Raw genomic sequence first — 55,848 nt, 5'->3', positions numbered from 1 at the left:
CGACATGCACGCCGAGTTCGATCGACCGATACTCCGGCATCAGCTCTACCAGCGCACCGCGCTCCAAGTCCCTCCCAACAAGGAAATCGGGCTGAAGGATGACGCCCTGGTCTTCCAGCGCAGCCGCGCGACACGTGTCGCCACTGTTGGTGTGTATGCGCGGGCTGACCCGCACGCTGACTTCACCTTCGGGGCCTTTGAACAGCCAGTTGTCACCGCCGGACCAGTAGCGGTACGCCAGAATCTGGTGTCCATTGAGTTCGCGTGGATGGGTCGGGGTTCCGTGCTTGGCGAGGTAGCCAGGCGATGCGCACAACACGATGCGGGTCGTCGCCAACCGCCGGCTGACCATCTGTGGATCCAACCGGTTGGTGATGCGGATCGCGACGTCGTAACCCTCTTCGACAAGATCGACAATACGATCGTTGAGCGTAATGTCGAGCGAGACCTTCGGGTTGGCATCGATGAAGCGCGGCCACAGCGGTGCCAGATGCAGATTGCCGAAGGTCAACGGCGCATTGATCCGCAGTTCACCGGTCGCCTCGCCACCGCTCGAGGCCGTCTCGGACTCCAACTCCTCCAGGGCCGCCACCAGTTCGGCGGCGCGGTCGTGGAAACGCTGGCCGTCGTCGCTCAATGACAGGCGGCGGGTCGTCCGGTGCAGCAGCCGCACCCCCAAGTGCGCTTCGAGGTCGGCCAGATGGCGCGAGACGGCTGCTTTCGACAAGCCGGTGGCGTCTGCCGCACCGACGAAGCTGCCGGCACGGACGATCGCCAGAAAGCTCCGGAGCTGCTGAAGGTCGAACACCATTGTTCCTATTTAGTAAACAGTAAATTACTATAATCGCTATTTATCGCCACATAAAGCACCAATAAAGTGTCCTCCTACCCGATGACGGGTTCCACGCACAGGACACTCACCATGAACATCCTCATTCTCGGCGCCGGCAACATGGGCTCGGCGTTCGCCCGACAGTTCTCCCGCGCTGGCCACGATGTCCGCATCGCCAGCACGTCGCTGGAAAAGTCCAAGGCCGTCGCCGGCTCGCTTCCCGGTGTCACCGCAGTCGAGGCCGCCGGCAGCGCCGCCGATGTCGACGTCGTCCTGGTGGCAACCCCCTACGAACAGGCGCTCGTCGCGTTGGCCGCAGCCGGCCCGCTCGACGGCACGATCGTCGTCGACATCACCAACCCGCTCACGGGGTTCAGCCGAGATACGTGTAAAAATACCCCATAGAGTCTGATTTCGTCTTTTGAATCATTGAGTTGCCGGATTTTTTCGCGCGTCCGAACTATCCACGTGATCGGGTCGTAATTGCGCCAGCAACTGCTCCAACGTGTCCAGGCGCACACTAGCCCGCAGTGCGTCGGCTTCGGCCTGTTCGCGACGTTCCCGCTCCTTCGTTAGATCGGCGCGAGCGCTGGCCAACTCCGTCCGTACGGCTTCGAGGGTCTGGGTATCTTGCGCCCAGCGCGTCTGCAGGGCCTGGTGCTCGGTAGCCGTGAGCCGCAGCGCGTCCAGTTCCTTCCGCTGATCGTCCGCGCCATGCCGGACCTGCGCCAGCTCCCGCTCCAGCCGACTGTGGCGCTCTAGCCACTGCCCATTGTCGCGGTTGAGCTGCACCAACTCGTGGTTCTTGGCGGTCAACGCCTCATTGGCCTGTCGCAGCGCGACCTGCAGTTCCTGCACCTGGTGCTCATGCCGGCGCTGCTCCTGCTCGCGCTGCTCCTTGACCGACGTCCGGTAGTGCTCCAGCGCCTCGCGGGCGTGCTGGTGCTTCTGCTCCAGCGACTGCACGTAGCTCTCGTGCTCGGCCAGGCGGGTGGTCAGGCCGGCGATGCGTTCGCCGAGCTGCGCGACCTCCGTCATCCGTTCGGCCAGCGCCTGCTGAGTGGCGGCGCGCGCGGTCTTTTCCTCATGCAACGCGGTTTCAGCGCGCTGGAGCTGTGCACTCAGGGCGGCCGATTCTTGCTGGGCGCGCTCCAGCGCCTGGCCGCGCTCTTGCAGCTGCGCCTCGAAGCGCTGCCGGGCCTCGGCGACAACGGCCTCGGCCTCTTCGTGCAGGCGCCCGGCGAGCCGGCCGACCAGATCCTGTAGCGCGTCGCTGACCGCTACCTTGGCGCCCAGGCCTTGCCCTTCCTCTTCTTCCAGCTCTTTCAGGTAGCGGTGGATGGTGGTCTTGGAGCCGGTGTTGCCCAGCGCCACCCGCACCGCGTCCACCGACGGGTGCTTGCCCTGCGCCCGCAGCGCATCGCGAGCCTTCTGCACGTCGCTCTTGTACAACCCGCCACGGGCCATGGCCGTCCCCTCGGATGATTTCGTAATGTATTACATATCACGTAATTACATACCAATCAGGCTTGGAGACGGCCATGAATTAGGCGATAAATTAAGACGGGATAATAGTGGTTTATCCCGCCTGATAGCGTTTCACACACGGGCGTGTCAAGGTCGCCGGTATGAAACGCATTCGGAGTGACGATTGGAGACGAACCGGGTCCGTCGGACAATCTGCCACTCGATCAAGAGCGCTCGGGCTCGTTGGTTGGCATCCGGAGCCCCATGACGATTCACCTCCGATGGTCGGCTGGGCCTACATCTTTTCGATCAGCCCTCGCGAGATATCGAGCGTGTGAGGAATCGGCCCTGGGTCCTGGAACTGCAAGTCCACCTCGTCGATACCGAACCGCTCGCGCAGGACGGTGGCGATCGTGTCGCGGACGTTCGTCTGGTCCACATCGGGGACCGCCACCGTAAGGGTGGCGGCCAGGCCGATGCCGGTCGCAGATTGATACAGGCGCGGTGAGTCCACCGCCTTCACGCCGGAGTGGGCGAACATCGCCATGCGCACGGCTTCGATATCGACTTCGTGCATCTGCTTTCTCTCGCGGGCGTCAGACCTGCGCCTGCACCGTGCGATCCCGGTGCACCCAGCGATACAGGACTGGCAGCACCAGCAGCGTCAATGCGGTCGAGGATAGGATGCCGCCGATGACCACCGTCGCCAGTGGGCGTTGGACCTCCGAACCGGCGCCGACGTTGAAGGCCATCGGCAGGAAACCCAGCGAAGCCACCAGCGCGGTCATCAGCACCGGCCGCAACCGGCCCAGCGCGCCGTCGCGGACCGCGTTCTCGAGCGGATCGCCTTGCTCGCGCAGGCGACGGATGAAGGCGATCATGACCAGACCATTGAGCACCGCCACGCCGGACAAGGCGATGAAGCCGACGCCGGCGGAAATCGACAACGGAATCCCGCGCAAGGCCAGTGCGATGACGCCGCCGGTCAGCGCCAGTGGCACGCCGCTGAACACGATCGCCGCGTCCTTGGCCGAGCCGAAGGCCATGAAGAGCAACGCGAAAATGAGCGCCAGCGTGACCGGCACGACCACTGCCAGGCGCTGGCTCGCGGAGATCAACTGCTCGAACGTGCCGCCGTAGTCGATCCAGTAGCCCTCGGGCAGCTTCACATCGCGACCGATGCGTGTGCGCAGTTCCGCGACGAAACCGCCCAGGTCGCGTTCGCGCACGTTGGCGGTGATCACCACCCGGCGCTTGCCGTTCTCGCGGTTGATCTGGTTCGGTCCGCGCTGGATCTGTACCTCGGCCACTTCGCGCAGCGGTACCGTGCGCGGACCGCCGCTGCGCCAGGCGGCTTCGCGGCTGGATTCGTCAGCGTTCGCGCTCTCGGGCAGCGGGATCGGCAAGTCCGCCAACACCGCCGGATCCTGGCGCAGCGACTCCGGCAAACGCACGACCAGCGCGAAGCGGCGATCGCCCTCGAACAGCTGGCCAGCGACCTCGCCGCCAATGGCCGTAGCAACGGTGTCCTGCACGTCGCCCGGGTTGAGGCCGTAGCGCGCCAGTGCGACGGGGTCCGGCGTCACGGCGAGCAGTGGCAATCCCGTGACCTGTTCGGCTTTCACGTCCTCTGCACCGGGCACTTGGCGCATCACGCGCTCGACCCGCGCGGCCAGTCGCGCCAGCTGACCGAGATCGTCGCCGTAGACCTTTACCGCCACGTCCGAGCGCACGCCGGAGATGAGCTCGTTGGTGCGCATCTGGATCGGCTGGGTGAACTCGTAGTTGCTGCCCGGGATCTCGCGGGCCGCGGTTTCCAGTTCCTCGATCAGTTCCGCCTTGGGCTTGCGCGGGTCCGGCCACTGGTCGCGCGGCTTGAGCATCAGGAAGGTGTCGGCCATCGACGGCGGCATCGGATCGGTGGCCACCTCGGCGGTGCCGATTTTGGAGAACACATTGGCCACTTCTGGGAACTGGGCCAGACGCTTCTCCAACGTCTCCTGCATCGCCACCGACTGCTCCAGACTGGTGCCTGGGATGCGCATCGGCTGCACGGTGATGTCGCCTTCGTCCAGGCTCGGCACGAACTCCGAGCCGAGACGCGTGGCCAATAGTCCGCAGGCGACCACCAGCAGCGCGGCGCCGGCCAGCACTGCGACGCGGTGATGCAACGCCCAGTCCAGCAATGGCGTGTAGCGGGCCCTCGACCGGCGCATCAGCCAGTTGTCGTGCTCCGCCAAACGGCCGCGCAGGAAGGTCGCAATCGCCGCTGGCACGAAGGTCAGCGACAGCATCATCGCGCCGGTCAACGCCAGCACCACGGTGATCGCCATCGGATGGAACATTTTTCCTTCCACGCCCGAGAGCGCGAAGATCGGCAGATATACCGCGGCGATGATGCCCAAGCCGAACAGGCTGGGCCGGATCACTTCTGCGGTCGCCGAGGCGGTCAGGTCGAAACGCTCCTCGTCGTTGAGATCGCGGCCGAGTGCGTGCTGCGCTTCACCGAAGCGGCGCAGGCAGTTCTCGATGATGATCACGGCGCCATCGACGATCAGGCCGAAATCGAGCGCGCCCAGGCTCATCAGGTTGCCCGACACGCCGCCGCGCACCATGCCGATGATGGTGAACAGCATCGCCAGCGGAATCACCGCGGCGGTGATCAGCGACGCACGAACATTCCCCAATAGCAGGAACAACACCAGGACTACCAGTAACGCGCCCTCGATCAGGTTCTTGGCGACGGTGCCGATGGTGCGGTCGACCAGCGCGGTACGGTCATAGACCGCCTTGGCACGTACGCCTGCCGGCAGGCTGGCATTGGCGGCCTCCAGCTTCTCGGCCGCGGCACGGGACACCTCGCGGCTGTTGGCGCCGAACAGCATGAAGGCGGTGCCGACCACGACCTCGTGACCGTTCTGCGTAGCTGCGCCGGTGCGCAGTTCCTTGCCTTCGCCGACCGTGGCGACATCGCGCACCCGAATCGGCACGCCTTCGCGCCGGTCCAGCACGATATTGCGGATCGCTTCCAGGTCCGCCAGTTGCCCAGGCACGCGCACCAGAAATTGCTGGCCGTTGCGCTCGATGTAGCCCGCGCCGATGTTCTGGTTGTTGCGAGCGATCGCCTGCACTACGTCATGCAGGGTGAACCCCAACGCGACCAGTTGAGCCGGATCGGGCGTGATGTGGATCTGCCGCTCGAAGCCGCCGATGGTATTGACCTCGGTGACGCCGGGCGTGTTGCGCAGCTGCGGGCGGATCACCCAGTCCTGCAGGGTGCGCAGGTCGGTGGCCGTATACGGGGTTCCGTCCGGCTTGCGGGCATTCGGCTCAGCCTCCACGGTGTACATGAAGATCTCGCCAAGCCCCGTGGAGATCGGCCCCATCTCCGGGTCCAGGCCTTCGGGCAGTTGCGAGGCGATCTGCTGCAGCCGCTCGGCGACCTGTTGCCGGGCGAAGTACAGGTCCGTGCCGTCCGCAAAGACCACGGTGACCTGCGAGAGTCCGTAACGCGACAGCGAACGGGTGTAATCCAGCTTGGGCAGGCCGGCCATTGCCGTTTCGATCGGGAACGTGACGCGTTGTTCGGCTTCCAGCGGCGAGTAGCCCGGCGCCTGGGTATTGATCTGGACCTGTACGTTGGTGATGTCGGGCGTGGCATCGATCGGCAGATGCCGATAGCTCCATACGCCCAGCGCGATCAGCGCGACGGTGAGCACCAGCATCAGCCAGCGATGGCGGATGGAGAAGCGAATGAGGCGTTCGAGCATGGCGGGCCTCAGTGGTCTTCTTCAACGGTGGACTTTTCGATGTCCGCCTTGACCAGGAAGCTTTGCGCCACGACCACGCGCTCACCCGCCTTGAGCCCATCCAGTACTTCCACGCGCTCCGCATCACGGCGGCCCAGCTTCACTGGCCGGACGCGGTAGGTGTCGCCCTGCTGCACGTAGACCACGTCCTGGTCCTCGGCGGTCTGCAAGGCGGTGACGGGCACAACCAGCTTCGCCGGCGCTTGGTCCACGGTGACGCGGGCCTTTACCGCCGAGCCCGGACGCCACAGGCCATCGAGGTTGCGAATCGTTGCGCGCGCCACGGTGCTCTGGCTGGCGGTCGCAGTGCCCGGCAGCACGCGTTCGAGCGTCGTTTCGGCAGTAAGTCCGTCGCTCAAGCGCGTGACCCGCACCGGCACGCCAGCCGTGATGTGCTGAGCATCCGCACCGAAGATGTGCAGGTCCACCCATAGTTCCGACAGGTCCGCGATCTCGTACAGCGCCGCGCTTTCGCTGGCCACCGTGCCGATCGATGCATTACGAGCGAGCACGACGCCGGAGATTGGCGCGGGGACCGTGTAAGTCGTGAGGCTAAGGTTGCTTTCGATGGTGGCCAACGGCTGCCCCGCACGCACGCGATCACCCACGTTGGCACGCAGTGAACGGATCGGACCGGGAAAGCGCGCCATGACCTTGGCGACGCGGCCTTCGACCGGTGTGAGCAGGCCCTGGACTTCGTGCTCGTCGGCGATGATGCCGGCTGCCGCCGGTGCGACACGAATGCCGGCGTCCTGGGCGACTTTCGCCGCGATGGTGGTGCGGTCGGGCGCCTCCTCGTGGCCTTCCTCTGCGGCGTGTGCTTCGCCTTCTTCGTGATCGGTTTCGTTGGACGGCTTCGCGCCGCCGCATGCGCTCAACAGAACGGCCAGCGTCAGTGCGCTGATCCAGTGTGTCCACTTCATGGGGTACCTCCCTGCGTCGCCTGTGCCGGTGCTGCCACGAACGGCGCACCGGTCAGGCGCTGGATTTCGATAAGGGCGCGCTGGGCTTCCAGCGCGGCGTCGAGTTGCTGTTTGCGGGCTGCGGTGCGTTCCGACTGCAGCTGCGCCCATTCCAGGTAGCTGATGGCGCCGGCGCGGTAGGCGCGTTCCGCCGCGGCTTCGGCTTTGGCGAGCTTGGGCAGCACGTCGGTGCCCAGCCGGTCCACCTCCAGCTGTGCCGTGAGGTAGCGCCCGTGCGCTTCGGCCAACGTCGAATACAGGGACAACCCTTTGGATTCGCGTTCGATTTCCAGTGCGGTGAGTTCCGCTTCGGCCGCGCGGATCTCCGGCTGCGCCCGGCGGCTCGCTCCCAACGGCATCGAGATACTGCCCACCAGCGCCATGTCGTCGGTCGCCTGTAAGCGGCGCACGCCCACCTCCCAGTCGAGGTCAGCCTTGGCGTCGGCACGCGCGAGCTGCAGGCGCGCCTCACGGATCCGGCGCTCGCCAACGAACTGGGCCAGTTCCGGTGTCTGCTCCAGGGTGGAGGTGAGCTGGGCAAACGAAGCGACTTGGGGCAACGCTGTTGGATCGGCGGCTACAACGTCGAATGTCGGTGCTCGCTCGCCCCATAACGCCGCCAGGTGCTGTCGGGTCGCGGCGAAGCGTTGTTCGGCTCGTGCGCGGTCCAATTCCGCACGCGCCAAGGCCGCCTGCGCGGTGAGCACGACCGATTCGGGCGACGCGCCGGCCTGCAGGCGATGCCGCGCTCCGGCGACGGTGCGCTGCCGTTGCGCGATATCAAGCTCGGCGATGTCCCGTTGCCGCTGCGCCGCCACCATTGCCAGATAGCGACGTGCCACTTCGGCCAGCAGATCGAGCCGCCGTGCCTCACGCTCGACCGCGAGCGCATTGATGCGGCTTTGTGCCAGCGTACGGCGGGCGTCGAGCTTGCCGCCGCGTTCCAGGACCGAAGCCAGGCTCAGGGTGAGCTCGGCGCCGTCCAGGCCGCTGGCCTCGCCGGTGCCGAAGGCGTTCTCGACGCTCGCGCCGGCGACCCACGCCGGCCGTAGGGCCGCCCGCTCCAGGTCGGCGGACAGGATGTCCTGCCGCGCTCCGAAGAGGCGCAGATCTGGATGGGTCTGGGCGACGCGTGCAAACGCCTCGTCCAGGGAAAGTCGATCAGCCGCGTGCGCCGGCCATGCGATGGCGGACACAGCGACCAGCGCGGCCAACGCCGCAAGTCGCACAGACATGGAAACACTCCAATCGGAAAGGGCCAGAGACCCGGCACAACGCCGGCGAGTCGTCAGGCTGCGATCGGAGGTCGGAAAGGTGCGAGCCATCGCCCGCTGGGCACACGGCGCGACGCCGTCAGACTCGTGGGTTCGATGTGGCTGATTTGGGAGAAGACCACGGGCGCAGCGGCCGTCGGCACCGCGTGGCCGCAGCAATGGGCGAAGTGATGCACCACGTGCAAGGCGCCGGCCGTGTCGTCTTCACCGGCGGTCAGGGTTTCCTCGCTGCCATGCGTGCCGGCCACGTCATGGGTCAGTTCGTGCAATTCGCTGACCGAGCCCAGGATGGGTTGCACCACCAAGCCCAGCGCCAGGATCGCCAGCATCAGCCAGCGATGGGGGGCGAACCGGGCGCGGTGCAAGGTCATGCGGCGGGCGGCTTCGATGCGGCGCGGGCCCGGTGGGCATCGCCGAGAATCTCGATGGCTTCCTTGATCACGTACAAGCCAATCAAGGTGCCGATGACGTAGTCCGGGTACGGAGTGGCCAGCCAGAGGACCAATACGCCGGCCAGGATGACGCCGATGTTGGCCACGACATCCGCACGGGTGAACAACCACGTGGCGCGCAGGTGGACTTCACCGGCCTTCAGCGGAGCGAGCAGACGCAACACGGTGACGTTGACCACCAGCGACAGCAGGGCCGTGCCGATCATCCAGCCGCTGAGCGGCTCGGCACCATAGACGACGCGCCGGCCTACCTCCACCAGAACGCCGATACCGAGCACGAGCAGCACGCTGCCACTGAGCCAGGCCGCGTTCGCCTTGAATCGGGCGGTGCGCCCAATGGCCACCAGGCCGATCGCGTAGGCGGTGGCGTCGGACAGCATGTCCAGGGCGTCGGCCAGCAGGCCGGTCGACTGGGCGATCCAGCCGGCAAGGCCGCCGATCACCGCCATGACGGCATTGAGCACCAGGGCGATCTTCAGCACACGCCGTTCCTGCGCGTTCTTTGCCTCGTGGTGACAGCCGCAATCGCTCATCGGGTCCTCGTCGAACAGATGCCATCCGGCCAGGGTGGCAGCGGAATGCGGCGAAGGATAAAGTCTGTAGCAGCTACGGAGTCAAGCATGTGAAGATCAGCGAAGCGGCAGCCGCCAGTGGCTGCCACCTGGAGACCATCCGCTACTACGAACGTGTCGGGCTGATGCCGCGGCCGACGCGAACCGGAAGCGGCTACCGCGCCTACGCGCCGGCCGATGTCGAGCGGCTGCGGTTCATCAGCCGCGGGCGCGAACTGGGTTTCAGCCTGGAGGAGATCCGCAGCCTGCTGCGCCTGAACGACGATCCGAAGCTGTCGTGCGGCGACGTCGATGCACTGGCGCGTGCACATCTGGCCGACATCCACCAGCGGATCGAGGCGCTGACCCGCATGGCCGGCGAGTTGGAGCGGGTGATCGCCCAGTGTGCCGGCGGCGAGCGCGGAACCTGCACCATTCTGGGGGCGCTGCGGCGCACAGATAACAATCCGACTCCGTGTGCGGATCCGGAGTGTCGTCCATGACTCTGGAACGGTACCTGGAGGCCGCCGAACGCAAAAACACGCAGCGCAGCTACGCCTCGGCGCTGCGCCACTTCGAGGTCGAATGGGGCGGGCATCTGCCAGCCACGCCGGACAGCGTGGCCCGCTACCTGGCCGACCACGCGGGTCAGCTCTCCACCAACACGCTGCGGCACCGCCTTGCGGCCTTGGCGGGCTGGCATCGCGAACACGGCTTCGTGGATCCGACGCGGGCGCCGCTGGTGCGCAAGGTACTCAAGGGTATCCAGACGCTGCATCCGTCGGTGGAGAAGCAGGCCGAACCGCTGCAGCTGACCCGGCTGGCGCAGGTGGATGACTGGTTAGCGGGCGCGATCGCGGCGGCGCGAGGTCGCGGTGCCCGCGCGGACGAACTGCGCCATCAGCGCGACCGGGCCTTGCTGTTGCTTGGCTTTTGGCGCGGCTTCCGCGGCGACGAATTGATCCGTGTGCAGGTCGAGCACCTGCGCCTGGTCACCGGTGAGGGGATGACCTGTTTCCTGCCTCGCAGCAAGGGCGACCGGCAGGCGCAGGGCAACACGTACAAGGTGCCGGCGCTGTCGCGGCTGTGCCCGGTGACCGCGACCTGGGAGTGGATCGACGCGGCCGGACTGACCGAGGGGCCGCTGTTCCGCGCCGTTGATCGCTGGGGCCATGTCGCGGACGAGGCGCTGCATCCCAACAGCCTGATCCCACTGCTGCGCCATCTGCTCACCGCCGCTGGCTTGCCGGATGCGGAGGAGTACAGCAGCCACTCGCTGCGCCGCGGCTTTGCCGGCTGGGCCAACGCCAACGGTTGGGACGTGAAGGGGCTGATGGAGTACGTCGGCTGGCGCGACGTGCACTCGGCCATGCGCTACATCGACGGCGGCGATCCTTTCGCGCGCCAGCGCATCGAAGCCAGCCTGCCGGGACCGGTGGCAGCTCCCGCGCCGCCGGCACTGCCGGCGCCAGCGCCCGAACCGACACCGACTTACACGGTGAGCCTGCGCCTGTTGCTGACGCCCTTCGCCCGCAGCGGCCGCGGCGTGGCCAAGGCGCGCGGGCGTATCGAGGAAATCTGCCTAGCTCCGTTCCAGGCCCAACGCCTGAACGCGGAAGGCACCGAATACCGCCTCGCCGTGGCACCCGACCCGGACCGGGATCTGGATGAAGTCCTGGCCACCTTGCTGGATGACCTGCATCGGATGGCCGATACCCACCAATGTTTCCTGGAAGCGTCCCTGATCGGCGACGACGGCCGCCACTGGGATTGACCTGAGCCCCCAGGAATTCGATGGCCACCGTTCAAGAGACCGCCTATCCGCGACTGAAGCCCGATCCCACCGCCAAGGAGCTGGAGGAGATCTACACGCCGACCCCGGCTGAACTTTCCTTCGTGCGGGACATCACCACCCAGCCCACGACCCAACTGGCGGTGCTGATCCACCTGAAGCTATTCCAGCGTCTGGGCTATTTCACGCAATTGACCGAGGTGCCGGAACGCATCCGGCAGCACATCGCCCAAGCGGCCGGCCTGCGTCGCGCCCTGAAGCTGGGCCGACTGGAATCCTACGACACCTCCGGCGGCAAGCAACGCCACGTCACGCTGCTGCGACAGTTTCTCGGCGTGCGTCCGCTGGGCAAGGATGGAACGGCCTGGCTCGACACCGTCGCGATCGCGGCGGCACAGACCAAGCATGTCATTCCCGACATCGTGAATGTCCTGCTCGAAGAACTGGTGCACCACCGCTACGAACTCCCTGGCTTCCGAACGCTGGAACTGGCGGCCATTCGTGCGCGCGAGCAGGTGCATGAGGGTTATTTCCGCAGCATCGGACAAGCCCTTGCCCCCGATGTGTGCAAGCTGATCGACGAACTGTTGTCCGCCAAGGAAGGATCGCGCTACACCGGCTGGCATACGCTCAAACGCGAGCCGGGCCGCCCGACCAACAAGGAGGTGCGCACCTACCTGCAGCACATCCGCATGCTCCAGCAATTGGCCGAAAAGCTGCCGCCGATCGACATCCCGGTGCCCAAGCTCAAGCAGTTCCGGACCATGGCCCGGGCCCTGGACGCCAGCGAGCTGGCCGAACTGACCGAGGACAAGCGGTATGCGCTGGCCACGATCTTCATCCGCGCCCAGTACGCCAAGACCCTGGACGATGCCGCCGAACTGTTCATCAAGCAGGTGCGCAAACTGGAGAATCTGGCCCAGCAGAAACTGATTGCCTACCAGCTTGAGCATTCCAAGCGGGCCGACTACCTGATCGGCCAGCTCAAGGATGTCCTCCAGGCGTTCCAGTTGGACGGTACCGACAGCCAGCGGGTGGATGCCATCGGCGACAGCCTTCGGGCCGACATCTCGCTGCTGCTGGCCGAATGCGACGAGCACATGGCCTACGCCGGCAAGAACTACCTGCCGTTCATGCTGCAGCCCTACGGCACCGCCAGGCCCTTGCTGCTTAATTGCCTGGAGTTGATGACGCTCCGGTCCACCACTCAGGACGCGGGCATGGAGCCGCTGATCGCCGCCGTACTTGCATTGCGCAACCAGCGCCGCGAATTGATCGAGGTGGCCTCCCTCGGGTTGGACGTGGACAAGGATTTCGAGTGGCTGTCCAAGGCCTGGCGCCAGCATGTGTTCGGCAAGAAGGCCAACGCCCTCGGGGCGGGGTGGATGCACCGCAAGTATTTCGAGTTGGCGGTCCTGGTCCAGGTCAAGGACGAGTTGAAGTCTGGCGACCTGTTCATTCCGCACAGCGAACGGTTCGACGACTATCGCGAACAGCTGATCGACGAAGCCACCTTCAGCCAGGAGCTGGAGGCCTATGGCGAGGTCTCCGGCCTCCCGACCGATGCGGAGGCCTTCGTCTCCAGCCTGCGCACCGAACTGGCCGATCTGGCCAACGCGGTCGACCAGCGATTCCCGGAGAACGTGCATGCGGACCTGGTCGAAGGGCGACTGGTCTTGCGCAAGGCACGGCGTCCCGAGGTGTCCAGCGCGATCGCTACCGTGGATCGCCTGATCACCGAGCGGTTGCCGGCCACCAGCATCGTGGACGTGCTGATCGACACCGCGCAGTGGCTGGCGCTGCACCGTCATTTCCGGCCCTTTTCCGGAACCGACGCGCAAGTCGACGACCTCCCCAGGCGGGTCATCACCACGCTGTTCTGCTACGGCTGCAACCTGGGTCCGACGCAGACGGCCCGGTCGGTCAAGGGGTTCAGCCGGCGCCAGATCGCCTGGCTGAACCTGAAGTACGTCGATGAAGGAACGCTGGAAAGGGCGATCAACGAGGTCATCAACACGTACAACAAGTTCGATCTGCCGGGGTTCTGGGGCAGTGGCCGCAGCGCCTCGGCCGACGGCACCAAATGGAGCGTCTATGAGGACAACCTGCTGTCGGAGTACCACATCCGGTACGGCGGCTACGGCGGCATCGGCTACTACCATGTGTCGGACAAGTACGTGGCGCTGTTCAGCCACTTCATTCCGTGCGGCGTGCACGAGGCCATCTACATCCTGGACGGCCTCTTGGCCAACACCTCCGACATCCAGCCGGAAGTCGTCCACGGTGACACGCAGGCGCAGAGCTATCCGGTTTTCGGCTTGGCCCACCTGCTGGGTATCCAGCTGATGCCGCGAATCCGGAACATCAAGGACCTCACGTTCTTTCGGCCCGAACCCGGCAAGGCCTACCAGAACATCCAGGCCTTGTTCGGCGAGAGCATCGACTGGGCGCTGATTGGCACGCACCTGCACGACATGCTGCGGGTGGTGGTCTCCATCCGGCTGGGCAAGATCACGGCGTCCTCCATCCTGCGTCGATTGGGCACCTACAGCCGGAAGAACAAGCTGTACTTCGCCTTCCGCGAACTGGGCAAGGCGGTCCGGACCCTGTTCCTGCTGCGTTACATCGACGACATCGAAATCCGCAAGACCATCCAGGCCGCCACCAACAAGAGCGAGGAGTTCAACGGGTTCGTGAAATGGGTGTTCTTCGGCGGGGAAGGCGTGATCGCGGAGAACGTCCTGCACGAGCAACGCAAGATCGTGAAGTACAGTCAACTGGTGGCCAACATGGTCATCCTGCACAACGTGGAGGGCATGACCCGGACACTGGCCGAGCTACGGAAGGAGGGGATCGAACTGTCGCCGGACATCCTGGCCGGTCTGTCACCGTACCGGACCAGCCACATCAACCGGTTCGGCGATTACACCCTCGATCTGGAGAAGGAGATCGCGCCCTTGGACTATTCCAGCAAGGTGCTGGAGTGAAGAGTGGACAGGCGCGACCGATTTTTTCGGCTTTTTTGAGCTAATAGGCCACTTCGTGGCCTCAGCAGCGTAATCTTGTACAGAAGCAAAAGCAGAGCCACATCAAAGGCTTAAAGCGGATTCGGCTGTTTCTGTAATGATTCCCTGCCGACCCTCATGAATGACTACGGCAGCAGGGAATTGCAGAGTGCATGACTTTCGCAGGTTGAGTGGAACGGAATCAATCGAGGTCGAACATCCCCCATGTGCGGGGCTCGCCTTGGCCGGTCCGGAATGCCGGGCCCGACGATTGCAGGGTGTCGGCAATCACCAATGCAACATGTGCTTCGGATCGAACAGCACGCACGACACTGCCATGATGATCACGACAAGCACCGCGAATCCTGTGGCAATGGCGCCTCTGAGAAATCCAATTCGGATGAGGATGTGCTTCAACAGGGCCACCTCGCCAAGCAGCAGGACAAAGAGAAGTCCTGCTTGTGCTGCGGCAAGCAGCGCATAGACCAGTGCCCAGCACCCCCATGCGATGGCCGCCACGCGAATGACGGACGCCGGAACGTCCATCAGCAGCCCCACCACGATCAGCATCGTCACCGCAATGGTGATCGTGCGCATGTTCTCAGCCACGTTCTTCAACGTGGCGCCTTCCCGCGCCAATCGATCGACCTCAAGGAATCTCGCCGCGAGTTTCGATTCAAACAGCCGTATGCGCTTCATGGTTCTACCCAGGTGAAGGAGGGGTGGCTGGAGAGGACTGCACACGCACTGGTGCAATGGACTACAGACGCGCAACCACCACCGGCAGCACGGCCCGGCGGCAGCCCCGACGTCATTGGGTGGCCCGGTCTCTACCGATGGCTACCCGCCGTGCTGGAACCAAGGTGGATGCTGTCTACCTGGATTCCCGGAACTCGGTTGGCAGGCAACCCGCCCAACGCTTGAATGCGCGGCGGAATGCACGGGCGTCGGAGTATCCAACCGCGTCTGCAACTTCGGCGATGCTCAACTCTGAGTTCAGCAGGAGATCGCGGGCCCGCTCATACCGGGCCTCATCGCGGAGTTCCCGATAACTCGAATCCTGGCGATTGAGCCGGCGCCTGAGCGTTCTCTCGCTTACATTGATCAGGCTTGCGAGTTCGCTCTGCCGGGTGGTCGTCTCGATGTCGCACCGCAGGTGGCTCGACAGCGATTCGACAATTTCATTGCGCACGCCCCGCATTGGCAGCAGCGTGTCGAGCTGGTCGCGTACGATCTTCGAGTTGATCCGGTCGAAGCCTGGCAGCCGCACACTCAACCAGTGTGAGTCGAAGGTCAGGCGGTTGATCCCTGCATCAAAGCGCACCGGGCACTGGAAGAACCGCCGGTAGACGTCCGGATCGGAGGGCTTGGGTAGGGAAAAGTCGACCCGTAACGGCGCAAACGAGGGGCCAATAAGGTACCTGCTGACGGCGACGAACCCAGCGAATGCATCCTCCACAAGAACGGATTCCAGCTGGATATCAAAGCGCCGGAATCGGACCTCCATCCGGATTTCACGACCCGCTTCCTCGATCGTGTGAATCAGCATGGCGCCGATTGCCTGCTGGTGGCTGAGCCCGTAGTTCAGGGCTTCTCCATAGGTCTCGCAGGTGAGCATCGCCAGGCCGGGAACACCCCAGGAGATGGGTGTCTGCCGGGCTCCCAGGGCGAGGCCCAATGCAGGTTCGTCCAGCAATCGTTCTGCGCGCATGAACAGCTTGCGCATCTGTCTGTAGGACAGCCTTACATCTCTCATCGAGAGATCGCGGTACGTAAAACCAAGCCCGCGGCACAGCTCTTCCGGCGAGAAACCCCGTTCTTCAACAAGCCCAAGGATGGCCCTGGCTCCGGTCGGCACGATTTCTGCGATCTGCGATTCGTGCGTTGAGCCTGGATCATCGGAGGCGTTCAGAGACGTCGCATCCAACGCGAGTTCCTCACCGGGCTCACGCCAGTCCATGGAGGTAGGCAGATTCTTGGAGATGGCAGCCATCACGTTTTCGAAGGGGCGTTTCGCAGCCCCCATAGTCATCCCGTGGGGGACTGATTTCAATGCAGGAGACCGCGCGTGGCCTAAACGGCCCCCCGCGTGTCCGGTAATGCTCCCGTTGGGTCCGGACGATGATCCAGCGTCGAAGTGACTGACTGGCTTCAGGTGGAACTGCTTTGTCCGGATGGCCGCTTTGAGTGCGCCGCCTGTCCCAGATGACCTGTACGAGCCCCGGCATGTCCGGAAGTGTCCTGTTCGTGGTCCTGGTGTCCCCCTAAATTTACGCCGCCTGCAGACCTGACCACACCGCGCTGGTCTGTGGAACCGACCACCCATACAAGGAATCGAACGTGAAAACCCATATGACCTGGTCATTGGTGCCTCGTCTCAGCGCGCTGGCCATTGCCCTGTCCGCGATGACGGGATGTTCCGATACACCAGAGAGCGGGACGGCAGAAGCCCGTACCGCGTATGTCGCCTCCGTTCGACAGGCTGCTGGCGATCAGCGCGCTTACATCGGCACCGTGCGTGCCACGCAGCGAGGACAGCTGTCCTTCCCGGTCTCCGGAAAGGTCTCCGCGGTACTTGTTGAATCGGGTGACGTTGTACGCAAGGGACAGGTGCTTGCTCGACTGGATCCGGTCCCCTTTGCAGCGCAGGAGGCGTCCGCTGCCGGCGACGTCGCACGCGCGCAGGCCGCACTGGACGAGGTCCAGCGACGCGTCGAGCGACTGGATGTTGCGCAGAAGGCTGATGCGCTCAGCCCGGCGGAGATGACCGCCGCGAAGGCCGAACTGGCGGCTGCGAATGCGGCCGTCCGCAATGCCCGCGCGCAGCACGAGCTCGCCGGCTGGTCACAAGGGGAAGCCACGCTGAAGGCAACGTTTGACGGAGTCGTGGCTGCCCGAAACGTTGAGGTTGGACAGTCCGTGGGCCCGGGCGCTGTCGCCATCCAGGTCGATGGTGCGGGCCGCGAGCTGTCTGTCGCAATTCCGGGCACAGCTCCCCTGGCTGTTGGGCAGGTGGTCAATCTGATCAGCGGCTCGGATACCGTGGCGAGCAAGGTGCTCCGTGTCGACGGCCGCGTTGATGCAGGCGGCGTGCGTACCGCATACATCGCAGTGCCAGAGGCGGCGACCGTAGGCTCGACCTGGTCAGTCCGGATCACTGGAACAGATACAGGCCCAGCCAGGCTTCAAGTGCCATTTCGGGCTGTTCTGCCGTCTGCCGTTGGCGGCAAGGGTCAGGTGCTTCGGCTGGCAAAGGATGGCAAGACGACCGAGCTGGCGGAAGTAGATCTGGGCCAGTATCACGGTGACTGGATCGAGGTGAGTGGGCAGATTTCAGCCGGTCAACGCGTCGTGGTTGCGGGTGCCAAGGCCATCCGCCCGGGTACGCAAATCAAGCCTGTCGACATGAAGATGGGATCAGAACAATGAGCCTCTCCTCATTCTCACTGGCGCGTCCCCGCCTGACCTTGCTGGCGATCGTAGCGATCGTCCTCACCGGCCTCATTCTGGCGCTGGACTTCCCGTCCACCGAAGAGCCCCCCATCACCATTCGCACGGCGACGGTACTCAGCTTCATGCCGGGCGCCGGCGTGGACCGGGTCGAGCAGCTGGTCGCTCGCCCGATCGAGGAGAGCATTCGTGGCATGCCGGAGGTCAAGCGGATCCGGACGACTGTCCGTCCAGGCTTTGCGTTCACCTACGTTGATCTCTATCCCACCGTGGAATCGGAGAAAATTCCAATCGTGTGGCAGCGGTTGCGCTCACGCATGGGGGACATCCAGAGCCAGCTTCCCGAGGGAACGATTGGCCCGGTCGTGGACGACGAATTCGGTCGGGTTGCGGTGATGACCATGGGCCTGACCGGCGATGGCTATAACGCAGGCGAGCTTCGGGCAGAAGCCCGTCGCCTGCGCGATGAACTGTTCCGGCTGCCCGGGGTGGAACGTGTCTCGCTGCACGGCGTGAGGGACGAGCAGGTCCAGATCATCCTGGACGTGCCTTCCCTGGCTGCGCGTGGGCTCAACCCTAATGTGATTGCCGATGCGGTTTCCAAGCGCAATGTCATTGCGCCGGCGGGCTACGTCGAGATCGGAGGTTCGGAGATTACGCTCAACGTGAGCGGTGACGCCGACAACCCCTCCCAGCTGAAGAGCACGCCGATACCGCTGCCGAAGGGTGGCTCGGTGCCGCTGGGTGCCCTTGCGCGAGTGGAACGGGTGACCCAGGACCCGCCGATGACGGGTGCATTCGTGAATGGCACGCCGGCCGTGGTGATAGCGGTCTCCATGGCGCCAGGACTCAACGTGGTCAGCTTCGCCGATCTGCTGCGCGGCGACGTTGAACGGCTTTCGGAAACGCTGCCGGCCGGCATGCAGCTTGTCCAGATCACGGATCAGGCCGAGGTTGTTTCCACCCAGCTGCTGCGTGTTGCCAAGGTTTTCCTGGAGACCCTGGCCATCGTCATGGCGGTGGTCGTGCTGTTCCTTGGAATGAGGACCGGCCTGATCGTCAGCGCCATCGTGCCGACCACGGTGCTGGGGACGATGGCAATCATGAAGATCCTGAACATCGATCTGCACATGATCTCGGTGGGTGCAATCATCATTGCCCTGGGTCTGTTCGTTGACAACGCGATCGTGGTTGCCGAGGACATGGAGCGGCGACTCTCGCTGGGTGAGTCGCCGGACCAGGCTGCCGCTCACGCAGGCAGCACGATGTTCGTGCCGCTTCTGGTTTCTTCGCTGGCGATCATCCTCGCGTTCATGCCGCTGGCCATCTCCAGCACGGAAACCGGCGAGTATCTGCGCAGCCTCGGCATCGTGATGGCCATCGCGCTGCTGTTGTCGCTGGTCATCGGCGTTACCCTGATTCCGCTGCTGTGCAAGTACTTTGCCCATCACCATGCCGAACTCAGCCGCACCGCACGCGCGGTCGAGCGGCTGACGGGCTGGTACCGCGGCAAGGTCCGCTGGATCCTGGGGCACAAGGCCATCTACATCGGCGTAATGGTTGCACTGCTGGCAACCTCCGGCTGGTTGTTCACCACCGTCCCCAACGAGCTGATGCCGCCGTCCGAGCGCCATCAGCTGCAGATGGCCATCGAGCTGTCCCCGGATTCCAGTCCGGCCAATACGATGGCGGTTGCTCACCAGATCAGCAAGGTACTGGCGGACGAGAAGCTCGTTCCGGAGATCTCCAGCCACGCCCTGTACATGGGCGATGGTGGCCCACGCTTCATTCTGGCACTGAATCCCCCTACTCCTGCAGGACACCGCGCGTATGCCGTGCTGTCACTTGCGAAGGGCGTCAAGCATGAAGCGGCCATTGAGCGGCTGCGTTCTGTGATGGCAACACACTTCCCGGATGTGCGGGTGGAGCCCAAGCGGTTCTCGATGGGGTCTTCGGATGCCGGCGTAGCGACGTTCCGCATCTCCAGCAGTGACGGCGCACATCGGATTGCCGCCGAGAAGCTGCTGCGCACACTGCAGGACTCGCCGGGGATGGTGGATGTATCCAGCGATGCCGAACGCCAGGTTGTCCAGCTTGATGTGGACGTCGATCAGCCCAAGGCCCAGGCCGCAGGCATCAGCAGCGCGGACATCGCCAAGAGCATGGACATGCTGCTGACCGGCGCAACGATCTCCCGTTATCGTGAGGGCGACACCGTTCTCCCGGTCATCCTCCGCGGAGAGGCGGTACTGCGCACGGATATCGGCCAGCTTGAGGCACTCCCGATCCAGAAGGCGGATGGCAGCGGAAGCGTGCCTCTGGGCCAGGTGGCCAAGCTTCGGTTGGCGCCGCAGCTGTCTTCAATCCAGCGAGTGAACCAGACGCGCGCGGTCACCGTGCTTGCAAAGAGCTCCGAGCTGACGGCCCAGGGGATCGCGGACAAGGTGGAGCCACTTCTTTCCGAATTCCGCAAGCAGGGCGTGCGGGTTGAACTCGGTGGCGAGATCGAGGAAAGCAAGAGTGCCAACGAAGGCATCGAGAAGCTGCTCCCGCTCTGCCTTGCTGCCATGTTCCTGTTGTTCGTATGGCAGTTCGAGAGCATCCGCAAGAGCCTGATCGTCCTGGCGAGCATTCCGTTCGTAGTCATCGGCGCGACCTTGGCACTCAAACTGAGTGGCACCAGCCTGACCTTCATCGGAACACTGGGGCTGCTCGCACTTGCCGGCATCATCGTCAACAACGCGATTCTGCTCATCGATGCGATCGACGAAGGCCAGCGCGATGGCTTGCCTCCTCTCCAGGCTATTGAAGAGGCTGCGGCCAAGCGCCTGCGCCCCATCGTCATGACCAAGATGGTCTGCATTCTCGGCCTTGTCCCGCTGCTGCTGTTTGGCGGTTCCATGTGGACCAGCATGTCGATCGTGATGATCGGCGGCCTCGCCCTTGGAACGCTGATCACGCTGGGTCTCATTCCAGCGCTGTATGCCGCGCTCTACCGCATTCACCCGACCGAGGAGGCATGATCATGTCTATTGGAAATCGAGTTGCCTGCCTGTCGATTGCTGTGCTTGTGGCCCTGTCTTCTGGCTGCGCCTCTGTGGCCCCCAGGACCGAGATCCCTGACGCCGCAGCCCGGCATCATGTGGGCCAGGCCCCCACGCCGGCGGCGCTGGACGCGGATGTCCTGCCCGGGACGCCCAACAGGCAATGGTGGAAGGACTTCTCCGACCCCAACCTGGATGCGCTGGTCAGCCTGGCCATGCGCGGGAATCATGACCTGAAGTCTGCGCTTGCCGCCGTGGTGGAAGCGCGCGCAATGGCAGGCGCAGCGCGCAAGGACTATCTGCCGAGCGGTGCGCTGCAGGTCAAGGCCGAAGCCATGCAGTCCGCCCAGATCGAAGCGGATCCCTATCGCCAGGATCTTCCCCGCCCCCCTTCACAGAGGCTGCTCTCTGCCGGACAGATGTTCTCCTGGGAACTGGACCTGTTTGGGCGTATTGGCACCGCCGCAGCCATGGCCGATCGCAAGGCCGATGCGGCGGCGGCTGACGCGAGATCAGCTGCCGCAGTGCTCCAGGCCGAGGTTGCGAAGAACTACTTCCTGCTCAGGATGGACCAGATCAACCTGTCCTCTCTTGAGCGGGAGGTTGATCTGAGCAAGGCCCGCGTTGTGCGTGTGAAGGCCCGATATGCAGCAGGGCTGGTCGATCGCAGGGAGGCGCTTGCGGTCGAATCCGAACATGCCGAGCTGGTGGCGCAGGTGGCGGCAACCGCTACCCGGCTGCAGGCGGACAGGGCCGCATTGGCGGTTCTTGCGGGCCGCTCGCCGACCGCGCAGGATGACGCCTGGGAGGCGTTGCTGGCCCCGGCTCCACTGCCGGCCCCACCGGATCTTGCATCGCTTACGCAGCCGACCGACCTCCTGGCGCGGCGGCCTGACGTCGCCAAGGCCGATGCACTACTGCGAGCAAGCCTTGGCAACGTCGTACTCGCCGAGCGCGCGCACCTTCCGCGCCTCACGTTGAATGTTTTCGGCGGCATCCTTGCACCGTTCGGTTCGCTGGGCGATTCCAGTGCAAAGCGCTTCTCGGCCGGCCCGGAGCTTCAGTGGGAGTGGCTGAGCTTTGGCCGGAAGAAGGCCAGGGAGGAAGCCGCTCGCGCCGGGAGTGATCAGAACTGGCATGCCTTCGAGCAGACCGTGCTGACGGCGCTGAAGGAGAGTGAGGACTCCCTGCATGCGTGGACGAGTTCCCAGGTCAGGATGCAGCAGGCAGTAAATGCCGAGGCACTCAGCAGCAGATCTTCGTCCTATGCCTCTTCCCGCGTGGACGCCGGAATCGAACCGAAGGATGCCGGCCTGCAGCAGCAGGCGCTGCACGAGAAGGCGCGCAGAGAGCTTGCGGCGGCACACGCCGGACTGCTGATGGCCCACGTGCAGGTGCAGCTGGCACTGGGGGCATGGCAGCCCGAGAAGGGGGACCCGGAGATTGAAATCGGCAGGCCCTCCCGGAAGAGCGCCGAAAGCGAAGCATCCGCGGCGCATCACTGACTGGCCCGAACGGCAACCCGCCAGGCCGTACCGGCCTGGCGGATCGTTCGTCGCCCGCTACATGAGGAAAACTCTCTTGAACGCTACCCACAGTTCGTCCGTGCGTGTGCCCGGCATACTCATCCGCGAAACGGCAGCGCTTATCGTCCGCAATGGTCGGTCTTCGGTGACCGTCAGTGAGATTCTCGAATGCTCGGGCGTCAGCCGTGGCGCGATGTTCCATCACTTCTACTGCAAACAGGATCTCATCGATGCCACTTTCGCCAGTTGGCTCCAAGGATTCAGTCTGGATGTAGAGCAGAGGATGCGTGCCAATGGCCTCCGGTATGGTGCCTTTACAAATGCTTACGTGGAATCTGTCGTGGAAGGCTGCAGGCGGCACGACGTTGCAATGCTCTCGGCCCTGATCATTCGCCTGGACCTGGCGCAATTGCCAGCGTTGCAGTGGATCGAGTGGATGAAGAAGAAGCTGGCCACCGAGCCGTCCGAGGCCGACGATCCCGCGCTGAAGTCTGCGCGTCTCGCCGCCGATGGTCTGTGGCTTGGCTCACTGTCCTGCCCTGCCCCAGCCAATGAACCGAAGATCGACATTCAAACGCCGCAGATCCCGGTGCAGCGCTATGGCCACGGTCCGTCCCATCGCCTTGTCTAAGGGCGATCAGGACGCGCGGTCGCGCGCTCACCGAACAGCAGGGATGCAACCGTGCCATGGCTAGAAGAACCAAGGAGGATGCACACGCCACGCGTGAGAGGATCCTCGATGCCGCACTGGTGTGCCTGCTGCGCCATGGGCCCGCGGGCACAACGCTGGAGCAGATCGCCACCGAGTGCGGCCATTCGCGCGGCGCGATCTACTGGCACTTCGGGTCCCGTCAGAACCTGCTGGGTGAACTCTCCGCGCGAGGGCGGCCAGATGCACCCGAAGGACTGCGGGAAGCCGCCATCCGGCAGTGCAGTGACCCGTTCAAGCTTCTGTTTGTGGACCTGGTCAGGGTCTTTGATCACACGCGCCGCACCCCACGCGTTCGCCGAACGGTTGAGCTTCTGCTGCGTTCTGGTGCATCACATGAGCTGGGCGGCATAGACGACGTGCTCGCGGCGTGCGCGATGCCGGAGGTCCGCATGCTGGAGCTTGTATACCAGCGTGCAGGAGCACTGGGCCAGCTCCGTGAGGGCGTTGATACAGCCACTGCGGCGCGCAGCCTTCATGCGATCGCGGTCGGTGTTCTGCTGGGATCAATCCTGGAGCCCGGCATCCTCGACCTGGAGATGGGCGGGGCCCGCACCGTGGAAGACCTGCTCAGGCTGCACATGGCTGTTCCCTTCGCGGCCGCCGGAGCGTGGCTCAGCCCATGTGTGGGCTGAGCCGGTTCCTCATCGATCCACTTCGCCGAACACAATGTCGTAGGTGCCAATCATGGCGACGACATCCGCCAGCATGTGGCCCCTGACGATTTCATCCAGAGAAGAGAGATGAGCGAAGCCGGGAGCACGCAGGTGCACCCGGAACGGCTTGTTGGCGCCATCGGAGATCAGGTAGCAACCGAACTCGCCCTTGGGCGCCTCGACCGCTGCGTAGGTCTCACCTGCCGGCACCTGGTAGCCTTCGCTGAAGAGCTTGAAGTGATGGATCAGCGCTTCCATGTCGGACTTCATTTCCTGCCGGGACGGTGGCGCCACCTTGAAGTTCTGGACCATCACCGGGCCGGGGTTGGCGCGAAGCCAGTCGACACATTGCCGGATGATGCGGTTGGACTGCCGCATCTCCGCGACACGGCACAGGTAGCGGTCATAGCAGTCACCGGCGCTGCCGACCGGAATGTCGAAGTCAACGGCATCGTACTTCGCGTAGGGGCGCTTCTTCCTCAGGTCCCACGCCACGCCCGAGCCTCTCAGCATCACCCCGGTCATGCCCCAGTCCATGGCCTGCTGCGGGCTCACAACGCCAATGCCCACCGTGCGCTGCTTCCAGATTCTGTTGTCGGTGAGCAGGGTTTCGTATTCATCAATGCGGTTCGGGAACTCGCGGGTGAAATTCTCGATGAAATCGAGCAGCGACCCTTCTCTCGCGGCGTTCAGCCGCCGCAGCTCCTTTCCCTTCTTCCAGCGTGACTCCTTGTACTTCGGCATCTGGTCAGGCAGATCACGGTACACACCGCCGGGCCGGTAGTACGTGGCATGCATTCGAGCGCCGGATGCCGCCTCGTAGCAGTCCATCAGCTCTTCGCGTTCCCGGAATGCATAGAGCATCACGGCCATGGCGCCCAGGTCCAGCGCGCCCGTCCCGATGTTCATGAGGTGATTGAGGATACGGGTAATCTCATCGAACATCGTGCGGATGTACTGCGCCCTGATGGGCGCCTCGATTCCCAGAAGGGTTTCAATCGCACGTACGTAGGCGTGTTCATTGCACATCATGGATACGTAGTCCAGCCGATCCATGTAGCCGATGGACTGGTTGAAGGGCTTAGACTCCGCCAGCTTCTCGGTACCCCGGTGCAGCAGGCCCACATGCGGATCCGCGCGCACAACGGTCTCGCCATCCATCTCAAGCACAAGGCGCAGCACCCCATGTGCCGCAGGATGTTGGGGGCCGAGGTTCATCACGTAATTCCGGATCTCGGTATCCCGGCGATCGTCGCGCGTGGGAGCGGGACCGCCCGCCATCGTCCTCTTTGTATTCATCCAATAGCTTCCGTAGACCGAACGCATTCAGCGGAGGCGCTTAATGCTGTCGGCGTCGATGCTACTTTGACCCGCAAGGCGCGATATGGACTGCTTGGTCTGGAATCTGGGGCTTGGGGCTTGGGGCTAGAGTCAGGCCTAAGCACTTCGCGGCTCGCACACGAGCTATCTCGACGACAGTGCGAGTGCCGAATCCGGACAGCGGCAGGAGGCCTCCGAGGTCGCTTTGGTCCAAGAGCGGACATCCGCCCTACCCCCGATAAACATCCCTAATCCATCGGCCCCAAAGGTGCGATGCTATGCCAAGGTCGGCAGCACGATCTGGCTGAACGCTCCGCGCACCAGGCTATTGACCTTAAACAAAGCTTCAACCTTAGAGTTGCTTCGACGCTCGGATTTACTGCATCCGAGCCTTAACGCGTAGAGCTGCTGAGCGGATATCCGCCAGACAGCACGCCACTCTAAGGAGCATGCGATGAACACCCCGACTCAAGGCCGCGATCGTCCCACTGAGATGGTCGCTATTGAGATCACTCAACCTGGCGGTCCCGAAGTGCTGAGTTCGACGACCCGTCCCATCCCTTCGCCCAAGGCAAATGAAGTCCTCATCAGGGTGGAAGCGGCTGGTGTGAACGGCCCTGACATCCTGCAGCGCAAGGGACTCTACAACCCGCCTCCCGGCGCATCCGACATCCCAGGATTGGAGATTGCGGGTGAAGTGATGGCTGTGGGCGCCAATGTCATAGATCACGCAGTGGGAGATCGCGTTGCGGCATTGCTAACCGGTGGCGGCTATGCTCAGTACGCCGTGGCTGACGAGCGCGTCACAATCAGCATCCCAGACGGTCTGAGCATGATTGAAGCCGCTGCGCTACCCGAGACGTTTATGACAGTGTGGCTTAATCTGTTCCAGCGAGGGCAGTTCAAGGCTGGTGAATCGGTTCTGATCCACGGCGGCGCTTCAGGTATCGGAACGACCGCAACCATGCTCGCCCGTCAGTTGGGCGCATCTACGATCATCACGACCGTCGCATCGAAGGCGCATCAGGAGGCTAGCCTGCGCCTGGGAGCGGATGTCGCCGTGAATTACCTCGAAGATGACTTCGTTGCCGCGGTAAAGGATGCGACAGATGGCGCTGGAGTTGATGTGATTGTGGACATCATCGGCGGCGACTATGTGGCCAGAAACTACGAAGCGGCGGCCATGAACGGTAGGATTCTCCAGGTCAGCGTGCTGAAGGGTCCAGCCAAGGAACTCAACCTGTGGCCCATGCTGGCCAAGCGGCTGACTCACTCTGGCTCGACCCTGCGCTCGCGGACCCATGAGGACAAGCAAGGCATCCTTTCCGAGCTGAAGCAGAACGTTTGGCCGCTGATTGCCGAAGGGCGTGTGAAGCCTGAAGTCTACAGCACGTTCCCGCTGGACAAAGCTGCTGATGCGCATAGGTTGATCGATAGCGCAGAGCACATCGGCAAGGTTGTTCTTGTAAACAGGTAACGGGACCGCTCGGTGCATGCCACACTGCCCCCTTGGCCTTCTTCCACGCTGCGGCCATACCGTGGTTGAAGGCCTCGGGGCTGCAGGTGCTCATGATTCGGTGGAGTGTGAATCCGGAGATGGGGCACGCTTGCTACAGCAGCTTAATGTGGGTGTTTTCGACTCACACCGGCAATTGGGCTTGGCCGGACTAAGTGCATCCCCTACCCTTGCACAGGGTTCATCGTTTCCAGAAGCTCGCATCTTTTGATGGAGCGAATCCTAGCGGACTAACGCCGAATTCGTTTCGTGGCCGGCGCTTTCCCGACGTCCACCAATTGGGTCCTCGACAGCACGTGCCGGGCGTTGGTTGCGCAATCCATATCCTGTGGTTTGGCATCGATCTGCGCAATCAGTTCCAGCAAGTGCGCCTTGTTCTCCGTGAGTTGGGCCTGCAGTTTCTCGATGTCCTTGATCTTTCGCTGTAGTGTTCCGAGCAACGTGCCGTGCTCCCAACTTGCGAGGTCGCTCGGAAGCAGTACGCGCAGCTCATCCAGGCTAAACCCTGCTTGCTGTCCGGTGGCGATGAGCCTGAGTGCGAGTACCGCATCCTCGGGGTAGCTGCGATAGCCGTTGTCTTGCCGCTCCACCGCCTTCAGCAAGCCGATGCGTTCGTAGAAACGGATTCGGGATGGCGCCAAGCCCGTGCGCTGGGCCAGTTCTCCAATTTTCATGTTAGGCCTGCACCAATTGATAACGGCATTTGACATTAAACATTACTTCAAGGTTAGCCTTGTGCCGTCGCGCTATCAAGTGCAGTTTTGAGGAAGCCTTAACAATGCAGACGATCCTCGGGGCCAATGGCCAGATCGCCACCGAACTTGCCCGGGAACTCCGGCACACCTACACCGGTGAGCTGAGACTGGTGAGCCGCAATCCCCGTAAGGTGAACGACACGGATGCTCTGATGCCAGCCAATTTGCTGGACGCCGAGCAAACGCTGAAAGCTGTCAAGGGCAGCAGCATCGTCTACTTCACGGCGGGCTTGCCGCCGGACACGAGAATGTGGGAGACGCAGTTCCCGACGATGCTGAAGAACGCACTGGATGCCTGCCGTTCGGAGGGCGCCAGTTTTGCCTACTTCGACAACACGTACATGTACCCGCAGGACGCGCGACTGCTGACTGAGGACGCGCCCTTCGCGCCAGTAGGTCGCAAAGGCGTCGTGCGCGCAGCTATGGCCTCAATGGTGCTGGAAGAAATGGCTCGCGGTGCGATCCCTGTATTGATCGGTCGCGCCCCTGAGTTCTATGGCCCCGGCAGGACGCAGAGCTTTACCAACGCACTGATCATCGACAAGCTCCAAGCTGGAAAGAAGCCGCGCGCACCGGTGCGCGATGACACCCTGCGTACCCTGATCTGGACGCCTGATGCGAGTCGCGCTCTTGCTGTCCTGGGTAACACTTCTGATGCTTTTGGCCAGACATGGCATCTGCCGTGTTGTGACGACCGCCCCACCTACAAAGACTTCGTCACAATGGCCAGCCAAGTTTGGGGGCGCGAGCCGTCCTACGGAGTCATCAGCAGGTGGACGCTGGCCGCTGCCGGACTTTTCTCCAAACTCGTGCGGGAGATCCAGGAACTGCTGCCGCGCTACGAACAGGACAATATCTTCGACTCCACGAAATTCAAGCGAAGGTTCCCGGAGTTCCAAGTCACGACCTACAGCCAAGGCTTGGAGCTAATTCGAAAGGACTTCTCCCCTCAGTAGCATGCTCGACGGCCGGCGCAGAACCGCTGGACGCCACCTGGCGGACTTTTGTCCGGCCAGGTCGCGATGCTTCCAGCTGCGAGTCCCGTCTGTGAATACCAGGTGTAGTTCTTCTACTTCACGGAGAAGGCGCCCTGCTCTTCCCAAGGGTAAAGGCGATGCCCAATTCGGCGATCTTGCCGAAGGGGGCATGTAGCAGCCCCGGCAGATTCCAACGCCCCTGCACAAACACGCCCTTGGCTTGGCTCATGGAGCGGAAGCCTTCGACACCATGATAGGCGCCCATGCCGCTCGCACCGACGCCGCCAAAGGGCAAGTCGTCTTGTGCCACGTGCAGCAGGGTGTTGTTAATGCCCACATTGCCCGAAGTCGTGCGCGCCAGCACTTGGGCACAGCCTTGATCCTCGTTGCCGAAGTAGTAGAGCGCGAGCGGCCGCGGTCGAGCATTTACATAGCCGATGGCTTCATCAAGGGTGGTATAGGTTCGCACAGGCAGGACCGGCCCAAAGATCTCCTCCTGCATGATCAACGCCTCGTCGTCGGGGTTGATGACCAGCGTTGGTGCCAGGATGCGCTCGCGTACCGCTACGTCGTCAGGGCATTGGCCGATCTCAAGTACCTGCGCCCCCCGATTGCGCGCGTCATTGATCAGTCCGCTCAGGCGCTGGTAGTGACGTGTGTTGATGATCGTCGTGTAATCGGAACTGTCCAGCCCGTTGGGGTAGAAGCGCCTGACCGTGTTGGTGTATTGATCGATGAATGTTTGCAGATCGCTTTCATGGACCAGAGCATAGTCCGGTGCCACGCAGGTCTGACCGGCATTGGAGAGCTTCCCGAACACCAGGCTTCGTATCGTGCGATCGTTGACGTGACCACGCGCGATGACTGCTGGGCTCTTTCCGCCCAACTCCAGGGTCACGGGGACCAGGTTGTCGCTGGCAGCGCGCATGACCTTGCGCCCAACCTGCGTGCTGCCAGTGAATAAGAGGTAGTCAAATGGCAGTGCGCTGAACTCGGCCCCGACTTCGGGCCCACCTAGTATCACGGCGACCTCATCTTCTGCGAAAGCTTCAGCGAGCACATCGTGCAGCGCCTGACTGGCTCGTGGCGTGAGCTCCGAGGGCTTGAGCATGGCGCGATTGCCCGCAGCCAATGCAGTGGCGAGCGGCACCAGCGTAAGAGACAGGGGGTAGTTCCACGGCGACATTACCCCTACAACTCCCAGCGGTTGGTACTCAACATAGGCGCGACCAGAGCGGTAGGCAAACTGCACGTGGCGGCGTTCACGCTTCATGAAGCGGCGAAGGTTTCTGAGCAGGTAGTCGATGGCCTGGATGATGCAGGCCAACTCCATCAGGTCGGTTTCATGCCTTGAGCGATTGCCGAAGTCTGCACTGACTGCATCCTTCAGTTCCTCACGATGTCGCAGCACTGCAGCGCGTAGTCGATGAAGCCGTGCCTCACGCAAGGAAAGACTTGGCGGACCATCTTGCAGGAAGGCAGAGCGCTGTCGACTCAATACGTCAACCATTTCAGTACTTCCTTGAGCGAGCGTCACGGCGATCACTCCTTGGCGAGAGGCTTGGGTGCGTACAGGACGGCTTGGAAGTCGGGAACGTACTCATACTTGAGCATCTTTCCCAGCTTCAATGACGAGATGAAGCCTGACAGGCTGCCATCGGTCAGCGTGAGCTTGACGGCATCGCGGCTGGACGTACTGGCTTGGCTCAACTGGCGCGCAGTGGTGTGCCCGGTCTGGAGATTTCCTTGCTGGTCAAGATTCGTGAAGTGGTTTGTCACGAAGGTCTCTTTGCTGGAGCCAACATTGAGCTTGCGCGTTTCCAGGGTTACATCCAGCGCCTGGGTCTAGCTGTCGAAAATCTTGACGACAACGTCCTTGTCGCTTTCGTTGTAGTCGATTCGCGTCAACCACTTGGGCAAGTTGTAGCCAACAACGCCACGGACACGCGCCAGTTCGGTGTCGACCGGCAATTTAAGTACATAGCCCCAGAAGTCATCTGAAAAGGATTGACCCATTAGGGAGAGCGGTCCCCAGCTGGTAGAGCCGGGCTTGCTGGTGACGACGGACAGCCCAATCTCGTTATAGCTATCGTTGTCGCAGTACTGATAGGAATAGGCGGTCAGCGCGACCACGCCACGTCCGGGCCACACTTGCAGGGGCTGGACCTTCTCCAGGACCTTCGGCGGCATCAGCTCACGTAGCCTGTTCAGATCTGCGGTGAAGATGACAGTGATGCGGCGGTTCTCGTAATAGAAGTTGGGAGACCAGCTCTTAAACCCAATGTTCACTTTTTCCTTGGTGATGCCCTTGAACCAGCTGAGGTCGGTGTCAGGCGCCTCCGCGGCAATGACCGACAGCGGTGGGTTGGATCGATAGCGGTCATACAATCCCCCCTTCACCACGGGAACATCGTGATCGCCAATCTTGATTAATGTCGTCTCGGCTGCTTGAGCAAATGCTGCGGCAGCCAGCAGGCCGGCGCCAAGGATGGGAGCTAGCGTTGCGGTTCTCATGTCTATTGCCCTGAAGGCGGAGGGGGTGCCCTTGAGCATAGGATTGAAGTTAACTTTAAGGTCAACCCCTCCCACCTCTCCTCTCTTTTGGGTCGACTTCGCCCGCGTCCAGGCCGTTCCCCGCCGCTCGCGTAATGAGGGCTTAGCGCCAGGTTGCGCTACTGGCGTGTCATCAGGTCGATTTGGGCTTGCGGGCAGCTCTCACGCGATGAGCAGAATCTGATGCATGCGGCGCTGGATGAGCGTCAAGGAGCTTCATCAGCCTTGCCATGTTATCGGTACACGAGATGCCGTTGGGACGCTGACTGACACCGTCGATGATGCTGATCAGGCGTGCCTCGCTCTGCCGGAGCTGCCGGATCAATTGTCGAATCTCCCCTACTCTTGCGGTCAGTGATTCGACCAAGCCCTCGTGGTCCCACTTTGCCTGGCCAGCCGGCAGGAACTGCCGGATCTGATCCAACGAGAATCCAGCGCGCTGCGCGCTATCGATGATCTGCAGCACGCCGGCGGTCTCAGGCGAGTAAACGCGGTAGCCATTGTTGCCCCGAGGGGCAATGCCGATAAGCCCCTCTGCCTCGTAGAACCGAATGCGCGAAGTGCTGAGGCCCGTAGCCTTGGCCAATTCTCCGATCTTCACTTTCGCCCCCTTGACCTTAAAGTCAGCTTTAAACATACACTCATTTGACCGCCAGCGTGGCAGCGTTTGCGGTGCGGACGGGCAGCCCATGGCCGGCCATCGCCCAGTTCGCGGGGTTTCACTCGCGAACTGACAGTCATACCTATCTTGGAGAGCGAGATGAGCTACGTAACGACAAGCGACGGCGTCGAAATCTACTACAAAGACTGGGGCCCGAAGAACGGCAAGGTCATCTACTTTCATCATGGCTGGCCTCTGACCAGCGATGACTGGGACGCGCAGATGCTGTTCTTCGTGAACCAGGGATTCCGCGTGGTGGCCCATGATCGACGAGGGCATGGTCGATCCACGCAGGTATGGGACGGACACGACATGGACCACTATGCCGATGATGTGGCTGCCGTGGTGACGCACCTTGGCGTTCAAGGTGCCATGCATGTCGGCCACTCAACGGGCGGCGGCGAGGTGGTCCGCTACATTGCCCGTCATGGGGAAGACAAAGTGTCCAAGGCGGTCCTGATCAGTGCAGTCCCCCCGCTGATGGTCAAGACTGCCGGAAATCCCGAAGGCACTCCCAAGGAAGTCTTCGACGACTTCCAGGCTCAGCTGGCCGCCAACCGTGCAAAGTTCTACTACGACGTTCCTGCAGGGCCGTTCTACGGATACAACCGCCCAGGCGCCGAACCCTCTGATGCCGTGATCTGGAACTGGTGGAGGCAAGGGATGATGGGCGGGGCCAAGGCGCACTACGATGGCATCGTCGCATTCTCGCAGACCGATTTCACTGAGGACCTGAAGGGAATCACGATCCCCGTATTGGTAATCCACGGGGATGACGACCAGGTTGTGCCGTATGCCGACTCCGGGCTGCTGTCTGCCAAGCTGGTGAAGAACGGAAAGCTCAACACCTACAAGGGCGCACCGCATGGCATTCCGACCACGCATGCCGATCAGGTCAACCAGGACCTCCTTGATTTCGTGAACAGCTGAAAAGCTGGGGGTGTCGCACACCCGTGCAGTCAGGTTGCATACGTGACAGCCGTGTACGCACGGCTGTCCGCTTGAGGGGTGCACCTGCCCAATCCGTCCCTTCCAGTCACTGCATGCGACATTGCACTTCTAGTGCCTGCAACCGACATGATGGCTGGCGCGCTTCGAGGATGAGCGATGACCAAGCGAGTACTGAACGTCGTTACAAATGTCTCCCACTTTGAGAACCCTGCGCATAGGACAGGGCTTTGGTTGTCTGAACTGACGCACGCCTACGACGTGTTTGCTCACCACGGCTACGAACAAGTTCTGGTGAGCCCTCAGGGCGGCCTTTCGCCGCTGGAGCCCCGCGCGCTCAAGTGGCCTCTACTGGATCGTTCAGCTCGAAACTGGTTGGAGCGTCCCGATCAGATGTCCCTTCTGGAGAGCACCCTCAGCCCTGCCCAGGTGGATCCAACGATCTTCGATGCAATCTACTTCACCGGCGGGCACGCGGTGATGTGGGACTTCCCAGAGTCGTATCCACTCCAAGAGATCACTCGCATCATCTATGAACGAGGCGGCATTGTTTCGGCGGTCTGTCATGGATACTGCGGCCTTCTCAACACCCGGCTCAGCGGGGGCGAACTCCTCGTCAAGGGGCGGCGAATCACCGGGTTTTCCTGGACAGAGGAAATCCTGGCGGGTGTTTCCAAGGAGATGCCTTACAACGCCCAGCAAGAAATGTCTTGTAGAGGTGCACTCTACGAAAAGGCAGTTCTTCCGTTCGTGCCAAAAGTTGTAGTCGATGGAAGACTTGTAACGGGGCAGAATCCGCAATCAGCCAAGGTGACAGCCAAAGCAGTAGTGGCCGCGCTAGATGGCAACAATTAGTTTTCAAGCCTGTTCTGCATTGGCCAGCCTCGGCGCAGGAGTCAAAGCCTTGGGGAGGAAATCGCATATCCACCATACGTGGTTGCATTCCGACGCTTGCCATTTCCTCGGATGGGGGGTTCTACCCCGATATCACGGACGGTCTAAAAGAGCTGCAACCTTCTGATCCTGCCTGGCGACCCTTCGCCGCATCCTTGGGTTGTGGCGTCGCTCGATGTAGTCAAACACATCCACTCTTGCTGCATCCAGTGTCGGGTAGCTCGTTCGATAGACTCGCTCACGCTTGAGCAGCCCAAAAAAGCCTTCGCAGGCCGCGTTGTCGCCGCAATGCCCCACAGCGCTCATTGAGCAGATCAGCCCGTTAGCCGCGAGATATCCTTGGTAGTCACCGCTGCGGAACTGACTGCCACGATCCGAATGCAGGATCACCTCATCGCTGCCTTGACGCTGCCAGACCGCCATCTGCACCGCCCGGATCACCACCAGGCGCTCGTTGTCGACCTGCCGGGCGCTCACAGGGCGCTTACTCCACTCGTAGTAGCCGCTGGCCGATACCTTCAGGCACCGGCACATCAGCCGGATCGGAAACTCATCGCGGCAACGTTCGATCACCTGATACCTCAGGATGATCCCTTTGCAAAGAACGTCGCCGCTTCTCGCAAAAAATCCCGTTCCTTCTTCACCCGTGCCAATTCACGCTTGAGTCGAGCCAACTCTTCGTCCCGTGGCGTTCCGGCGCCGCCGAAAGCGGCCGCTTCTGGATTCTGCGCCTCGCGCTTCCAGCGGGTTAGCAGGCTGTCGCGAATTCCCAGCTCCCGGGCCACCTGGGCGCAGCTGATGCCGGGCTGGCTCGCCTGCTCAACCGCACCGCGCTTGAACTCGGCACTGAACTTCCTACGCTTTGACATGAACACTCCTCATGGCCTGAATCGGCCTTCTTGTAAGTGTCCGTGAAAACGGGGCTGAACCCGCGCCGCCCCGCAGATCCCAATGCAAATTAACGTGATGCATCACGGCTTGACCGCAAGTCCCCGTTGCCCCCCCCGGTATAGCTCCAATCCTTAGCTGACCAATCCTGCACTTCTCGCTCCCACTGCTTGGCAGCATCGCCCGCTTCTAGGTCATCTCTCTCGTAGAAATGACACAGCTGCTCGTCTCCTGCCTGTATGTCGAGTGGCTGAGGGCACTGCCCAAGTACGCCCACCGCGAACGGGCTCGCCCCTCCCCTTTTGCTGGCAGCAATGTCGCATCCGCCTCGCTTATGACCCAGCCGGCCGGATGCCGATAGTCCGCAGGCATCCATAACCAACATCGCCGACAGCCTTGCAGCGCAAGGATCCGGCCCACTGCGCCATATGCAACGATTCTGAAAATGTTGAATGTGGTGACGGCATCGCCCCTAATGCCTTGGCATCGCGCACAACCGGGCGTATTCCTGTTCGTGCCACCGAAAAAGGGTGGCCGAGGCCTCGAAATCCTCGGTTGTGCAAGAGAAGTATGCGCTTGCCAGCCGGCACCACGCTCTGTGGTGCCGGCTGGCAATCCGTCGGCCGGCTATGGCGGGCGGTGCGTGGGGGCCTTGTGCCCGCCGGGAAGATTGCACACCGGATTTCGAGCCCCGCACCGCCCGCCACCTTTATCGGTGGCGGCTTCTGCATGCACTCAAGGAGCCCAGCCATGACCCAGCATCACTCCCCTACCCCTCACCCCATCCACGACGCGCCCGTCAACGGCCCCGCCCTGGATCCCAATACCCTCATTGCCCTGCTGCACAGCATCGGCTCCGGCGCCGCGTCCGATGGCCAACCCTGGCCGGAGCGCCATCAGCTGCCCGGCAGACGCCTCGCCCTGGCCGATACCGACTGTTCGCTGGCAGGCCTTCGCGTGGTGATGGAGATCTTGCTGGCCGCGCAGCGTGCCCGTGAGAACGGCGAACTCGAGCAATACGTCGGTCCGCGGGTCTTCGAAGGCCTGATCATGGCCGGGTTGGGCCTCACCGCGCACGCCATCGATAGAGTGCGGCCGGAGGGCTGAGTGTCCGGGTGCCGCTGGGCGGCCATGGCGCTGTCCATGGCCGCAGTGGTTGCGGCGCAGTGCCAGTGGCCTGTGCCACCCCTACCCTCGCCTCTCGCGTTCCAGGCGATCCCTGGCGATCGCTTCTCAAATCTGCGCCGCCAGGCGATCCAGTTCGTGGACGCTCGGCAATGGCAGGGATTCCACTTCGTGGAACGGAAAGAACACGGCAGCTTTCAGGTTCACTGCAGAGGCGTTCCGGTGCTGTGGCTGGAGAATCGCCCAGAGCACGTGCTGATGCAGACGTCGCTGGATGCGGAGCAGCGGGCGCCCGAAGTTCTGCAGTTGCGGGCGTTTCTTCGATGGCAGTTGCAGCCATTGGACTATCTGGAACAGGTGCTGATTGGCGTGCCGGAGCCTGTTCTGATGGATCGGGTGCTGGGGAAGCTCGCTGGTGGAGTGCCTGATGGGGTGCGATGCGTGAAGGGATAGCCGAGCATGGCTCGGCTCTACAAGGGCGCTGCAACGGGCGGTTCGGGCTCGTGTATGGAGCCTTCAAGCAGTGCGACGTAGGTGTCCAGGCGTGTGCGAAGACTGATCAGCATCCAGCCCAGCAGGTACAGCAGCACCATGGCGAAGATCAGTAGCGCGCCGACCAGAGTGACGTCGAATGCGCTCGCCCAGTCGCCCCATTTCCATCCGCGGAACTGCAGGAAGAGGGCAATCAAGAGTGGGAATGGCCCAAGCCGTTGCAGGCCACCATACATCATGCCCATACGCTCGATCATGTTGGTGCGTAGCGTGCTTACGTATCGGAGGCGACGCTCGCGCTCGATGCGAGGAAATCCGCGAAGCTCGGCAACTACCGCCTGCCAGTGAGCGAAGTCACCATCCATCTCCTGGGCGTGCGTCAGCCGTGGCTGGCTGAACTGTCGTAGCCCCCTCCCGGCGGCCAGGATGCCTCCGATGATGAAGCCACCGATCTCGATTGCCAGACATGCGACAACCACCTGCAGCACCATCTGGACTGGCAGCCATCGATCAGGAATCTGGCCGCAGAGAATGCCGATGACCGCGGCGGCAATGCCGATGCGAAACGACCACCTTTCCAGCGGGCCCGCCTTCGGATAGATGCTGTGCTCCACCAGCCCCTGCACCCGCTGGTAAAGCCAGTGGAAGCTCAGTTCCTGCTGCTTGGTCTGGTCCGGCGAATCGAATCCGCCCCCTGCCTGCATTTCCATTGCATCCCCTGCCCCGCCGGCGCGGATGCCGGCGGCATTATCGTAGCCGAGCCGTGCGACGGATGCTCAGCGTACGGGCGCGGAATCCATAGCTTTGATCAGGGCCGACTTTCAGGTGGCGCAGCCATCCTGCTTCGAGGCACGGGCACATCACGAGGCGCTTTCAGCGGAACGGGGCACTCCTGCCCGGCGTACCAACGGTAGGCCCACGAGGCGAAGCGAAGATGGTCGGCGCGCGTCTCTGCGCCGTAGAGATACCGCAGAAACACCCCGTCCATCTGCATTTCTGCTAGATAGGTTTTCCGGTCGGGTCTATCGACTGAGGATTGAACTGCCAGAACGCGGTGGCCGCAGGGGCCTTCAAAACGCAGAACAGGCGGGCGCGATGTCCCATGCCTGGACAGAATCAGTTCGAAGCCATCCCCTTCATCAATGACCCGGTCGTCGGGAAGAAGCAGCATGGACGCTGGCAGCGTTGTGCCAACGCTCACCAGCAGGCGGATCGAGTTCCACGGCGTACCCGCTGCCCTGCCAGGCCCTTCCTTTACCCGGCCGTCACTGCGCGATAGATGGACCACCACGGCGTTACCACCGGCCGCGTCGGCACCGGGGCGCTGCAGATACGGGCGTACCCGCTCATGCACCACCGGCTCTGGCGCAGGTCCTTGGCACGCGGCAGCGAGGGCCACGAACAGCAACAATAAGGTGCGGGGAGTATGCATGCTCATATCGTCTTCGCTTGACTATTTCGTCGGTGCACGCCACGCGGGCCACGCCTCGCCAATCAATCCCAGCGCAGATTTCAGGAATAGCAGGGCGATCACCGCGCCAGCCACGATATCCGGCCAGCCACTTCCGGTCAGCGCAACGCCACCTGCAGCCACCAGCACACCGATGTTGGCGGCGACATCATTGCGAGAGCACTCGAAGGTGCTTTTCATGTTGATGTTGAGCGCGCGGAACCGCCACAGCAGAGCCAGGCACACCAGATTGGCCACCAGCGCGATGGTTCCGAACCCCAGCATCAAGCCGCTGGAAGGCGGCACGCCGTGGATCAGCTTGCTGATCACCTCCACCACGATGAAGACAAAGAAGGCCAGGATCAGCAGCCCCTTGGCGAGGGCCGCACCGGCCTCCCAGCGCGCCCCACGGTTCACTGCCCACAGGCTCAGGCCGTAGACGATCGCGTCGCCCAGCATGTCCACTGCATCGGCCTGCAGGGCACTGGAACGCGCCACGATGCCCGCGCCGAACTCGATGAAGAACATCGCCAGGTTGATGACGAGTACTGCCGCCAGTACGCGCCGCTGCGCACTGTGAAGGGCCAGCGCTTCCAGTTCCTGGCGCTTGTGGCCGCAGCAGTGGTCCATGGGTGCCTCCGGCCAGGCTGCGCCCGGGCTTGAAAAAGGATGGGGCAACCGTTATCAACCCTGTAGCCCCTACAAGGTCAAGCCCATGCCCAGCCACCTCACCATCGGCCAGCTGGCCCGCCAGACCGGCACCAAGGCCGAAACCATCCGCTATTACGAGAAGATCGGCCTGCTGCAGCCGCCGCTGCGCTCGGAAGGCAACTATCGCTACTACGGCGCGCAGGACCAGAGGCGCCTGTCGTTCGTGCGCCGGGCCCGGGAACTGGGCTTCTCCATCGAACAGATCCGCGAGTTGATTGCCCTTGGTGAACAGCGGGAGCACGAGTGCAGTTCGGTGGATGATGTGGTGAAAGCGCACATCGCGGACATCACGCGCCGGATCCAGGACCTGCAGGCGTTGCAGGGCGAGCTGGAGCGGATGATCGGCAATTGCCCGGGCGGCCGCGTGGCCGACTGCAGGGTGCTGGAAGCCCTTCAACCGCAGCCTGCCGCTTGACCTTGTAGCTGCATCAAGGTTTACAACGCCGGGCTCCTTCGCCACCGCGCGGCCTTGCCGCCCTGACGACCCATGACCCTGCTGCCCCATCCGCTTGCCCTGGCGCTGAGCGCCGCCCTGCTGTCCGCCGTTGCCCCGGCCAATGCGCATGAACCGCCAGCCGCGCACGACGACCACCACGATGAGGCCGTGGAGCTGGATGCGGTGGTCGTGCAGTCGACACGGTCAGGGCGCCGCGTTTCCGACGAACCGATCCGGGTAGACGTCGTATCGCAGGAAGAGATCGAAGAGAAGCTGCTGATGTCGCCGGGCAACGTCTCCATGCTGGTGGCCGAGACGGCGGGTGTGCGGGTGCAGAACACCTCGCCAGGCATGGGCGCATCGAACATCCGAATCCAGGGCCTGCGCGGCCGGTATACCCAGCTGCTGGCCGACGGTCTGCCGCTATACGGCGGTCAGTCATCGTCCATCGGCCTGCTGCAGATTCCCCCGGCCGACCTTGGCAGTGTCGAGATCATCAAGGGCAGCGCGTCGGCGTTGTACGGTCCAGCAGCGTTGGGCGGTGTGGTGAACCTGATATCGCGCCGGCCCAAGGAAACCGCCGAGGCCGAAATGCTGCTCAATGCCACCAGCCGTGGCGGGCAGGACGTGACCGGCTACGCAGCCGGGCCCCTGGCCGAGCATTGGGGTCTCTCGGTGGTGGGTGGCTACCATCGCCAGGACCGCCAGGATCTGGACGGAGACGGCTGGGCTGACATCCCCGGCTACGAGCGAGCCACAGTCCGGCCGCGCCTGTTCTGGGAATCTGAGAATGGAGTGCGTGGACTGCTGACGGCAGGTGCAACGCGCGAGAGTCGGCTGGGCGGAACACTGCCCGGTCAACGGGCGCCCGATGGGCAGCCCTTCGTTCTCACACAGCGCACGGAGCGCGTTGACGCCGGCGCGATAGTCGATGTTCCCGTACGCGAGAGCGACCGCCTGCAGCTGCGCGCATCGGCCATGTCCACCGATCACGACCACGGGTATGGCCCTGAGCAGGACAATGACACTCATCAGACCGGGTTTGCCGAAGTGAGCTATGCGTCCGGCGTAGGCACCACCAGCTGGCTGGCGGGCATCGCCGCGCAACAGGACCGGTTCCGTTCCGCCCGATACCCACAGTTTGATTACCGCTACACCGTGCCCGCCCTGTTCGTGCAGGCCGAGCAGGCGCTGCGCGATGACCTTACGCTTTCCGGCAGTGCGCGCTGGGATGACCACAGCGCCTATGGCGGGCATTTCAGCCCCCGCGTGTCCTTGTTGTTCCGCCCTGACGAGTGGACCCTGCGCGCGTCGATCGGTAGAGGCTTCTACGCACCTACGCCCTTCGTCGAGCAGATCGAGGCCGCTGGCCTGTCACGCCTGGAGCCGCTCACCGGCCTTCGCGCGGAAATCGCTACAACCGGATCCATCGATGCAGGCTATGTGCATGGCCCCTGGGAGCTGAACCTCAGCGTGTTCGCATCGGACATCGACCATGCGGTGCGCCTGGTGGAGTCTGCGAGCGCGCCGGGTGAACGCGTGCGGCTGGTCAATGTGGAGGGCGTCACCCGCACCCGTGGCAGTGAACTGCTGCTGCGCTACCGCTGGCAGGACATCACGGTGACCGGCAGCTATGTCTACACCGATGCGCGCGAACCTGGTGAGGAAGGCGCCGGCCGTCGCCCGGTGTCTCTTACCCCTCGGCACAGTGCTGGCCTGGTTGCCATGTGGGAGCAACATGAGCGTGGCCGCATGGGGCTTGAAGCCTACTACACCGGCATCCAGGCGCTGGATGACAATCCCTGGCATCGACGCAGCCGACCGTATCTGGAAGTGGGTGCACTGGGAGAGATCGTGCTGGGAAGAGTCAGCCTGTTCCTCAACCTGGAGAACATTCTCAACGTCCGCCAGAGCGGCTACAACCCGATGCTGCGGCCTCGTCGCGCCGACGATGGCCAGTGGACCGTGGATGCGTGGGCGCCGCTGGAAGGGTTTGTGGTGAATGGCGGCGTCAGGATGAAGTTCTAGGATGGCAATCAAGTTCGTGGCAGTTGCGGCCATTGGACTACAGGGCCCAAACACTGTCCTTGTGGCCTTCCACTGTGCGCTTCTTCGTGCGCTTGGCCAGCTGCCAGAGAATGATCGCCGCCACAACAGCGGTGACGTCTACAGCCGCCCCGGCACTTGAATGGTTCCAGGTGCCCGGAACCCCGGCCAGCGCAGCGAGACTGCCGAGCGGGATCAGTGCCGTCACCACGGCGCTGACGTACAGCAGCTCATAGGCCGAGCGCGCAGCCCCGCGCAGGAAGGCCCAGCCGACGGCCAGCAGGAAGACCGCATAGTAGATGCCTTCGTGCCATGCCGGCACATTCGCAACCAGCCCGGGAAGCCACTTGGTGGCGGCCAGTGTTGCCGAGATGCCGGTGACACAGCCCAAGGACACACCGATGGTCAGCGATCCCAGCACGCGCGTGGATCGCTTCTGCTCCGGCAGGTTGGCATCGCGTTGCTTCTTGCGCCGTGACTCGATCCATAGCAGGTTGCCGGTGTAGAACACGATCGCGCCGCCAAGCCCAAGCAGCAGGTACATCCAGCGCACTGGGTTTCCGCCAAAGCTGCCGAAGTGAAGCATGAAGAAGGCATTGACCGCCGTATCCCAACCGCCCATGTGGCCGGGGAGATCATGCGCATCCACCTCGCCGGTGTAAGGATCCAGATGAGTGCTCATGTAGGTGCGGGCGCGGGTGCCGTAGCGGATATCCAGGCCGGTGACCCGCCCCTCGACCACACTGCCCTTCTGCTGGAAGCCCAGGCTGTAGACCTCGAAACCTGGCAGCTGTGCCTCTACCTTTTCCAGCAGTGCCGGCGCAGGCAGAGGCTGGGCGCCCGGAGCGGGCCCGGCGTCATGCTCCTCGCCCCATTGGATGCCGTTGGGGTAAACCACCTTGTCCTGGATGTCGTAGATCTGATCGTGGAACGCGAATACCACGCAGGTCACGGCCATGATCAGGTGGAACGGCAGGCTGACAATGCCCAGCGCGTTGTGCACATCCAGCCACATGCGCTTGATGTTCTTGCCTACCCTTACGGCGAAGAAGTCTTTCACCAGCGTTGGCAGCAGCACGATGACGCCGGAGATCAATGCCACGGCATACATCAGCGCAATGATGCCCATGATGGGGCGCGAAACCGCATCCGGGAACGGCAGGCCGACAAACTGGTGCAGCGTATCAACAAGTTGCGCCACGGGCGCCTTGCGCAGCTGCTCCACCTGAAGCCGCCCCTCCGCGTCGAAGCTTGCGCCAAATTCGGTGAACTGCCGCGGCTTGTCGCCACGTACTCGCCAGATCACCCGGGCAGGTGCCTCCGGCGAGGTCTGCACCATCACGCTGTAGTTCTTCGCCGCCTCGGGGTGCGCCTTCAGCACGGCCGCCAACAGGTCCGGCGCGCGTGCCATCGGCACGGGTGCAGACAGTGTTGAAGGCGGTGTGGCCCATCGCTCCAGCGGCTTCTCGAACATGGTGATCGAGCCGGCATAGAAGGCAACGAACAGCATCAGGCCAGCAAGGATGCCGACCCAGATGTGCACGTCCTTGTAGACCTTGATGATGTCGTTGCGGATCTTCATGTGAGGTCTCAGCCCAGATGGCTTCGCGCCAGCCAGAGCGCGCCAAAGGCCACAGCGTTGGCAGCACCCAGCCACAGCCAGGCGCGTGCGCTGCTACGGAAAAGGAAAACGAATGACAGGATGGGTGCCCACAGCAGCGCAACCAGCCACATGTTGAACTGGGCCTTGCCACCGCCGCCATCAATGCCGCCGGGCCCGAACCAGGCAAAGAGGCCGGACAAGGCCAGGGAGAGCCCGAAGCCCAGCAGTACGCCGGCGCAGATCTTTCCGAACCAGTGCCGGCTCTGCAACTTGTCAGGGCTGGCCATGGGCACCTCCACGCTTTCGTGCGCGCCAGACACCCAGGAAGGGCGCGGCCGACCAGACCAGCATCAGGATCGTCAACCAGGTGAAGAAGGCCGCACCGCTTCCCATCAAAGACAGGAACAACGCCAGCGAGACCAGCGACAAGGTGCTGCCGGGAATCCATTTCCCGCGGACAGGCCAAGGTCCGGCGCGCCGCCACTGCTGCTTCGGTGACGCCAGATAGAACAGCCATGCCCCAGCCACACCCGTGGCTGAAGCCAGCAACGCTATCACGACTGACATTGTGGAAGTCTCATACGAAAGCCCCGTGACCTGGCTGGCCGGTCACGGGGCAGAAGGGTTACCAGGTGAACCGGGCGGTGGCCGTGACGGTGCGTCCCGTGCCGAAGAAGCACGAGGAGACACCGCTGCACGTGGTCACGAAACGCTTGTCGGTCAGGTTGCTGACGTTGAGCGCGAACTGCGTGCCGACGCTTCCGATCGCGCCCACGTCGTAACGGATGGCCGCATCCCACATCGTGTAGGACGGAATCAGGTAGACGTTGGCGCTGTCACCGTAGCTTTCGCCGTTGTAGCGGACGCCTGCGGCAAGGCTCAGGCCTGCGAGTCCCCCGCCCTGGAAGGTGTAGTCGCCCCACAGCGCGGCAGTCCAGTCCGGGACCATCGCCAACTGCTTGCCCTGATAGCCGTTGTTGCTCTTGGTGACTTCCGAGTCCATCCAGGATGCGGCGCCGATCACGCTGAAGCCATCCAGCGGGGTGATGCGGCCTTCCAGTTCCACGCCGCGCACGCGACCTTCGCCATTCTGCACCTGGCACTGGCTGGACCCGGTGGTGCCACAGGTGTTGTGGCTGGGATCCGGATCGTTGGTCAGGATGTTCTGCTGGCGCAGATCGTAGGCCGAAAGCGTGATCAGGCCATCGAATCCAGACGGCTGATACTTCACGCCCACTTCCCACTGCTTGCCGGTGATCGGGTCGAAGGGCGTCCGGTCGAAGGACTGGGTAGCCGTGCTGCCGGCCGGCTGGAACGACTCGGCGTAGCTCAGATACGGGGTCAGGCCGTTGTCCGCCACGAACAGGATGCCCGCGTTGCCGCTGAAGGCTTCGTTCTTGATGCGGCTGGGCGTGCGCGCGCCGTAGCGGTCCGTGGCGACGGTGTACGACTGCGTCCAGGTATCGTCCTTGGTCCAGTCATAACGGCCACCCACGGTGAAGCGCCACTTGTCCAGCGCGATCTGGTCCTGCAGATAGGCGCCGGTCTGGCGGTTCACGCCACCGGAATAACTGATGCTGTTGGTGACCGGAACATAGCGGGTGTAAACGGGATTGAAGATGTCGATCGGCGCCGGGTCACGCATCGCACCGCGCGCCGCATCCCAATCGGCCTTCTGCCAGTCCACACCCACCAGCAGCGTGTGTTCGGCCGAGCCGGTCTGGAACTTGCCGGTAATGCGGGTGTCGATCGTGTCGCCTTGGGAGTCGCCCTCGCCCCAGGTCGCGCGCCGCTTCTGGGTGCGTCCGTCCGGGTTCAGGCCGCCATTGGTCACCACGGTGCGGAAGGTCGATTCCACGTTGGTGCGGCGGGCGCCCTGGCTCAGGGTCCAGTTCTCATTGAAGGCATGCTCGAACAGCCAGCCGGCCGTCCAGATCGTGCGGTCGTAGGTGTTCCAGTTCGGTTCGCCAATGAAGGTCGTGTTCTTCATGCGCCCATAGGGGGTGGCCTTGAGCGTTCCGTCCATCGGCAGGAACTGGTAGGTCGAGCCGCCGTCGTCGCGCTGATAGAGGCCCAACACCGTCAGACGGGTGCGCTCGGCGATCTGGAAGGTATAGCTGGGAGCCAGGAACCAATGCTCCTGCTGGGTGTGCTTGATCTGCGTATCACCGTCGCGATACAGGCCCACCAGACGACCCAGATGGCGCTTGTCGTCCGACGCTGCGCCCACATCGAACGCGCTGCTGTATTGGCCGTTGCCGTCCAGGCCGACCTGCAGCACCTGCTGCTGGTCGGGCGTGGGGGTCTTGCTGACCTGGTTGACCATGCCACCCGGAGCCACCTGGCCATACATCACGGCCGACGGTCCCTTCAGCACCTCGACGCGCTCCAGGTTCCAGCTGTCCACCATGGTCCGGTTCCACTGGCCACCCTGCGGCGCACGCATGCCGTCGACGGTGACATTGTTGCTCCAGCTGCCGGCATCGAAGCCACGGATGCGGAAGTCGTCGACGCGGTTGTCGATGCCGCCGCTCTCCAGGACAACGCCGGCCACGTAGCGCATTGCCTCGTTGAGGTTCTGCACGCCGCGGGCGTCGAGCTCCTCGCGGGCAATGACCGAAACCGATTTTGCCATCTCGGCAACCGGGGTATCGGTCTTGGTCGCGCCGGAGGTGTGGGTGGTTGTGCGGTAAGCGTTGACCCGTACCGCATCCAGCGTGGTGGCGCTGCCATCGGGTGTCATTGGGGATGAATCTTCAGCGTGTCCAGCCAGCGGCAAGGCCAGCATCAGGACAATGGACACGGACAACAGCGAGCGCCTCGGGGCGCGGGAAGGAGTGGCGATCTTGTTCATTTGGGGGCCTACGGTAGGAAGTGCGCCCTAGGCGGCAGCTGCGGCGGCGTTAATTTCGCGTTAAATAATACCAAATGCAAATCGTTCGCACTAGCATCCGCTTCCACCCCTCCCCTGTCCCGAATGTCCCGTGCCCTCCCCGGCCTGCAGCATCGGCACCGGCAAGGCGGCCAATGCAGGGGGGCTGGCGCCTCTGCAAACCCGGCATCGGCCTGTCGCATCTGCCAAATTCTGCGCGCCGTCAATCGAGCGGCCGCTGGAATCACGCCTTCGCCGCTGATACCGCTGGGAGCTCTGCGACCTGGGACTCCCGCCACATCACGACTTCTGCAACGATTCCGAATACGTTGGAATCAGTACGGCACCTTTCAGGTCCGCTGCAGAGGCACTCCGGTGCTGTGGCTGGACAAGCAGCCACACCACGTGCTGATGCAGGCGTCGCTGCATGCGGAGCAGCGGGCGCCCGAAGTAATGCCTGAAGATGCACGATGTGAGGGGGAGCGATAGCAGAGCATGGCCCGGTTCTACGGGGGCGACGGCTACCGACGAACCGGAAACAACTGCCCAGCCCTGAAAAGGCCAGGGTGACGCGTTGATCATCCGCCTTCGTGAGGGCGGTCATGGATATTGATGAGGAATGCCAATACCATTAGGCCTGCTGCAACTCGATCAATGATGGTTCGAGTGGATTTCTTTCAGGTCGGCAATTGATCCTGACATGGAGGTGGAGGATGTCCATGGTCGCTGGCAGGGTTCCGACGAAGCGCGTGCTCTTCCTGCTCTTGACGATGAATGCTTCCTGCAGCGCCGCGATCCTATCGGCAAGCGCCAGCGAGTCCCGGTCACTTGTACTTGTCAGGCTCTCGCCCGAACAGGGGGCAGTCCTTTCAACGGGGCTGCTTAGAGGGTCACTGAGGCCCATCAACGGTTGCGTGTACTTCGTCGATCCAGGCGGCACGGCGTATCTGGCCGCATGGCCGCATGATTACTCGCTGGCCATGAAGGGCGACGCCCCGATAGGGGTGCTGGATGTGCGATCGGGGAATATTCAGACATTCGGAATCGCCGCTTCATTCGGAGGGGGGCATGCAGGCGAACTCCTGCGCTCAAGCCTTGCTGCGACCATCCCGGCAAGCTGTACGGGGCCGATCATGACGATTCATTTGATGCGCCAGGCAAAGGAACAGCCATGACTCCTCTACTCATGAAGAAATCCAAGCGGGCACTGGCATTTTCAGCCCTCGTTGCGGTCGCATTCTCTCTGCATGGCCGGCCGACATCTGGCAATCCCACTGCATATACCTATTCGCGAGCTTTCAACGTATCCGAGGCGGAAGCAGAATACCGATCATTGAAATCGATCGCTGCTGCATCGCTGGAGGCCAGGATACAAGCCTCTGAACCGGATACATTTGGCGGTTTGTATGTTGAGCAGCAGCCGGATTTCAGGGTCGTAGTTCTGTTCACGAGGAAGCCGGCACACACACTCGCGAAGTACACCCAGGACCCCGTATTCGTGAGCCGCACGTCCGCTCAATCGATCGAGATGCTCCTGGCGGCCCAGGCCGAGGGGGAGGCTCAGCTTCTTGCAAAGAAGGTCGAGTTCGAGTCGGGTCTTGATATCAAGCGGTCCATCGTGACCTTCTACGTGAAGGACGAGGCAGCTGCCAGACGCGCACCTCGGCCACTGCAGGGCGCTGTCGATTTCGTATTGATCAAGGCAGTGAAGGGCTTTACTGTCACCGCCGCAATCTCGGGAGGCCACAAGCTGATCGGAACAGCCTTCAGTTGCACCACCGGCTTCAACGTCTTCGACGCAGACCGTGAGCTTGGCGTCCTCACCGCCGGCCATTGCGACAATGCGCTCACCTATCAGGGCATTGCAGCGCCTCTGGTGTTCCAGAGCGAACAGAACGCAGGCGACTACGATGTGCAGTGGCATAAGGAGCCAGCCAGGGGGCAGCGTCATGCGCAGACAAATGAAATAGCCCTTATCAATGGCCCGTCGCCGACACTCGAAGTAACCAGCGTACTTCCCTCCAGTGCAACGCATGTGGGGGATGTGATCTGCAAGAGCGGAATTAGCGGCCACTATGCGTGCGGGACCATTGAGGACATGAACTCGAGGTCAAACCACAATGGCGCGATCGGCAGGTACATTCGTGCGCGTAGACTTTCGTCAGGCCCCCTCAGTGTTGAAGGCGACAGCGGTGGGCCGGTTTTTTCAAATCATGCAGCCATGGGTGTCATTCACGGCAGGGGGGGGACGGCACGGGATTTGAAGACGACCTGTTCTACATGCCCATCGAGCGGGTTTCGGCACTTGGCGTTTCCGTATTGACGGAAGCCTTCGAAATTACGGGCATCGCAGATCGCACGGAGAATTACTTCAGGCCATTCTCCGTTCCGGTTGCATACAAGGGAGTTCCGAAGTTTCCGATTGAGTTGACGCTGGAGCGCCCTGTGTGCCCGAGCGGGCCCTGCGAACCCGCGACGGAAACGTTGCCGGACAAGATGCCCTCCCCGCTCAACTACACATGGGCCTGCTTCTATCCCATCGTGCTCTACCCGCCCCCCGTCATCCCCCCTCTGGAGGGAGCGGATTACCCTGAAGGATGCGTCTGGAATCACCGCCGAGCCCGTTGAGTACAACCTGCACTGCAGTGGATGCCCTGACTGCCCATAGCCCGCAACTGTTGATGTGTACATCGCTGGAGCCGCGTGCATGGGGTCTTTGTCAGCCCGGCATGGCCCGGCTCTACATGAGAGCCAGTTCGCGCGCCAGGAACGGCGCCGTCCGGCTGCCCCTGGCACGCGCCACCTGATGCGGCGTTCCCTTCGCCACGATGGTGCCACCCGCTCCGCCTGCACCCGGGCCAACGTCAATCACCCAGTCCGCCTGCGCGACCGCGCGCATGTCATGCTCGATCATCACCACGGTGTTTCCCGCGTCCACCAGACGCTGCAGCTGCACCAGCAGGCTGTCCGCGTCCGATGCATGCAGGCCGGTGGTGGGTTCGTCCAGCACATAGAGCGTGCGCCCGCGCTGGCTGCGCTGCAGTTCGGTGGCCAGCTTGATGCGTTGGGCCTCGCCACCTGAAAGCTCCGTGGCCGGCTGGCCCAGCCGCAGGTAGCCCAGGCCGATTTCCTGCAGCAGCTGCAGCGGGCGGGCAATGGGCTCCTCCTCGCTGAAGAATGCATGCGCCTGGTCCACCGTCATCTGCAGGACCTCGGCGATGTTGCGGTCGTTCCACAGCACCTTCAGCGTGGCCTCGTTGTAGCGGGCACCGTGGCAGGTGGGGCACGGGGCATAGACGCTGGGCATGAACAACAGTTCGACGCTCACGAAACCCTCGCCTTCGCAGGTCTCGCATCGGCCCTTGGTCACGTTGAACGAGAAGCGGCCTGCATCGAAACGGCGACGACGCGCAGCGGGCGTCGCTGCGAACAGCTTGCGCACGTGATCGAACAGCCCGGTATAGGTGGCCAGGTTGGAGCGCGGTGTGCGGCCGATCGGCTTCTGGTCCACCTGCACCACACGTTGAATGGCATCCACATCACCGGCCAACTGGCCTCGGGTGGTTTCGATCACGGTTGGTCCATCCGTGGGTGAGGCCTCTGCACCATCGTCCGCAGGTTCATGCCCCAGATGCAGCAGCATCAGCTCGGGCAGCGCCTGCGCCATCAGGCTGGACTTGCCCGAGCCGGAAATGCCGGTCACTGCGGTCAGCAACCCCAAGGGCACCTGCGCGTCCACGCCCTGCAGGTTGTGGCGGTGGATACCCTTCAATTCCAGCCAGTGCCCGGCGCTGCGCTGGCGGCCGGCAGGCGCAGGCACCTGGTCGAACAGATACCGGGCCGTGCGCGAATCCTTTACCTGGCGAAGGCCATCGGGCTCGCCGCTGTAGAGCACGCGCCCTCCCCGCTCGCCGGCCTCCGGGCCTACGTCCACCAGCCACTGCGCGCGACGCATCAGTTCCAGATCATGTTCGACCACGAACACCGAGTTGCCGCCATCACGCAGCCGGTCCAGCGCGTCGTACAGCGCCTGGCTGTCGGCCGGGTGCAGGCCAGCGGAAGGTTCGTCGAGCACGTACAGCACACCGAACAGCAGCGAGCTGAGCTGCGTGGCCAGCCGCAGGCGCTGCAGTTCGCCTGCGGACAGCGTGGGCGTGGCGCGATCCAGCGAGAGATAGCCCAGGCCCAGTTCGCGTAACTGCCGCACACGCGCCATCACCCCGCCCGCCAGCCGCTGTGCCGCCAGCCGCTTCTCTTCGGACAAGGCCGAGGTCAGGCGGACATCCGGCGCCGCCGCGTGGACGGCGCGACCGCTGGCCGCCCGTTGGCTGCGGTCGCGGCGCGTGGTGTTCCTGCTGGTGCGTTCGCCCCGGCGGTGCGCGCTGAAGTCGCCCTGCGCGATGGGCTCCAGCAGGTCCGCCAGCTGGTCCAGGGGCAGCCGCATGAACTCACCGATATCCACGCCCGCGAAGGTGACCGACAGCGCTTCCGGCTTCAGTCGCTTTCCGTGGCAGGCCGGGCACAGCTTGCCTTCCATGTAGCGGGAAACCCGCTTGCGCATCAGCGCGCTCTGGGTGTTGGCGAAAGTATGCAGCACGTAGCGACGCGCGCCGGTATACGTACCCATGTAGCTCGGCTCGAGCTTGCGCTTGAGCGCGGCCCGGGTCTCGGCCGGGGTGAAGCCGGCATAGACCGGCACGGTGGGCGTCTCCTCGGTGAACAGGATCCACTCCCGGTCCTTCTTCGGCAGCGTCTTCCATGGCACGTCGATGTCGTAGCCGAGCGTGACCAGGATGTCGCGCAGGTTCTGGCCATGCCAGGCCGGCGGCCAGGAGGCGATCGCACGCTCGCGGATGCTCAGCGACGGGTCCGGCACCATCAAGGCTTCGGGCACTTCGTAGACATGCCCCAGCCCGTGGCAGGTACTGCAGGCGCCCTGCGGCGTGTTGGGCGAGAAGTCTTCGGCGTAGAGCATGGGCTGGTTGGCCGGGTATGCGCCTGCACGCGAATACATCATGCGCACCAGGCTGGACAGCGTGGTGACACTGCCCACCGATGAACGAGCGTTGCTGGCGCCGCGCTGCTGCTGCAACGCCACTGCCGGCGGCAGCCCGTCGATGGCATCCACGTCGGGCACACCGGCCTGGTCGATCAGGCGCCGCGCATAGGGCGCAACGGATTCGAAGTAGCGCCGCTGCGCCTCGGCGAAGACCGTACCGAACGCCAGCGATGACTTGCCGGAACCGGATACCCCGGAGAACACCACCAGGGCGTTGCGCGGAATGGAGACGTCGACATTCCTGAGGTTGTGCTCGCGCGCACCGCGGACCTCAATGCAACCGCTGGCAGCGGCGGCACATGACGATTCACCAAAGGTGGGCTTGGACATCTTCGCGATCCTGCAGGCAGTGAGCGGCGCGCCTCGGAGCGCGCCCGATACGTCATTGTCGCTGCTGCAGGGTGAACAGCGCCGTGAGATCCGGGCGCACGACGCCATGCCGCCGGGATACCCCCTGACTAGCCGGCGCACACCCGTACATGCACCGCGTGGCTGATGCCGCGGTGGAACATCTTGGCATACGGGCAGACACGCTCGGTGTTGCGAACCAGTTCGGAGGCCAGGGTTGCATCCATGCCGGGCAGATGCACCACGATCTCTGCCGACAACAGATACAGGCCATCGACCGGATCACGCGCAAACGTCACTGCCACGTCGATGCTGGGGTCGGCCAGCACCAGCCCCGCGCGCGCGGCCACCAGCACCATCGCGCCGTGGAAGCAGCCGGCGTAGCCTGCCGCCAACAGCTGCTCGGGGTTGGTGCCCCCGCCCGGTCCACCCAGTTCCGGTGGCAGGCGCAGGTCCACCGCCAGCGCACCGTCATCCGAACGCACCACGCCGGACGCGCGTCCATGCTGCGCCTGGCCACCGCTGACCCTCACGCGCCCGGTGTACAGCGGGCGCATGTCGTCCCCCTGGTATCGGTCGAGTACGGAAGGCGAAGGAGGCTTCAACTCAGTCATTGCAGGGATCCATGAAACGCGGTCCGGTCGTGGCTCAGGCGGGCTGCTGCTGCAGCAGGCCAGACTGTTGCAACCACGTATCGAAACCCACCTGGCCGGTCCACGCCTGTCCGGCCGGTATCAATGTGTCGGCCTGCAGCGGAGCGCCGAAGTACAGCGCCTGGGCATCGGCCACCACCTGCCGTGGGTCACCGGTCAGTTGCAGGAACCGCTGGGCCAGGGCCGCCATCGACGCGCGCTCCGGCCCGGCGATTTCAACCACGACGTTGGCCGGCGGCTGCTGCGCGATGCGTGCCACCGCATCAGCAACATCCTCGGCAGCGATTGGCTGCACCTCGGCGGTTGGCAGGTGCAGCGTCGTACCGTTGCCTGCGGACTGGATGATGCCCGGCAGGAATTCGAAGAACTGGGTGGAATGAATGATGGTGTATGGCAGGCCCGAATCACGGATCAGGCGTTCCTGGGCAATCTTGCCGCGGAAGTAGCCACTGGCCGCGAGCTTGTCGGTGCCGACCACGGAAAGCGCTACATGGTGGCGCACGCCGGCACGGGCGGCGGCGGAAAGAATGTTGTGGCCAGCAGTCACGAAGAACGAAAGTACTGCCGCGTCTTCGAACGAGGGTGAGTTGGCCAGGTCAACCACCACCGCGGCACCGTTCATCGCGGCGTCAAGGCCTTCGCCGGTCAGCACGTCGATGCCGGTGGAAGGGGCCGCCACCACGATGTCGTGGCCGGCGGCGCGCAGGCGCTCCACCACCTTGCTGCCGATGCGGCCGGTACCACCAATGACGAGGATCTTCATGACATGTCTCCTGGAATGCGGAAGGGGCGGCCGGCCGTGGCCGGGAACGCTGGAATCGTAGGAAGCTGGGGTGACGGGCAGTAGATCCGTGCCAGGACGCGCACTGTTGCCCGGCATGCACCAATGCGATCAGGTCCAGGCAGGCTGTGCCCCCGCTTCCTGGGCGGAGGCCTGATGGTGGGTTTCCCAGTGCGAGATCACATCCAGTTCCAGTGCGCGGACCCGTTGGGTGCTGAAGTCGATGAAAGCCCGTACGCGCTTGGGCAGCTGGCGGCGACTGAGGTAGCACAGGTAGTGGCCTCGATCGAGCGGTGCATGACGGTCCAGGCAGGTCACCACCGTGCCCGCCCGCAGCGCGTCGCGGACCTGGTAGCTGGGCAGCTGGGCCACACCCAGCCCGTCAATGACGGCCTGCAGCGCCAGATCGGCATCGTTGAACACCAGCGCCGCGGCCGGTTGCAGGTTCACCTCGCGACCGTCGATGCGGAATTCCCAGCGTTGCATGCGCCCGCCCGCCAGGCGCCGACCAATACACGCATGGCTGGACAGCGCATCCAGCGATGCCGGCATGCCATGTGCCTGCACATAAGCGGGCGATGCACAGACCACCAGCTGCATCGGCACCAGCTGCTTGGCGATCACCTGGCTGTCTTCCAGCAGTCCATCACGAAAGGCCACGTCGATGCGGTCGCCGGCCAGATCAGGCGCCTGCTCGTCCAGCAGCAGCTCCACCGACACCTGCGGGTACTCGGCGCGGAACGCCGCCAGCAACGGTGCGATCACCCGCCGCCCGAAGCCATGGCTGGCGCTGATCCGCAGGTGCCCGCGCGGTGGTCCTTCGCGCAGGTCGCGCATTTCATCCAGCGCCTGCAGGATGCACGTCACCCCGGGGCTGCACCCCTCCAGGAACAGCTCGCCTTCGCGGGTCAGCGCGGTTGAGCGCGTGGTGCGCAGGAACAGGCGCACGCCGAGCTGGCTCTCCAGTTTCTGTACGCTGCGGCTGACCGCCGAGCGGCCGATGCCCAGGCGGTCGGCGGCGCGCGCGAAGCTGCCCTCGGCGGCGACGGCGATGAAGGCCAGCACGCCGGCGTAGCTGGTGGAAAAGGACGCATTGAGCGCGTCGTGGCCGTCCGCGGCCGGGCAAGACTGCGTGGCATTCATGGGGTGGCAGGCTCCAGGCCGTTGCGTCGTGCATGCAGGTGGGCCCGCGCCAGGTGCAGGCGCTGCCGGCACGCCGGCAGGTCCAGACCCAGCAGGGGCACGATGTCGTCGAAACCGGCGCCCAGCACGTCGTGCAACAGCAGAACCGCACGCGCGTCAGGCGGCAGTTCGTGCAGCGCGGCGAGGAAGGCCTGCCAGACCTGTTCGCTGGCAGGGCCGGATGCGGTGCGCCGGGGCGATGAGGTGTCCATGCCCGGCAGACGGCCGAGCGTTGGACGCTGTGACAGGCCATTGGTGTTTTTTGTGAAACGGCATGCAGCCCGGCGGTGGCCTACCGGCCTGCGCCGGTCGGACGTAGCCTCGCTGCGTCCTCAACCTGACACAGGAACTCCACCATGACCGCTCGCCTGGACTACGCTGCGCAATCCCCGGAACTGTTCAAGAAACTCGGCCTGTACTCGCATGCCGCCCATACCGCCTCGGTCGAAGCGGCCATCATCGATCTGGTCAACATCCGTGCATCGCAGCTCAATGGCTGCGGCTTCTGCCTGGACATGCACGTGAAGGAAGCCACCCTGCGTGGCGAGCGCGCACTGCGCCTGCACCATCTGGCCGCATGGCGCGAATCGACCCTGTTCAGTGCGCGCGAACGCGCCAGCCTGGCCTGGACCGAGGTGCTGACCGATCTGCCGGCGCAGGGCGTGCCCGACGAACTGTATGAGCGCGTGCGTAGCCAGCTTTCCGAGCAGGAGATCGTGGGCCTGACTCATGCAGTGATGGCGATCAACGCCTGGAACCGTGCCAACGTCGCCTTCCGCACCCTGCCCGGCACCCTGGACAAGGCCTTCGGCCTGGACAAGGCAGGCCTGGCCTGAGGCTCACCGCCGCTGCCCGCACAGCGGCCTTCCAACATCGCACAGGAGACCTGCCATGCGCCGTTCTGCATTGGTCCTGTTCGCCCTGCTTCCGCTGTGCAGCGCGGTCGCCACCCCGCCCTCCTCCGCGCCCGAGCCCATCGTGCGTGAGGTGATGACCCGGACCCTGCCGGAACAGCCCGGCAAGGAAGCCCTGATCCTCACCGTAGAATACCCGCCCGGTGGTGCCGATCCGGTTCACCGCCACGATGCGCATGGCTTCGTCTACGTGCTTGAGGGCCGGATCGTGATGGGTGTGGCCGGTGGCGAGGAGATCACCCTGGGACCGGGCGAAGCCTTCCACGAAGGCCCGGCCGACCTGCACACCGTGGGCCGCAACGCCAGCCGCACCAGGCCAGCGAGGTTCGTGGTGTTCCTGATCAAGGACATCGGCAAGCCGGCGGTGCTGCCGCCGCACTGACCACACGGCACCGCCATTCCCAAGGACAGCTCCCCGGGTGTCACAATCCGGGGACCTGTCCCGTCTGCGCTGGCATGGACGATCCTACTGCCCTGTTCACCCAACTTCGCCCTCGCCTGTTCGGTGTGGCCTATCGCATGCTCGGGTCTTCGCACGAAGCCGAGGACGTGGTGCAGGACGTGTGGCTGCGCTGGCATGGCGCTGACCAGTCACAAATCGAAAATCCCGAAGCCTGGCTGGTGGCGACCACGACCCGGCGCGCCATCGATGGGCTGCGCCTGGCCCGCCATACGCGCGAACACTACGTGGGCATGTGGCTGCCCGAACCGCTGCTGACCGATGACACCGTGACGCCTGAGTACGTGCTGGAAACCGCCAGCGATCTGTCGGTTGCCTTCCTCAATGTATTGGAACGGCTGGCGCCGGATGCACGTGCCGCCTTCCTGCTGCACGACGTGTTCGACCAGGACTACGCAGTGGTTGCACGTGCTCTGGACAAAAGCGAAGCCGCCTGCCGTCAGATCGTGCACCGCGCACGGCAGCAGCTGCGGCAGGAGCGCCCCCGCTACAACGTTCCGCAGGACGTGCACCAGAAGCTGATGCGGCGCTTCGCCGAGGCGGCCTCCAGCGGTGACTTCCGTACGATGAAAGCACTGATGGCCGAGTCGGCCGAGCTGATCGGCGACGGCGGCGGCATCGTCACCAGTTTCCCCAAGCCGATGGTGGGTGGTGCGCGGATCGCCCAGCTGCTGTACGCGCCGCACCTGCGCCGCAAGGACCAGCTGCGCATGGTGCCGACCATGATCAATGGCAGGCTGGGCCTGCTGCGCTACTTCGACGGCGTGCTGGAATCGGCCATGGCCTTCGATACCGACGGCGAGCGCATCATCCAGATCCTGGTGCAGCGCAACCCGCAGAAGCTGCAGCACCTCGGCCGGCAGGTGGCCATCCAGTAGCCGCAACGCAGATGGCCCCGGCAGCTGCCGGGGCCTTCGACGTCGCACTTACTTCTGCTGCAGGAAGGCCAGCAGGTCCTGGTTGACCTTGTCCTTGTGGGTGTCGGTCAGGCCGTGCGGCGCGCCCGGGTACACGATCAGCTTGGCGCCCTTGATCAGCCTGGCCGACTGACGACCGGAGATGTCGATCGGCACGATCTGGTCGTCATCACCGTGGATGACCAGGGTCGGTACATCGAACTTCTCCAGGTCGGCGCGGAAGTCGGTGGCCGAGAACGCGGCGATCGAATCGTAGGTGTTCTTGTGGCCACCCTGCATGCCCTGCGCCCACCAGGCGTCGATCAGGCCCTGCGAAACCTTCGCGCCGGGGCGGTTGAAGCCATAGAACGGGCCCGACGGAATGTCCTTGTACAGCTGCGCGCGGTTTTCCATCTGTGCCTTGCGGATACCATCGAACACTTCGATCGGCAGACCGTTGGGATTGTCGGCGGTCTTCAGCATGAACGGCGGTACCGAGCTGATCAGCACCGCCCTCTTCACCCGGCCGGTGCCATGGCGGCCGATGTAGCGTGCCACTTCGCCGCCACCGGTGGAGAAGCCCACCAGAGTCACCTCGTGCAGGTCCAGGGTGTTGATCACCGTCGCCAGGTCATCGGCGTAGTGGTCCATATCGTTGCCATCCCAGGGCTGGCTGGAGCGGCCGTGGCCGCGGCGGTCGTGCGCGATCACGCGGTAACCGTGGTTGGCCAGGAAGATCATCTGCGATTCCCAGCTGTCCGAGTTCAGCGGCCAGCCGT

General features: G+C 63.5%; 51 protein-coding genes and 1 pseudogene (2 of these 52 cut by a window edge). 22 read left to right on the top strand and 30 right to left on the bottom strand.

The features are described from left to right. Positions 1-811, bottom strand: partial view of a LysR family transcriptional regulator gene (locus D7Y61_RS04360; protein ID WP_219627793.1) — the 5' portion only. Its footprint begins 86 nt before the window's first position; the window shows 811 of its 897 coding nt (coding positions 1-811); its start codon is at positions 809-811; its stop codon lies beyond the left edge, outside the window. A gap of 81 nt (positions 812-892) precedes the next feature. Here D7Y61_RS04360 and D7Y61_RS04355 point away from each other — a divergent pair, with 81 nt between their 5' ends. Then, positions 893-1,237, top strand: a complete 345-nt coding sequence (locus D7Y61_RS04355) for an NADPH-dependent F420 reductase (RefSeq protein ID WP_258010231.1) — start codon at positions 893-895, stop codon at positions 1,235-1,237. 21 nt (positions 1,238-1,258) lie between these two features. On the opposite strand, the gene D7Y61_RS04350 is transcribed toward D7Y61_RS04355, so the two are convergent. From D7Y61_RS04350 to D7Y61_RS04320, 7 genes are all read right to left on the bottom strand, one after another. Beyond that, complete coding sequence (locus D7Y61_RS04350; protein ID WP_149501024.1) at positions 1,259-2,299, bottom strand: DNA-binding protein; 1,041 nt, start codon at positions 2,297-2,299, stop codon at positions 1,259-1,261. A gap of 295 nt (positions 2,300-2,594) precedes the next feature. After that, complete coding sequence (locus tag D7Y61_RS04345) at positions 2,595-2,876, bottom strand: hypothetical protein (RefSeq protein ID WP_019398952.1); 282 nt, start codon at positions 2,874-2,876, stop codon at positions 2,595-2,597. 19 nt (positions 2,877-2,895) lie between these two features. Beyond that, positions 2,896-6,069, bottom strand: coding sequence for an efflux RND transporter permease subunit (locus D7Y61_RS04340; protein ID WP_149501025.1), 3,174 nt, complete (start codon positions 6,067-6,069; stop codon positions 2,896-2,898). 8 nt (positions 6,070-6,077) lie between these two features. After that, a complete protein-coding gene (locus D7Y61_RS04335) occupies positions 6,078-7,031 on the bottom strand; it encodes an efflux RND transporter periplasmic adaptor subunit (RefSeq protein WP_019398954.1) in 954 nt (317 codons plus the stop codon). Next, positions 7,028-8,305, bottom strand: a complete 1,278-nt coding sequence (locus D7Y61_RS04330) for a TolC family protein (RefSeq protein WP_149501026.1) — start codon at positions 8,303-8,305, stop codon at positions 7,028-7,030. The genes D7Y61_RS04335 and D7Y61_RS04330 overlap by 4 nt, the downstream gene beginning before the upstream one ends. A 53-nt stretch (positions 8,306-8,358) precedes the next feature. Beyond that, positions 8,359-8,715, bottom strand: a complete 357-nt coding sequence (locus tag D7Y61_RS04325; RefSeq protein ID WP_019398956.1) for a hypothetical protein — start codon at positions 8,713-8,715, stop codon at positions 8,359-8,361. Continuing rightward, entirely contained in the window at positions 8,712-9,329 is a 618-nt protein-coding gene (locus D7Y61_RS04320) for a cation transporter (protein WP_149501027.1), read from the bottom strand. The genes D7Y61_RS04325 and D7Y61_RS04320 overlap by 4 nt, the downstream gene beginning before the upstream one ends. A gap of 89 nt (positions 9,330-9,418) precedes the next feature. Here D7Y61_RS04320 and D7Y61_RS04315 point away from each other — a divergent pair, with 89 nt between their 5' ends. Genes D7Y61_RS04315 through D7Y61_RS04305 form a run of 3 tightly spaced genes read left to right on the top strand, consistent with a single transcriptional unit; the run spans position 9,419 to position 14,126 of the window. Continuing rightward, positions 9,419-9,850: a MerR family transcriptional regulator gene (locus D7Y61_RS04315; protein ID WP_125109446.1), complete on the top strand. Its 432-nt coding sequence runs from the start codon at positions 9,419-9,421 to the stop codon at positions 9,848-9,850. Further along, positions 9,847-11,121 carry a site-specific integrase gene (locus D7Y61_RS04310; protein ID WP_019398959.1) on the top strand — a complete coding sequence of 425 codons (1,275 nt, stop codon included), beginning with the start codon at positions 9,847-9,849 and terminating at the stop codon, positions 11,119-11,121. The genes D7Y61_RS04315 and D7Y61_RS04310 overlap by 4 nt, the downstream gene beginning before the upstream one ends. A gap of 20 nt (positions 11,122-11,141) precedes the next feature. Continuing rightward, positions 11,142-14,126 (top strand): Tn3 family transposase, encoded by a 2,985-nt coding sequence (locus D7Y61_RS04305; protein WP_019398960.1) that lies wholly within the window; start codon positions 11,142-11,144, stop codon positions 14,124-14,126. A gap of 306 nt (positions 14,127-14,432) precedes the next feature. Here the strand turns inward: D7Y61_RS04305 and D7Y61_RS22570 are convergent, their stop codons facing one another. Both D7Y61_RS22570 and D7Y61_RS04295 read right to left on the bottom strand, forming a co-directional pair. Next, positions 14,433-14,843 (bottom strand): hypothetical protein, encoded by a 411-nt coding sequence (locus D7Y61_RS22570; protein ID WP_012511082.1) that lies wholly within the window; start codon positions 14,841-14,843, stop codon positions 14,433-14,435. 175 nt (positions 14,844-15,018) lie between these two features. After that, on the bottom strand, positions 15,019-16,116 hold the full coding sequence (locus tag D7Y61_RS04295) for an AraC family transcriptional regulator (protein ID WP_427915752.1): 1,098 nt from the start codon (positions 16,114-16,116) through the stop codon (positions 15,019-15,021). A gap of 368 nt (positions 16,117-16,484) precedes the next feature. On the opposite strand from D7Y61_RS04295, the gene D7Y61_RS04290 reads away from it, so the two are divergent. The 5 genes from D7Y61_RS04290 to D7Y61_RS04270 all read left to right on the top strand — a co-directional run bounded on the left by D7Y61_RS04290 (position 16,485) and on the right by D7Y61_RS04270 (position 23,508). Beyond that, positions 16,485-17,573, top strand: coding sequence for an efflux RND transporter periplasmic adaptor subunit (locus D7Y61_RS04290; protein ID WP_240791836.1), 1,089 nt, complete (start codon positions 16,485-16,487; stop codon positions 17,571-17,573). Then, entirely contained in the window at positions 17,570-20,617 is a 3,048-nt protein-coding gene (locus tag D7Y61_RS04285; RefSeq protein ID WP_180865244.1) for an efflux RND transporter permease subunit, read from the top strand. Before D7Y61_RS04290 ends, D7Y61_RS04285 begins: the two co-directional genes overlap by 4 nt. After that, positions 20,614-22,143, top strand: coding sequence for a TolC family protein (locus D7Y61_RS04280; RefSeq protein WP_258010225.1), 1,530 nt, complete (start codon positions 20,614-20,616; stop codon positions 22,141-22,143). The genes D7Y61_RS04285 and D7Y61_RS04280 overlap by 4 nt, the downstream gene beginning before the upstream one ends. 76 nt (positions 22,144-22,219) lie before the next feature. Further along, positions 22,220-22,795: a TetR/AcrR family transcriptional regulator gene (locus D7Y61_RS04275; protein WP_258010224.1), complete on the top strand. Its 576-nt coding sequence runs from the start codon at positions 22,220-22,222 to the stop codon at positions 22,793-22,795. Between the two features lie 56 nt (positions 22,796-22,851). Then, a complete protein-coding gene (locus D7Y61_RS04270) occupies positions 22,852-23,508 on the top strand; it encodes a TetR family transcriptional regulator (protein ID WP_180865242.1) in 657 nt (218 codons plus the stop codon). Between the two features lie 9 nt (positions 23,509-23,517). Here the strand turns inward: D7Y61_RS04270 and D7Y61_RS04265 are convergent, their stop codons facing one another. Further along, a complete protein-coding gene (locus D7Y61_RS04265) occupies positions 23,518-24,810 on the bottom strand; it encodes an NADH-quinone oxidoreductase subunit D (RefSeq protein WP_180865259.1) in 1,293 nt (430 codons plus the stop codon). A 493-nt stretch (positions 24,811-25,303) separates the two neighbouring features. Between D7Y61_RS04265 and D7Y61_RS04260 the strand changes: the two genes are divergently transcribed. Further along, positions 25,304-26,326, top strand: coding sequence for an NAD(P)H-quinone oxidoreductase (locus tag D7Y61_RS04260; protein WP_258010223.1), 1,023 nt, complete (start codon positions 25,304-25,306; stop codon positions 26,324-26,326). 269 nt (positions 26,327-26,595) lie between these two features. Here D7Y61_RS04260 and D7Y61_RS04255 read toward each other — a convergent pair whose 3' ends face one another. Beyond that, entirely contained in the window at positions 26,596-27,039 is a 444-nt protein-coding gene (locus D7Y61_RS04255) for a MerR family transcriptional regulator (protein ID WP_180865241.1), read from the bottom strand. A gap of 104 nt (positions 27,040-27,143) precedes the next feature. Between D7Y61_RS04255 and D7Y61_RS04250 the strand changes: the two genes are divergently transcribed. After that, complete coding sequence (locus D7Y61_RS04250; RefSeq protein ID WP_180865240.1) at positions 27,144-28,076, top strand: NAD-dependent epimerase/dehydratase family protein; 933 nt, start codon at positions 27,144-27,146, stop codon at positions 28,074-28,076. Between the two features lie 118 nt (positions 28,077-28,194). Here D7Y61_RS04250 and D7Y61_RS04245 read toward each other — a convergent pair whose 3' ends face one another. From D7Y61_RS04245 to D7Y61_RS04235, 4 genes are all read right to left on the bottom strand, one after another. After that, positions 28,195-29,607, bottom strand: coding sequence for a coniferyl aldehyde dehydrogenase (locus D7Y61_RS04245; RefSeq protein ID WP_180865239.1), 1,413 nt, complete (start codon positions 29,605-29,607; stop codon positions 28,195-28,197). A 32-nt stretch (positions 29,608-29,639) separates the two neighbouring features. Beyond that, the gene (locus tag D7Y61_RS22460; protein ID WP_219627792.1) at positions 29,640-29,876 is read right to left on the bottom strand and encodes a hypothetical protein; all 237 of its coding nucleotides are present in this window, start codon (positions 29,874-29,876) and stop codon (positions 29,640-29,642) included. A gap of 66 nt (positions 29,877-29,942) precedes the next feature. After that, positions 29,943-30,611, bottom strand: a complete 669-nt coding sequence (locus D7Y61_RS22455; RefSeq protein ID WP_219627791.1) for a hypothetical protein — start codon at positions 30,609-30,611, stop codon at positions 29,943-29,945. Between the two features lie 172 nt (positions 30,612-30,783). Further along, a complete protein-coding gene (locus tag D7Y61_RS04235) occupies positions 30,784-31,287 on the bottom strand; it encodes a MerR family transcriptional regulator (protein ID WP_219627790.1) in 504 nt (167 codons plus the stop codon). Positions 31,288-31,410: 123 nt separating this feature from the next. On the opposite strand from D7Y61_RS04235, the gene D7Y61_RS04230 reads away from it, so the two are divergent. After that, positions 31,411-32,241, top strand: a complete 831-nt coding sequence (locus D7Y61_RS04230; RefSeq protein WP_180865238.1) for an alpha/beta fold hydrolase — start codon at positions 31,411-31,413, stop codon at positions 32,239-32,241. Positions 32,242-32,418: 177 nt separating this feature from the next. Then, on the top strand, positions 32,419-33,114 hold the full coding sequence (locus D7Y61_RS04225; RefSeq protein WP_180865237.1) for a type 1 glutamine amidotransferase domain-containing protein: 696 nt from the start codon (positions 32,419-32,421) through the stop codon (positions 33,112-33,114). Between the two features lie 121 nt (positions 33,115-33,235). On the opposite strand, the pseudogene D7Y61_RS04220 reads toward D7Y61_RS04225, so the two are convergent. Beyond that, positions 33,236-34,022: pseudogene (locus tag D7Y61_RS04220) on the bottom strand (transposase). Between the two features lie 769 nt (positions 34,023-34,791). Between D7Y61_RS04220 and D7Y61_RS04215 the strand changes: the two are divergent. Both D7Y61_RS04215 and D7Y61_RS04210 read left to right on the top strand, forming a co-directional pair. Then, complete coding sequence (locus D7Y61_RS04215; RefSeq protein WP_180865236.1) at positions 34,792-35,148, top strand: hypothetical protein; 357 nt, start codon at positions 34,792-34,794, stop codon at positions 35,146-35,148. Positions 35,149-35,172: 24 nt separating this feature from the next. After that, positions 35,173-35,619 (top strand): hypothetical protein, encoded by a 447-nt coding sequence (locus tag D7Y61_RS04210; RefSeq protein ID WP_219627789.1) that lies wholly within the window; start codon positions 35,173-35,175, stop codon positions 35,617-35,619. A 17-nt stretch (positions 35,620-35,636) separates the two neighbouring features. On the opposite strand, the gene D7Y61_RS04205 is transcribed toward D7Y61_RS04210, so the two are convergent. The 3 genes from D7Y61_RS04205 to D7Y61_RS04195 form a co-directional block, all read right to left on the bottom strand. After that, positions 35,637-36,368, bottom strand: a complete 732-nt coding sequence (locus D7Y61_RS04205; RefSeq protein ID WP_180865234.1) for a hypothetical protein — start codon at positions 36,366-36,368, stop codon at positions 35,637-35,639. A 98-nt stretch (positions 36,369-36,466) separates the two neighbouring features. Then, positions 36,467-37,096, bottom strand: a complete 630-nt coding sequence (locus tag D7Y61_RS04200; RefSeq protein ID WP_180865233.1) for a hypothetical protein — start codon at positions 37,094-37,096, stop codon at positions 36,467-36,469. 15 nt (positions 37,097-37,111) lie between these two features. Then, the gene (locus D7Y61_RS04195) at positions 37,112-37,738 is read right to left on the bottom strand and encodes a cation transporter (RefSeq protein ID WP_180865232.1); all 627 of its coding nucleotides are present in this window, start codon (positions 37,736-37,738) and stop codon (positions 37,112-37,114) included. 85 nt (positions 37,739-37,823) lie between these two features. Here D7Y61_RS04195 and D7Y61_RS04190 point away from each other — a divergent pair, with 85 nt between their 5' ends. Both D7Y61_RS04190 and D7Y61_RS04185 read left to right on the top strand, forming a co-directional pair. Continuing rightward, positions 37,824-38,234 (top strand): MerR family transcriptional regulator, encoded by a 411-nt coding sequence (locus tag D7Y61_RS04190; RefSeq protein WP_180865231.1) that lies wholly within the window; start codon positions 37,824-37,826, stop codon positions 38,232-38,234. A gap of 72 nt (positions 38,235-38,306) precedes the next feature. After that, positions 38,307-40,283, top strand: coding sequence for a TonB-dependent receptor plug domain-containing protein (locus D7Y61_RS04185; RefSeq protein ID WP_180865230.1), 1,977 nt, complete (start codon positions 38,307-38,309; stop codon positions 40,281-40,283). 37 nt (positions 40,284-40,320) lie between these two features. Here the strand turns inward: D7Y61_RS04185 and D7Y61_RS04180 are convergent, their stop codons facing one another. From D7Y61_RS04180 to D7Y61_RS04165, 4 genes are read right to left on the bottom strand one after another with little or no spacing between them, the layout of a single operon-like run. Next, the gene (locus D7Y61_RS04180) at positions 40,321-41,883 is read right to left on the bottom strand and encodes a PepSY-associated TM helix domain-containing protein (RefSeq protein WP_180865229.1); all 1,563 of its coding nucleotides are present in this window, start codon (positions 41,881-41,883) and stop codon (positions 40,321-40,323) included. 8 nt (positions 41,884-41,891) lie between these two features. Continuing rightward, a complete protein-coding gene (locus tag D7Y61_RS04175; protein ID WP_180865228.1) occupies positions 41,892-42,191 on the bottom strand; it encodes a hypothetical protein in 300 nt (99 codons plus the stop codon). Then, the gene (locus D7Y61_RS04170) at positions 42,178-42,471 is read right to left on the bottom strand and encodes a hypothetical protein (RefSeq protein WP_100468437.1); all 294 of its coding nucleotides are present in this window, start codon (positions 42,469-42,471) and stop codon (positions 42,178-42,180) included. The genes D7Y61_RS04175 and D7Y61_RS04170 overlap by 14 nt, the downstream gene beginning before the upstream one ends. Positions 42,472-42,529: 58 nt before the next feature. Beyond that, on the bottom strand, positions 42,530-44,758 hold the full coding sequence (locus D7Y61_RS04165; protein WP_258010222.1) for a TonB-dependent siderophore receptor: 2,229 nt from the start codon (positions 44,756-44,758) through the stop codon (positions 42,530-42,532). A gap of 731 nt (positions 44,759-45,489) precedes the next feature. Between D7Y61_RS04165 and D7Y61_RS04160 the strand changes: the two genes are divergently transcribed. Together D7Y61_RS04160 and D7Y61_RS04155 are read left to right on the top strand one after the other, a co-directional pair. Next, positions 45,490-45,951 (top strand): hypothetical protein, encoded by a 462-nt coding sequence (locus D7Y61_RS04160; RefSeq protein ID WP_180865227.1) that lies wholly within the window; start codon positions 45,490-45,492, stop codon positions 45,949-45,951. Beyond that, on the top strand, positions 45,948-47,099 hold the full coding sequence (locus D7Y61_RS04155) for a S1 family peptidase (RefSeq protein WP_180865226.1): 1,152 nt from the start codon (positions 45,948-45,950) through the stop codon (positions 47,097-47,099). The genes D7Y61_RS04160 and D7Y61_RS04155 overlap by 4 nt, the downstream gene beginning before the upstream one ends. Positions 47,100-47,516: 417 nt before the next feature. Here D7Y61_RS04155 and D7Y61_RS04150 read toward each other — a convergent pair whose 3' ends face one another. From D7Y61_RS04150 to D7Y61_RS04130, 5 genes are all read right to left on the bottom strand, one after another. Continuing rightward, the gene (locus D7Y61_RS04150; protein WP_180865225.1) at positions 47,517-50,165 is read right to left on the bottom strand and encodes an excinuclease ABC subunit UvrA; all 2,649 of its coding nucleotides are present in this window, start codon (positions 50,163-50,165) and stop codon (positions 47,517-47,519) included. Positions 50,166-50,293: 128 nt separating this feature from the next. Next, the gene (locus D7Y61_RS04145; RefSeq protein ID WP_180865224.1) at positions 50,294-50,797 is read right to left on the bottom strand and encodes an Ohr family peroxiredoxin; all 504 of its coding nucleotides are present in this window, start codon (positions 50,795-50,797) and stop codon (positions 50,294-50,296) included. Between the two features lie 34 nt (positions 50,798-50,831). Then, positions 50,832-51,599, bottom strand: coding sequence for an SDR family oxidoreductase (locus tag D7Y61_RS04140; protein WP_180865223.1), 768 nt, complete (start codon positions 51,597-51,599; stop codon positions 50,832-50,834). 129 nt (positions 51,600-51,728) lie between these two features. Beyond that, entirely contained in the window at positions 51,729-52,760 is a 1,032-nt protein-coding gene (locus tag D7Y61_RS04135; RefSeq protein WP_180865222.1) for a LysR family transcriptional regulator, read from the bottom strand. Continuing rightward, positions 52,757-53,011 carry a sigma factor-like helix-turn-helix DNA-binding protein gene (locus tag D7Y61_RS04130; RefSeq protein ID WP_180865221.1) on the bottom strand — a complete coding sequence of 85 codons (255 nt, stop codon included), beginning with the start codon at positions 53,009-53,011 and terminating at the stop codon, positions 52,757-52,759. Before D7Y61_RS04130 ends, D7Y61_RS04135 begins: the two co-directional genes overlap by 4 nt. A gap of 144 nt (positions 53,012-53,155) precedes the next feature. Between D7Y61_RS04130 and D7Y61_RS04125 the strand changes: the two genes are divergently transcribed. The 3 genes from D7Y61_RS04125 to D7Y61_RS04115 all read left to right on the top strand — a co-directional run bounded on the left by D7Y61_RS04125 (position 53,156) and on the right by D7Y61_RS04115 (position 55,051). Beyond that, positions 53,156-53,635 carry a carboxymuconolactone decarboxylase family protein gene (locus tag D7Y61_RS04125; RefSeq protein ID WP_180865220.1) on the top strand — a complete coding sequence of 160 codons (480 nt, stop codon included), beginning with the start codon at positions 53,156-53,158 and terminating at the stop codon, positions 53,633-53,635. Between the two features lie 55 nt (positions 53,636-53,690). Continuing rightward, positions 53,691-54,095: a cupin domain-containing protein gene (locus tag D7Y61_RS04120; RefSeq protein WP_180865219.1), complete on the top strand. Its 405-nt coding sequence runs from the start codon at positions 53,691-53,693 to the stop codon at positions 54,093-54,095. A gap of 74 nt (positions 54,096-54,169) precedes the next feature. Next, positions 54,170-55,051, top strand: coding sequence for an RNA polymerase sigma-70 factor (locus D7Y61_RS04115; protein WP_180865218.1), 882 nt, complete (start codon positions 54,170-54,172; stop codon positions 55,049-55,051). A 48-nt stretch (positions 55,052-55,099) separates the two neighbouring features. Here D7Y61_RS04115 and D7Y61_RS04110 read toward each other — a convergent pair whose 3' ends face one another. Then, positions 55,100-55,848: the 3' portion of an alpha/beta fold hydrolase gene (locus D7Y61_RS04110; RefSeq protein WP_180865217.1), read on the bottom strand. Its footprint extends 205 nt past the window's final position; only the last 749 of its 954 coding nucleotides appear in the window; its start codon lies off the right edge, out of view; the stop codon is at positions 55,100-55,102.

This window comes from Stenotrophomonas maltophilia (genome assembly GCF_013464485.1).
GTDB classification, from domain to species: Bacteria; Pseudomonadota; Gammaproteobacteria; order Xanthomonadales; family Xanthomonadaceae; genus Stenotrophomonas; species Stenotrophomonas maltophilia_AW.
Note: the sequence above shows the minus strand (reverse complement) of the source record. Positions and strands in the feature narration are given on the sequence as shown.

Bases quoted from the DNA above. Each gene is read 5' to 3' on its own strand.
- D7Y61_RS04355 (WP_258010231.1), top strand. From the start codon at position 893: ATGACGGGTTCCACGCACAGGACACTCACCATGAACATCCTCATTCTC.
- D7Y61_RS04350 (WP_149501024.1), bottom strand. From the start codon at position 2,299: ATGGCCCGTGGCGGGTTGTACAAGAGCGACGTGCAGAAGGCTCGCGAT.
- D7Y61_RS04345 (WP_019398952.1), bottom strand. From the start codon at position 2,876: ATGCACGAAGTCGATATCGAAGCCGTGCGCATGGCGATGTTCGCCCAC.
- D7Y61_RS04340 (WP_149501025.1), bottom strand. From the start codon at position 6,069: ATGCTCGAACGCCTCATTCGCTTCTCCATCCGCCATCGCTGGCTGATG.
- D7Y61_RS04335 (WP_019398954.1), bottom strand. From the start codon at position 7,031: ATGAAGTGGACACACTGGATCAGCGCACTGACGCTGGCCGTTCTGTTG.
- D7Y61_RS04330 (WP_149501026.1), bottom strand. From the start codon at position 8,305: ATGTCTGTGCGACTTGCGGCGTTGGCCGCGCTGGTCGCTGTGTCCGCC.
- D7Y61_RS04325 (WP_019398956.1), bottom strand. From the start codon at position 8,715: ATGACCTTGCACCGCGCCCGGTTCGCCCCCCATCGCTGGCTGATGCTG.
- D7Y61_RS04320 (WP_149501027.1), bottom strand. From the start codon at position 9,329: ATGAGCGATTGCGGCTGTCACCACGAGGCAAAGAACGCGCAGGAACGG.
- D7Y61_RS04310 (WP_019398959.1), top strand. From the start codon at position 9,847: ATGACTCTGGAACGGTACCTGGAGGCCGCCGAACGCAAAAACACGCAG.
- D7Y61_RS04305 (WP_019398960.1), top strand. From the start codon at position 11,142: ATGGCCACCGTTCAAGAGACCGCCTATCCGCGACTGAAGCCCGATCCC.
- D7Y61_RS22570 (WP_012511082.1), bottom strand. From the start codon at position 14,843: ATGAAGCGCATACGGCTGTTTGAATCGAAACTCGCGGCGAGATTCCTT.
- D7Y61_RS04285 (WP_180865244.1), top strand. From the start codon at position 17,570: ATGAGCCTCTCCTCATTCTCACTGGCGCGTCCCCGCCTGACCTTGCTG.
- D7Y61_RS04280 (WP_258010225.1), top strand. From the start codon at position 20,614: ATGATCATGTCTATTGGAAATCGAGTTGCCTGCCTGTCGATTGCTGTG.
- D7Y61_RS04270 (WP_180865242.1), top strand. From the start codon at position 22,852: ATGGCTAGAAGAACCAAGGAGGATGCACACGCCACGCGTGAGAGGATC.
- D7Y61_RS04265 (WP_180865259.1), bottom strand. From the start codon at position 24,810: ATGGCGGGCGGTCCCGCTCCCACGCGCGACGATCGCCGGGATACCGAG.
- D7Y61_RS04260 (WP_258010223.1), top strand. From the start codon at position 25,304: ATGAACACCCCGACTCAAGGCCGCGATCGTCCCACTGAGATGGTCGCT.
- D7Y61_RS04255 (WP_180865241.1), bottom strand. From the start codon at position 27,039: ATGAAAATTGGAGAACTGGCCCAGCGCACGGGCTTGGCGCCATCCCGA.
- D7Y61_RS04250 (WP_180865240.1), top strand. From the start codon at position 27,144: ATGCAGACGATCCTCGGGGCCAATGGCCAGATCGCCACCGAACTTGCC.
- D7Y61_RS04245 (WP_180865239.1), bottom strand. From the start codon at position 29,607: ATGGTTGACGTATTGAGTCGACAGCGCTCTGCCTTCCTGCAAGATGGT.
- D7Y61_RS22455 (WP_219627791.1), bottom strand. From the start codon at position 30,611: ATGAGAACCGCAACGCTAGCTCCCATCCTTGGCGCCGGCCTGCTGGCT.
- D7Y61_RS04235 (WP_219627790.1), bottom strand. From the start codon at position 31,287: ATGTTTAAAGCTGACTTTAAGGTCAAGGGGGCGAAAGTGAAGATCGGA.
- D7Y61_RS04230 (WP_180865238.1), top strand. From the start codon at position 31,411: ATGAGCTACGTAACGACAAGCGACGGCGTCGAAATCTACTACAAAGAC.
- D7Y61_RS04225 (WP_180865237.1), top strand. From the start codon at position 32,419: ATGACCAAGCGAGTACTGAACGTCGTTACAAATGTCTCCCACTTTGAG.
- D7Y61_RS04215 (WP_180865236.1), top strand. From the start codon at position 34,792: ATGACCCAGCATCACTCCCCTACCCCTCACCCCATCCACGACGCGCCC.
- D7Y61_RS04210 (WP_219627789.1), top strand. From the start codon at position 35,173: ATGGCGCTGTCCATGGCCGCAGTGGTTGCGGCGCAGTGCCAGTGGCCT.
- D7Y61_RS04205 (WP_180865234.1), bottom strand. From the start codon at position 36,368: ATGGAAATGCAGGCAGGGGGCGGATTCGATTCGCCGGACCAGACCAAG.
- D7Y61_RS04200 (WP_180865233.1), bottom strand. From the start codon at position 37,096: ATGAGCATGCATACTCCCCGCACCTTATTGTTGCTGTTCGTGGCCCTC.
- D7Y61_RS04195 (WP_180865232.1), bottom strand. From the start codon at position 37,738: ATGGACCACTGCTGCGGCCACAAGCGCCAGGAACTGGAAGCGCTGGCC.
- D7Y61_RS04190 (WP_180865231.1), top strand. From the start codon at position 37,824: ATGCCCAGCCACCTCACCATCGGCCAGCTGGCCCGCCAGACCGGCACC.
- D7Y61_RS04185 (WP_180865230.1), top strand. From the start codon at position 38,307: ATGACCCTGCTGCCCCATCCGCTTGCCCTGGCGCTGAGCGCCGCCCTG.
- D7Y61_RS04180 (WP_180865229.1), bottom strand. From the start codon at position 41,883: ATGAAGATCCGCAACGACATCATCAAGGTCTACAAGGACGTGCACATC.
- D7Y61_RS04175 (WP_180865228.1), bottom strand. From the start codon at position 42,191: ATGGCCAGCCCTGACAAGTTGCAGAGCCGGCACTGGTTCGGAAAGATC.
- D7Y61_RS04170 (WP_100468437.1), bottom strand. From the start codon at position 42,471: ATGTCAGTCGTGATAGCGTTGCTGGCTTCAGCCACGGGTGTGGCTGGG.
- D7Y61_RS04165 (WP_258010222.1), bottom strand. From the start codon at position 44,758: ATGAACAAGATCGCCACTCCTTCCCGCGCCCCGAGGCGCTCGCTGTTG.
- D7Y61_RS04160 (WP_180865227.1), top strand. From the start codon at position 45,490: ATGTCCATGGTCGCTGGCAGGGTTCCGACGAAGCGCGTGCTCTTCCTG.
- D7Y61_RS04155 (WP_180865226.1), top strand. From the start codon at position 45,948: ATGACTCCTCTACTCATGAAGAAATCCAAGCGGGCACTGGCATTTTCA.
- D7Y61_RS04150 (WP_180865225.1), bottom strand. From the start codon at position 50,165: ATGTCCAAGCCCACCTTTGGTGAATCGTCATGTGCCGCCGCTGCCAGC.
- D7Y61_RS04145 (WP_180865224.1), bottom strand. From the start codon at position 50,797: ATGACTGAGTTGAAGCCTCCTTCGCCTTCCGTACTCGACCGATACCAG.
- D7Y61_RS04140 (WP_180865223.1), bottom strand. From the start codon at position 51,599: ATGAAGATCCTCGTCATTGGTGGTACCGGCCGCATCGGCAGCAAGGTG.
- D7Y61_RS04135 (WP_180865222.1), bottom strand. From the start codon at position 52,760: ATGAATGCCACGCAGTCTTGCCCGGCCGCGGACGGCCACGACGCGCTC.
- D7Y61_RS04130 (WP_180865221.1), bottom strand. From the start codon at position 53,011: ATGGACACCTCATCGCCCCGGCGCACCGCATCCGGCCCTGCCAGCGAA.
- D7Y61_RS04125 (WP_180865220.1), top strand. From the start codon at position 53,156: ATGACCGCTCGCCTGGACTACGCTGCGCAATCCCCGGAACTGTTCAAG.
- D7Y61_RS04120 (WP_180865219.1), top strand. From the start codon at position 53,691: ATGCGCCGTTCTGCATTGGTCCTGTTCGCCCTGCTTCCGCTGTGCAGC.
- D7Y61_RS04115 (WP_180865218.1), top strand. From the start codon at position 54,170: ATGGACGATCCTACTGCCCTGTTCACCCAACTTCGCCCTCGCCTGTTC.